General features: G+C 74.5%; 52 protein-coding genes (1 of these 52 cut by a window edge). 18 read left to right on the forward strand and 34 right to left on the reverse strand.

The features are described from left to right. Positions 1–739, reverse strand: the beginning of a protein-coding gene (locus ABZ899_RS23630; RefSeq protein ID WP_361349505.1) for an FUSC family protein. It extends 1397 nt beyond the left edge of the window; only the first 739 of its 2136 coding nucleotides appear in the window; the start codon lies at positions 737–739; the stop codon falls past the left edge of the window. 221 nt (positions 740–960) lie between these two features. Between ABZ899_RS23630 and ABZ899_RS23635 the strand changes: the two genes are divergently transcribed. Then, complete coding sequence (locus ABZ899_RS23635) at positions 961–2091, forward strand: AI-2E family transporter (protein WP_361349508.1); 1131 nt, start codon at positions 961–963, stop codon at positions 2089–2091. On the opposite strand, the gene ABZ899_RS23640 is transcribed toward ABZ899_RS23635, so the two are convergent. From ABZ899_RS23640 to ABZ899_RS23680, 9 genes are all read right to left on the reverse strand, one after another. Continuing rightward, positions 2088–2774, reverse strand: coding sequence for an adenosylcobinamide amidohydrolase (locus tag ABZ899_RS23640; protein WP_361349510.1), 687 nt, complete (start codon positions 2772–2774; stop codon positions 2088–2090). The two genes, ABZ899_RS23635 and ABZ899_RS23640, sit on opposite strands and share 4 nt — an antisense overlap. A gap of 101 nt (positions 2775–2875) precedes the next feature. Beyond that, on the reverse strand, positions 2876–4168 hold the full coding sequence (locus tag ABZ899_RS23645) for an ABC transporter substrate-binding protein (RefSeq protein ID WP_361349513.1): 1293 nt from the start codon (positions 4166–4168) through the stop codon (positions 2876–2878). Beyond that, positions 4165–5274 (reverse strand): branched-chain amino acid ABC transporter permease, encoded by a 1110-nt coding sequence (locus ABZ899_RS23650; protein ID WP_361349738.1) that lies wholly within the window; start codon positions 5272–5274, stop codon positions 4165–4167. Before ABZ899_RS23650 ends, ABZ899_RS23645 begins: the two co-directional genes overlap by 4 nt. A 22-nt stretch (positions 5275–5296) precedes the next feature. Further along, complete coding sequence (locus tag ABZ899_RS23655; protein ID WP_361349515.1) at positions 5297–6196, reverse strand: branched-chain amino acid ABC transporter permease; 900 nt, start codon at positions 6194–6196, stop codon at positions 5297–5299. Continuing rightward, complete coding sequence (locus ABZ899_RS23660; RefSeq protein WP_361349518.1) at positions 6193–6993, reverse strand: ABC transporter ATP-binding protein; 801 nt, start codon at positions 6991–6993, stop codon at positions 6193–6195. The genes ABZ899_RS23655 and ABZ899_RS23660 overlap by 4 nt, the downstream gene beginning before the upstream one ends. Continuing rightward, positions 6990–7799 carry an ABC transporter ATP-binding protein gene (locus ABZ899_RS23665; protein ID WP_361349521.1) on the reverse strand — a complete coding sequence of 270 codons (810 nt, stop codon included), beginning with the start codon at positions 7797–7799 and terminating at the stop codon, positions 6990–6992. Before ABZ899_RS23665 ends, ABZ899_RS23660 begins: the two co-directional genes overlap by 4 nt. A gap of 716 nt (positions 7800–8515) precedes the next feature. Further along, complete coding sequence (locus ABZ899_RS23670; RefSeq protein WP_361349523.1) at positions 8516–9826, reverse strand: helix-turn-helix domain-containing protein; 1311 nt, start codon at positions 9824–9826, stop codon at positions 8516–8518. Positions 9827–10042: 216 nt separating this feature from the next. Next, positions 10043–11566 carry a LuxR C-terminal-related transcriptional regulator gene (locus tag ABZ899_RS23675; protein WP_361349526.1) on the reverse strand — a complete coding sequence of 508 codons (1524 nt, stop codon included), beginning with the start codon at positions 11564–11566 and terminating at the stop codon, positions 10043–10045. A 210-nt stretch (positions 11567–11776) separates the two neighbouring features. Further along, positions 11777–12688, reverse strand: a complete 912-nt coding sequence (locus tag ABZ899_RS23680) for an alpha/beta hydrolase (RefSeq protein ID WP_361349529.1) — start codon at positions 12686–12688, stop codon at positions 11777–11779. Positions 12689–12939: 251 nt separating this feature from the next. On the opposite strand from ABZ899_RS23680, the gene ABZ899_RS23685 reads away from it, so the two are divergent. The 4 genes from ABZ899_RS23685 to ABZ899_RS23700 all read left to right on the forward strand — a co-directional run bounded on the left by ABZ899_RS23685 (position 12940) and on the right by ABZ899_RS23700 (position 16420). After that, positions 12940–13587 carry a dihydrofolate reductase family protein gene (locus tag ABZ899_RS23685; protein WP_361349532.1) on the forward strand — a complete coding sequence of 216 codons (648 nt, stop codon included), beginning with the start codon at positions 12940–12942 and terminating at the stop codon, positions 13585–13587. A gap of 124 nt (positions 13588–13711) precedes the next feature. Beyond that, the gene (locus ABZ899_RS23690; RefSeq protein WP_361349535.1) at positions 13712–14551 is read left to right on the forward strand and encodes a DUF1206 domain-containing protein; all 840 of its coding nucleotides are present in this window, start codon (positions 13712–13714) and stop codon (positions 14549–14551) included. A 28-nt stretch (positions 14552–14579) separates the two neighbouring features. Continuing rightward, positions 14580–15011 carry a hypothetical protein gene (locus ABZ899_RS23695; protein ID WP_361349538.1) on the forward strand — a complete coding sequence of 144 codons (432 nt, stop codon included), beginning with the start codon at positions 14580–14582 and terminating at the stop codon, positions 15009–15011. Positions 15012–15292: 281 nt separating this feature from the next. After that, the gene (locus ABZ899_RS23700; protein ID WP_361349541.1) at positions 15293–16420 is read left to right on the forward strand and encodes a hypothetical protein; all 1128 of its coding nucleotides are present in this window, start codon (positions 15293–15295) and stop codon (positions 16418–16420) included. Positions 16421–16493: 73 nt separating this feature from the next. Here the strand turns inward: ABZ899_RS23700 and ABZ899_RS23705 are convergent, their stop codons facing one another. From ABZ899_RS23705 to ABZ899_RS23720, 4 genes are read right to left on the reverse strand one after another with little or no spacing between them, the layout of a single operon-like run. After that, positions 16494–17375: an SDR family oxidoreductase gene (locus ABZ899_RS23705; protein WP_361349544.1), complete on the reverse strand. Its 882-nt coding sequence runs from the start codon at positions 17373–17375 to the stop codon at positions 16494–16496. 41 nt (positions 17376–17416) lie between these two features. Continuing rightward, positions 17417–17878 carry a hypothetical protein gene (locus ABZ899_RS23710; RefSeq protein WP_361349547.1) on the reverse strand — a complete coding sequence of 154 codons (462 nt, stop codon included), beginning with the start codon at positions 17876–17878 and terminating at the stop codon, positions 17417–17419. Between the two features lie 49 nt (positions 17879–17927). Further along, a complete protein-coding gene (locus tag ABZ899_RS23715) occupies positions 17928–19547 on the reverse strand; it encodes an NAD(P)/FAD-dependent oxidoreductase (protein WP_361349550.1) in 1620 nt (539 codons plus the stop codon). After that, entirely contained in the window at positions 19540–20043 is a 504-nt protein-coding gene (locus tag ABZ899_RS23720) for an SRPBCC family protein (protein WP_361349553.1), read from the reverse strand. Before ABZ899_RS23720 ends, ABZ899_RS23715 begins: the two co-directional genes overlap by 8 nt. A gap of 84 nt (positions 20044–20127) precedes the next feature. Between ABZ899_RS23720 and ABZ899_RS23725 the strand changes: the two genes are divergently transcribed. The 5 genes from ABZ899_RS23725 to ABZ899_RS23745 all read left to right on the forward strand — a co-directional run bounded on the left by ABZ899_RS23725 (position 20128) and on the right by ABZ899_RS23745 (position 25661). Continuing rightward, a complete protein-coding gene (locus ABZ899_RS23725; RefSeq protein ID WP_361349556.1) occupies positions 20128–20847 on the forward strand; it encodes a DNA alkylation repair protein in 720 nt (239 codons plus the stop codon). 78 nt (positions 20848–20925) lie between these two features. Beyond that, entirely contained in the window at positions 20926–21843 is a 918-nt protein-coding gene (locus tag ABZ899_RS23730) for an amidohydrolase family protein (RefSeq protein WP_361349558.1), read from the forward strand. A 403-nt stretch (positions 21844–22246) separates the two neighbouring features. After that, the gene (locus ABZ899_RS23735) at positions 22247–23608 is read left to right on the forward strand and encodes a bifunctional o-acetylhomoserine/o-acetylserine sulfhydrylase (protein WP_361349561.1); all 1362 of its coding nucleotides are present in this window, start codon (positions 22247–22249) and stop codon (positions 23606–23608) included. 5 nt (positions 23609–23613) lie between these two features. Continuing rightward, positions 23614–24831 carry a homoserine O-acetyltransferase gene (locus tag ABZ899_RS23740; RefSeq protein ID WP_361349562.1) on the forward strand — a complete coding sequence of 406 codons (1218 nt, stop codon included), beginning with the start codon at positions 23614–23616 and terminating at the stop codon, positions 24829–24831. Continuing rightward, positions 24828–25661: a DUF1684 domain-containing protein gene (locus tag ABZ899_RS23745; RefSeq protein WP_361349565.1), complete on the forward strand. Its 834-nt coding sequence runs from the start codon at positions 24828–24830 to the stop codon at positions 25659–25661. Before ABZ899_RS23740 ends, ABZ899_RS23745 begins: the two co-directional genes overlap by 4 nt. A gap of 53 nt (positions 25662–25714) precedes the next feature. Here ABZ899_RS23745 and ABZ899_RS23750 read toward each other — a convergent pair whose 3' ends face one another. From ABZ899_RS23750 to ABZ899_RS23765, 4 genes are all read right to left on the reverse strand, one after another. Then, entirely contained in the window at positions 25715–26497 is a 783-nt protein-coding gene (locus ABZ899_RS23750; RefSeq protein ID WP_361349568.1) for a sulfite exporter TauE/SafE family protein, read from the reverse strand. Between the two features lie 38 nt (positions 26498–26535). Further along, positions 26536–27405 (reverse strand): class I SAM-dependent methyltransferase, encoded by an 870-nt coding sequence (locus ABZ899_RS23755; protein WP_361349571.1) that lies wholly within the window; start codon positions 27403–27405, stop codon positions 26536–26538. A 92-nt stretch (positions 27406–27497) separates the two neighbouring features. Then, positions 27498–28079 (reverse strand): helix-turn-helix transcriptional regulator, encoded by a 582-nt coding sequence (locus ABZ899_RS23760; protein WP_361349574.1) that lies wholly within the window; start codon positions 28077–28079, stop codon positions 27498–27500. 85 nt (positions 28080–28164) lie between these two features. Next, complete coding sequence (locus tag ABZ899_RS23765; RefSeq protein ID WP_361349576.1) at positions 28165–30276, reverse strand: MMPL family transporter; 2112 nt, start codon at positions 30274–30276, stop codon at positions 28165–28167. Positions 30277–30350: 74 nt separating this feature from the next. Between ABZ899_RS23765 and ABZ899_RS23770 the strand changes: the two genes are divergently transcribed. Continuing rightward, positions 30351–30848 (forward strand): MarR family transcriptional regulator, encoded by a 498-nt coding sequence (locus tag ABZ899_RS23770; RefSeq protein ID WP_361349578.1) that lies wholly within the window; start codon positions 30351–30353, stop codon positions 30846–30848. A 1-nt stretch (position 30849) separates the two neighbouring features. Here the strand turns inward: ABZ899_RS23770 and ABZ899_RS23775 are convergent, their stop codons facing one another. Genes ABZ899_RS23775 through ABZ899_RS23785 form a run of 3 tightly spaced genes read right to left on the reverse strand, consistent with a single transcriptional unit; the run spans position 30850 to position 34428 of the window. Beyond that, on the reverse strand, positions 30850–32574 hold the full coding sequence (locus ABZ899_RS23775) for an MOSC and FAD-binding oxidoreductase domain-containing protein (protein WP_361349581.1): 1725 nt from the start codon (positions 32572–32574) through the stop codon (positions 30850–30852). Between the two features lie 55 nt (positions 32575–32629). Continuing rightward, complete coding sequence (locus tag ABZ899_RS23780; protein ID WP_361349583.1) at positions 32630–33514, reverse strand: pyridoxamine 5'-phosphate oxidase family protein; 885 nt, start codon at positions 33512–33514, stop codon at positions 32630–32632. Between the two features lie 44 nt (positions 33515–33558). After that, a complete protein-coding gene (locus tag ABZ899_RS23785; protein ID WP_361349586.1) occupies positions 33559–34428 on the reverse strand; it encodes an alpha/beta hydrolase in 870 nt (289 codons plus the stop codon). 147 nt (positions 34429–34575) lie between these two features. On the opposite strand from ABZ899_RS23785, the gene ABZ899_RS23790 reads away from it, so the two are divergent. Continuing rightward, the gene (locus tag ABZ899_RS23790; protein ID WP_361349589.1) at positions 34576–35100 is read left to right on the forward strand and encodes a CGNR zinc finger domain-containing protein; all 525 of its coding nucleotides are present in this window, start codon (positions 34576–34578) and stop codon (positions 35098–35100) included. A gap of 79 nt (positions 35101–35179) precedes the next feature. Here the strand turns inward: ABZ899_RS23790 and ABZ899_RS23795 are convergent, their stop codons facing one another. The 4 genes from ABZ899_RS23795 to ABZ899_RS23810 form a co-directional block, all read right to left on the reverse strand. After that, complete coding sequence (locus ABZ899_RS23795; RefSeq protein ID WP_361349591.1) at positions 35180–35470, reverse strand: DUF6355 family natural product biosynthesis protein; 291 nt, start codon at positions 35468–35470, stop codon at positions 35180–35182. A 202-nt stretch (positions 35471–35672) separates the two neighbouring features. After that, positions 35673–36467: an SDR family oxidoreductase gene (locus ABZ899_RS23800; protein WP_361349594.1), complete on the reverse strand. Its 795-nt coding sequence runs from the start codon at positions 36465–36467 to the stop codon at positions 35673–35675. A gap of 182 nt (positions 36468–36649) precedes the next feature. Next, positions 36650–37855 (reverse strand): glycoside hydrolase family 64 protein, encoded by a 1206-nt coding sequence (locus ABZ899_RS23805; RefSeq protein WP_361349597.1) that lies wholly within the window; start codon positions 37853–37855, stop codon positions 36650–36652. Positions 37856–38008: 153 nt separating this feature from the next. After that, positions 38009–38968 carry a helix-turn-helix domain-containing protein gene (locus ABZ899_RS23810; protein ID WP_361349600.1) on the reverse strand — a complete coding sequence of 320 codons (960 nt, stop codon included), beginning with the start codon at positions 38966–38968 and terminating at the stop codon, positions 38009–38011. A 141-nt stretch (positions 38969–39109) separates the two neighbouring features. Here ABZ899_RS23810 and ABZ899_RS23815 point away from each other — a divergent pair, with 141 nt between their 5' ends. Next, positions 39110–39409 (forward strand): antibiotic biosynthesis monooxygenase, encoded by a 300-nt coding sequence (locus ABZ899_RS23815; protein ID WP_361349603.1) that lies wholly within the window; start codon positions 39110–39112, stop codon positions 39407–39409. Positions 39410–39460: 51 nt separating this feature from the next. Here ABZ899_RS23815 and ABZ899_RS23820 read toward each other — a convergent pair whose 3' ends face one another. The 4 genes from ABZ899_RS23820 to ABZ899_RS23835 form a co-directional block, all read right to left on the reverse strand. Beyond that, positions 39461–41317, reverse strand: coding sequence for a GMC family oxidoreductase (locus ABZ899_RS23820; protein WP_361349605.1), 1857 nt, complete (start codon positions 41315–41317; stop codon positions 39461–39463). Beyond that, the gene (locus ABZ899_RS23825) at positions 41314–42711 is read right to left on the reverse strand and encodes a hypothetical protein (protein WP_361349608.1); all 1398 of its coding nucleotides are present in this window, start codon (positions 42709–42711) and stop codon (positions 41314–41316) included. Before ABZ899_RS23825 ends, ABZ899_RS23820 begins: the two co-directional genes overlap by 4 nt. Next, positions 42708–43424 (reverse strand): FCD domain-containing protein, encoded by a 717-nt coding sequence (locus ABZ899_RS23830; RefSeq protein ID WP_361349610.1) that lies wholly within the window; start codon positions 43422–43424, stop codon positions 42708–42710. Before ABZ899_RS23830 ends, ABZ899_RS23825 begins: the two co-directional genes overlap by 4 nt. Positions 43425–43527: 103 nt before the next feature. Then, positions 43528–45243, reverse strand: a complete 1716-nt coding sequence (locus ABZ899_RS23835) for a SpoIIE family protein phosphatase (protein WP_361349613.1) — start codon at positions 45241–45243, stop codon at positions 43528–43530. Between the two features lie 193 nt (positions 45244–45436). Here ABZ899_RS23835 and ABZ899_RS23840 point away from each other — a divergent pair, with 193 nt between their 5' ends. After that, positions 45437–46333 (forward strand): PfkB family carbohydrate kinase, encoded by an 897-nt coding sequence (locus ABZ899_RS23840; protein ID WP_361349616.1) that lies wholly within the window; start codon positions 45437–45439, stop codon positions 46331–46333. An 11-nt stretch (positions 46334–46344) separates the two neighbouring features. Here ABZ899_RS23840 and ABZ899_RS23845 read toward each other — a convergent pair whose 3' ends face one another. Genes ABZ899_RS23845 through ABZ899_RS23855 form a run of 3 tightly spaced genes read right to left on the reverse strand, consistent with a single transcriptional unit; the run spans position 46345 to position 47953 of the window. Further along, entirely contained in the window at positions 46345–47205 is an 861-nt protein-coding gene (locus tag ABZ899_RS23845; protein WP_361349619.1) for an oxygenase MpaB family protein, read from the reverse strand. Positions 47206–47232: 27 nt separating this feature from the next. Further along, positions 47233–47712 (reverse strand): MSMEG_6728 family protein, encoded by a 480-nt coding sequence (locus ABZ899_RS23850; RefSeq protein WP_361349622.1) that lies wholly within the window; start codon positions 47710–47712, stop codon positions 47233–47235. 10 nt (positions 47713–47722) lie between these two features. Continuing rightward, entirely contained in the window at positions 47723–47953 is a 231-nt protein-coding gene (locus ABZ899_RS23855) for a DUF2945 domain-containing protein (protein ID WP_361349624.1), read from the reverse strand. Positions 47954–48181: 228 nt separating this feature from the next. Here ABZ899_RS23855 and ABZ899_RS23860 point away from each other — a divergent pair, with 228 nt between their 5' ends. After that, the gene (locus tag ABZ899_RS23860) at positions 48182–48352 is read left to right on the forward strand and encodes a hypothetical protein (RefSeq protein ID WP_361349626.1); all 171 of its coding nucleotides are present in this window, start codon (positions 48182–48184) and stop codon (positions 48350–48352) included. A gap of 97 nt (positions 48353–48449) precedes the next feature. Continuing rightward, positions 48450–49847: a chloride channel protein gene (locus tag ABZ899_RS23865; RefSeq protein WP_361349629.1), complete on the forward strand. Its 1398-nt coding sequence runs from the start codon at positions 48450–48452 to the stop codon at positions 49845–49847. Between the two features lie 96 nt (positions 49848–49943). On the opposite strand, the gene ABZ899_RS23870 is transcribed toward ABZ899_RS23865, so the two are convergent. Next, positions 49944–51788, reverse strand: a complete 1845-nt coding sequence (locus ABZ899_RS23870) for a glycoside hydrolase family 15 protein (protein WP_361349632.1) — start codon at positions 51786–51788, stop codon at positions 49944–49946. Positions 51789–52217: 429 nt separating this feature from the next. Between ABZ899_RS23870 and ABZ899_RS23875 the strand changes: the two genes are divergently transcribed. Next, positions 52218–53132 carry a YhjD/YihY/BrkB family envelope integrity protein gene (locus ABZ899_RS23875; protein WP_361349634.1) on the forward strand — a complete coding sequence of 305 codons (915 nt, stop codon included), beginning with the start codon at positions 52218–52220 and terminating at the stop codon, positions 53130–53132. A gap of 138 nt (positions 53133–53270) precedes the next feature. Then, a complete protein-coding gene (locus ABZ899_RS23880; protein ID WP_361349637.1) occupies positions 53271–53966 on the forward strand; it encodes a DUF4328 domain-containing protein in 696 nt (231 codons plus the stop codon). Positions 53967–54003: 37 nt separating this feature from the next. Here ABZ899_RS23880 and ABZ899_RS23885 read toward each other — a convergent pair whose 3' ends face one another. Continuing rightward, entirely contained in the window at positions 54004–55446 is a 1443-nt protein-coding gene (locus tag ABZ899_RS23885; RefSeq protein WP_361349640.1) for an APC family permease, read from the reverse strand. Positions 55447–55646 lie beyond the last annotated feature (200 nt).

Here is a 55646-nt window from a genome sequence, read left to right on the forward strand (position 1 = left end):
TGGTGGCGAGGCCGCGCAGCTCACCGGTGTCGGTCAGATGGGCCAGTTGCTCCAGCAGCCGGCGGGTGGCGGTCCCCGCCTGGGCCAGCCCGCGCATGGCGCGTCCGGGCCCGGCGGGCCGCTGCGCGGGCGCCACCGCGGACAGCCGCAGCCGCGCGCCCGCCTCGCGCAGCGCCTGCGGGGAGAGGGCGGTCTCCCCCGTGACGGCGTCGCGCGCCGTCCGCAGTGCCGCCGCCAGCGCGGCACGGTAGGTCGGCTCGGGCGGGTCCGGCAGGACGAACAGTTCGCACAGCACCAGCGCCAGCACGCCGAGGGAGAGTCCCGCCAGCCGCAGCCCCAGCGCGTCCGGGTCGTAGGGCGGGAAGCACGCGAGGATGTAGAAGAGCTGGAGCGCGGGGGCGGCCCCGGCCGGGCGGGGGCCCGCGACGGCCGCGAAGGCCAGCAGGAACCCCACGACGAGCATGCCGAGCACGGCCGCCCAGGTGTGCACGGCCAGCGCGGTACCGAGCGCCACCAGCGCGAGGCCCACGGGAAGGGCCTTGAGCATCACCTCGGCCCGCTGCCGCCCCGACCCCGGGATGGTGGACAGCAGGCCCAGCGAGATCGGCGCGAAGAGCGCGTACAGCGCGAGCACGGGCTCGTCGAAGCCGTACAGGCAGGTGTAGAAGCCCATGGACGCCGCGAGCGCCACGCGCGCCGCCCGGCGCAGGATCGCGGTCCGCCTCGCCGTGCCCGTCACGGCAGGTGCCCGCCGTGCGTCGGCGTCCGCACAACCGGCGAACCCTCAGCGCCCATCAGCATGTTCCTCCCGGCCGACGCCACGGCGACGCGGCACGGCATGACCCGACCGGGCGGCCGGACATGCCGTACATCTCCTGATTGTCAGGGTGTACCGGCCTTCGGGCGAATTGCGGGGACCGGCCGCGATCCCCCGGACGCGGGGTGGTACGGGGCATGGAGATGGCCACTCCCCCCGATCCGTCCTCCCCGCCGCCGGGTCGCCCGAGCGGCGCCGACACGGGCGTGCCGGGGTGGCTGCGGACGTCGGCCGCCTACGCGTGGCGGATCATCGCGGTCGCGGTCGTCGTGCGGGCCGCCTTCTCGGTGCTCGGGCAGTTCCACCGGATCGCCGTCGCCGTCTTCCTCGCGCTGGTGCTCACCGCCGTGCTGCGCCCGGTCACCGGGCTCCTCGCCCGCCGGCTGCCCCGTCCGCTCGCGGTCGCGACGGCCCTCGTCGGCGCCCTGGCGCTGGTCGTCGGGGCGCTGGTGCTGGTCGGCGAGACGGTCGCCCACCAGCGCAAGGGCCTGCAGAGCGAGTTCGAGAAGGGGATCGACCGGATCGAGGGCCAGTTGGAGGGGCCACCGTTCCGGCTCCCCGCGGACACCTTCAGCGATGTGCAGAAGCGGATCGGCACGCTGCTGTCCGAGCATCGGTCCACGGTCGTCAGTGAGGCGGTCAGCGGTGCGAGCCGGCTCGTGGAAGTCCTCACCGTGCTCGCGCTGGCGCTGTTCTGCGCCGTGTTCTTCACGCATTCGGGCGACCGGCAGTGGCAGTGGATCTGCGACCAGCTCCCCGCCTCCGCGCGACGGCCGGTCGGGGTGGCGGGCCGGGCCGCCTGGCGGACCTTCACCGGGTACACCCACGGCATCCTGCTGGTCGCGGGCACCAACGCCGTCCTCGTGGGCGTCGCCCTGCTCGCGCTGCGCGTCCCGCTGGCCGTGCCCCTGGCGCTGCTGGAGTTCGCGGCCGCCTTCATCCCGCTGATCGGCTCGCCCGTCGCCCTGGCCGTCGCGGCCGTCGTGGCCCTGGCGGCGAAGGGGCCGACGACGGCGCTGATCGTGGTGGCGCTGATCGTCGTCATCGGGCAGATCGAGGGGCATGTGCTGCATCCCCTCGTGCTGAGCTGGGCGGTCAGCCTGCATCCCGTCGTCGTGGTCCTCGCCGTCGTGGGCGGGGCCATCGCGGCCGGTCTCATCGGCGCGGTGGTGGCCGTGCCCTTCGTGGCCGTCCTGTGGTCGGTGCGGCAGGCGCTGCGGGGCATGGAGACCGGCCCCGAGGCCACGGGGAGCGCCGGCCCGCCGGGGAACTAGGGGATGGCGGCGGTGACGGCCCGGTGGACGGCGCGGGCCACGCGGGACCCCCACAGCGACCGGGGCCCGCCGAAGGCGTGCGCCTCCTCGCCGGCACGCGGGCGGCGCACGGCGACGCACACGGCGTCCGTGGGGGTGCCGGAGCAGTCGAGCCCGGCGTCGACCAGTGCCTGCACCTTGGCCTCGGTCGCGGTCATGACCGTGTTCACCAGGGCCGCGTCGGTCAGGGCCACCGGCACGGCGACCACGATGTTCACGGTCCCGGGGCGAACGGCCGTCGCGGCGACCGCCGTCCAGTCCGCCGTCCAGTCCGCCGTCCAACCCCGCACGCCGAGGCCGGCCGTGGCGACGGCCGTGACCCCGCCGTCGCGCCCGCTGCCGTACGCCCGGACGTCCGCGGCCGTCATCAGCCCGACGCCCGGTCCGTGCGCGCCCGCGTCCCGGGCGAGTTCGGCGAGGTGCCGGTCCGGGTCGGTGCGCCGGTAGCCGTGGGCGACCTGGGCGTTGAGGACCCAGGCGCGTTCGCCGATGCCCCCGCCCAGGACGGCGTTGCTAATCATCCGCCAGCCCTCGCCCGCCCGCCACAGCAGGGTCCCCAGCGACTCGCCGTCCTCCGTGCGGGTCAGCCGCTCCACCGCGGGCGCCGAGGGAGCGGGACGGGACGGGGGTACGACGGCGGTCACCGAGAAGATCTCCTTGCGCGGCGGGGACCGGCTGATCGTACGGGACGGGCGGGAGCCGGACGGCTGCCACCCGTCCCGTACGGGGACGGCCCGGCGCGTCGTCAGCCCCGGGAGGCCAGGTACTCCTTGACCCCGGGCGCGGTGTGCGCCTCCTCCTCGTTCACCACCGCGCCGACCGCCTTGGCGTCGGGCTTGAGGACATAGGTCTCGGTGCTGGCCGGCCGGGCCCTGTCGGAGAAGTTCTGGGCGGTGCCGAGACCGACGTCGACCGCGGACTGCGCGCGGTGCGCCGCGACCACGTCCTCCCGGGCCAGACTGCCCTTCTCACAGGCCTTCTTCAGGTCGTCGCCCATGATCCGGGCGGCGTTGTAGCCGGACAGCACCCCGGCGTCCAGCAGGGAGCCCCGGTACTTCTTCTGGTACGCGGCGACCATCTCGCGCACCCCCGCCAGGTCGGAGCTGACCGCAGGAGCGGCGCTGACGACGTGCAGCAGGACGGCGAGGGCCGGTGCGGCGGGGGTCTTCATCAGCTGCGGGGCGTAGCCGGGGGCGCTGGAGACGACGGGCACCTTCAGGCCGCGTGACGCCGCGACACCGACCAGCGAGGCCGTCTGGGCGGGTCCGGCGCTGATGAGGATCGCCTTGACGCCTTCCTTCCGCAGCGCCGAGACCTGGGCGGACAGGTCGGTGTCGGTCGCCTTGATCTTCTGCCCGGCGACCTTCAGACCCGCCTTCTTCGCGGCCCACTCGGAGCCTTCGAGCGCGTTGGCGCCGTAGTCGCCCTCGAAGTAGACGTGGCCGATCGTGTCGCCCTTCGCCACCTTCTTCGTACGGGTCAGATAGTCGACGGCGGCGATCATGTCGACGTCGTAGGTGGTGCCCAGGACCTGGACGGACTCCTTGCCGAGCAGGGAGGCGGCCCAGGCCTGCGGGAAGGTCAGCACCTTGTCCCGTTCGATGTCGTCGAGCAGCGCGGCCATCACGGGCGAGCCGATGACCTGGGGCATGGCGACGACGTCGGAGGAGAGGTCGGCGTAGGCGGTGACCGCCTTCTGGACGTCGTAGCCGTGGTCCTTGACGACGATCTCGACGCGCCGGTCGCAGATGCCGCCGTCGGCGTTGACCTCGTCGGCCCACATCTGCTGGGCCTGCACGATGCTCTTGCCGAGGGTCGCGTACGGCCCGGTGAGGTCCGTCAGCGCGCCCAGCCTGATCGTCTTGTCGGTGACGCCGGGGCCGGTCTTGATCCCGCCGGCGCCGTCGCCGGTGTCCTTCGACGAGCCGGCCTTGGAGCTGCACCCGGTGCCGGCGAGCAGCAGGGCGGCGAGGGCCGCCGCCAGCAGGGTCCTGGTGCGGGGGGCGGGACGGTGCGCGGGGTGGTGCGTGGGCTTCACGGGGTCGGCTCCTTGGCTCGTACGTCGGACGCGGGGGACGGGGAGGGTTCGGTGGCATCGGCGGGCGGGGGCGCGGCACGGGTGCGGCGCAGACGGGCGCGCAGGCGGCGGGTGAGGCCGTGCAGTCCGTCGGGGGCGAAGAGCAGGATCAGGACGATCGCGGCGCCGTAGAGGTAGCGGGCGGCCTCGGTGGGCCCGACCGTGCCGTCGGTGGTGCCGGGGGCCGCGACGAGCGGGAGCTGGTCGGCGTAACGGGTCATCAGCAGCGGCAGCGCCGTGACGAAGACCGCGCCCGCGGTGGCGCCCGCGACCGAGCCGAGCCCGCCGATGACGATCATGGCGAGGTAGTCGACGGACAGGACGAGACCGAAGTAGTCGGGCACCACCCGGCGGAACGCCAGGGCGATCAGCACCCCGGCGAGGCCCGCGTACATCGACGACACCACGAAGGCGGCCGAGCGGTAACGGGCGACGTCGACGCCCATCACGGCGGCGGCGGTCTCGCTGTCGCGCAGCGCCACCAGGGCGCGTCCGGGACGGCCGCGCAGCAGCCCCCGGGCGGTGAACCAGGTGACCGCGAACAGGGCGAGTCCCAGGTACCACAGGCGCTCCTCGGCGCCGAACGGCACGCCCAGCAGCGTGAGTTCGGAGTCGGCGGAGAAGGAGAACCCGCCCAGTTCCAGCGGCGGCACCGAACGGCCGTTGAAGCCGCCGGTGACGGAGTCCGCCGTGAGCAGGACGTGGTGGCCGAGGAAGACCAGCGCCAGCGTGGCGACGCCCAGGTAGACGCCGCGCACCCGGCCGGCGACGGGGCTGAACAGCCCGCCCGCCGCCCCGGCCAGCAGCACCGCCAGCACGGCGGCCACGGAGGTCGGGAGCCCCGGACCGGGCTCGCCCGCCAGCCACACATAGCCGTAGGCGCCGACGGCGAGGAAGAAGGCGTGGCCGAGGGACAGTTGGCCGGCGGTGCCGGACAGCAGTCCGAGGCCCACCGCGCCGACGGCCGCGGCCATCGAGAACAGGCCGATGCGCAGCCAGAACGCGTCCAGGTAGAAGGGCAGGGCGCACAGGACGGCGACGGCGGCGAGGGTGCCGCCGAGGCGCAGCGCGCGGGCGCGGGAGGGTCGCTCAGACACGGACCGCCGCCTTTCCGCCGAACAGCCCGGTGGGCCGTACCAGCAGCACGAGCACCATCACCGCGTAGGGGGCGACGTCGCCGAACCCCTCGCCGAGGACGTGCAGTTCGGACTGGTAGCCGGCGACGAGCGCCTCGGTGAGCCCGATCAGCAGGCTGCCCGCGAGGGCGCCCGGCGGGGACGCCATACCGCCGAGGATCGCCGCGGGGAACGCCTTCAGGGCGATCTGCCCGGTCGTCCGTTCCAGCCCGGGGGCGGGGAACGCGGCGAGGAAGACGGCGGCGAGGGCCGCGAGCGCGCCGGCCAGGCACCAGGCGAGCATGCGCACCCGCACCAGCCGCACACCCATGAGGGAGGCGGCCTCGACGTCCTCGGCGGCGGCCCGCAGCGACAGGCCCCAGGAGGTGTACCGGAACAGGGCGAAGACCCCGGCGATGACGAGGGCCGAGACCACGATCGCGGCGATCCGGCTGTCCGCCACGGTGACCGGACCCAGCGCGCTGACGGAGTCGCCCCACGGGTCGCCGAGCGAGAGGAGGTCACCGCCGATGCGCCGGGACAGGTCGGTGAGGATGACGATGTCGACACCGATGGTGACGATGGTCTGCACATGGGCGGCGTGCGGGTCCGCTCCCCCGCCGGCCTGGAGCAGGAAGCGGTCCATGGCGCCGGCCACGGCCGCGGTGACCAGGACGGACACGGCCAGGGCGGCGGCGAAGCCGAGGTCGTCGTGGAGCACGGCGGTCAGATACCCGCCGAGCAGCAGCAGCGAGCCGTGCGCGAAGTTCATGACGCCGGACGCCTTGAAGATGATGACGAAACCGAGGGCGACGAGGGCGTACACCGCCCCCAGGGCGAGGCCGTTGAAGAGGGTGTCCAGGAAGGTGGTCATGCCGCGTCCTCCTCGTCGGTTCCGGTGCCGAGGTAGGCGCGCAGCACCTCGGGGTCGCCCCGGACCTCGTCGGGGGTGCCGTGGGCGATGACCCGGCCGAAGTCGAGGACGGTGACCTCGTCGGCGAGCCGCATCACCAGGCCCATGTCGTGTTCCACCAGCACCACGGACAGGCCGAGTTCGGCGCGCACGGTGTGCACGACCTCGACGGCGCGGGCGCGTTCGGCCGCGTTCATCCCGGCGACCGGCTCGTCCAGCAGCAGGACGCTCGGTTCCAGGCACAGGGCGCGCGCGAACTCCACGCGCTTGCGGTCGCCGTACGACAGCAGGGCGACGGGGCTGTCGAAGTGCTCGGCGAGACCGGTGAGTTCGGCGATCTCGCGGGCCCGTGCGAGGTGCTCGCGCTGCTCGCGCCGGGCATGGGGCAGGCGCAGCGCGCTGGCCGCGAAGCCGGCCCGGGACAGGGCGTGCCGGCCGAGCATCAGATTGTCGGCGACGGTGCCCTGCGTGGTGACGATGTTCTGGAAGGTACGGGCCACACCGAGGGCGGCGATGCGGTGCGGGGCGAGCCGGGTCAGGTCCGCCTCCCCGAGGCGTACGGTGCCCGAGGCCGGGCGGCACAGCCCCGAAAGGACGTTGAAGCAGGTGGACTTGCCGGCTCCGTTGGGGCCGATGAGGGCGTGCACGGTGCCCGGGGCGACGGTGAAGGACACCGTGTCCAGGGCGGTGAGACCGGCGAAGCGCACGGTCACGTCCGTCACGGCCAGTTCGGGCGGTGCGGTGGTGCTGACGGTCACGCGGCTCCCTGCCCCTCGGTGGTCTTCGTCGCGTCGCCGGCCTCCGGCGTCTCGCCCAGGTAGAGCCGGCGTACGGCGTCGGTGCGGGCGAGTTCGTCGGCGGGCCCGGACAGCCGGACCTCGCCGACCTCCAGGACGTGGGCGGTGTCGGCGAGGGACAGCGCCATGCCCGCGTTCTGCTCGACCAGCAGGACGGCGGTGCCCTGGGCGTGGATCTCGCGGACGACCTCGGCGATCCGGTACACCATCTGCGGGGCGAGGCCCAGGGAGGGCTCGTCCAGCAGGAGCAGCCGTGGCGCGGCCATCAGGGCGCGGCCGATGGCGAGCATCTGCTGTTCCCCGCCGGAGAGCAGCCCCGCGGCCTGCCGGGTGCGTTCGGCCAGCCGCGGGAAGAGTGCGAAGACCCGGTCGCGGGCCTCGTCGACCTGCGCCGGTCCGCGCCGTCGCAGGCCGAGGCCGCCGGTGCGCAGGTTCTCGTCGACGGTGAGCCCGGCGAAGACGCGGCGGCCCTCGGGCACCTGGACGACCCCGGCGCGCACGGCGGCCACCGGGTCGCGTCCGTCGAGTTCCGTGGCTCCGTAGCGGATCCGGCCGGCCGTGACGGCGCCGCGGTGCAGGCGCAGGGTCCCGGACACCGCGCGCAGCAGGGTCGTCTTGCCCGCCCCGTTGGCGCCGAGCAGGGCGACGACCGAGCCGTGCGGGACGGTCAGGGACACGGAACGCAGGGCGGACACGGCCCGGCCGTAGGTCACGTCCAGGGCTTCGACGCGCAGCGCGGGCTCGTCGTCCGGTGGTGCTTCGGGCATCACGTCTCCTCGGATCCGTGCCGCGGGGCACGGGTGCGTCGGGGGGAAGGGCAGCCCACGACAGCACGCCCCCGACCGGCCGGTACAGGCCCCCGCCCCAGGTCGCTGCGCGGTCCCAACGGGGCCGTCCCGGGGTTGTGCGGGTGCCCACCAGGGCCCTGCCGACCGGGTGTCCGGGCTCGCCGCTCCCCCTGCGAGCTCGCCGGGATCTCCGCCCCGCGGTCCCGGTACTCCTGCTCCGTGAACTGCCGGACGCGCGTGGTTCGTCCAGGTGGCCGGGCGGGCGGCGACGTGGCCGGCGGAGTCCGGCGGGGGCGGGGTGCCGGCGGCGAGGCGGTGGCCCGGCAGGTCGGCGAGGGCCGTGCCCTGGTCCCTGGGCACCTGCCGGAGCTCGGTTCCGCCGCCCGCCCCGACGACGTTCAGCGTGCCCCTGAGGACCCCGGTGCCGCGGCCGTGGGACCCCGTGGCCGGCATCTCCACGGTCTCGCCCTCGCTCACACCTCGGGCACCGGCCGTACCGCGTGCCGCACACCGAGGGACGCGGCACGGGACGCCACGGCGTCGGTCCGCGGCCGCATGCCGCCGCGCGGCGGGGCCGCGGCACGGGCGGGAGGGGCCCGCGCCGGTGTGCACCGTCAGCCGTGGCGCTTCGAGGAGTGCACCACCCGGGGCCCGGCCGCGCGTCTCCGTACGGCGGCCGGGGCGGGCGCGGCCGGTCAGCCGCGCAGCAGGCGCCGGGCCGTCAGGGCGAGGCTGATGTCGACCACGTCGACCGGGCGGGCCAGGGAGCGGCCGGTGAGCTGTTCGCAGCGGCGCAGGCGGTTCAGGACGGTGTTGCGGTGGCAGTACAGGCGCTCCCCGGCCCGCTGGGCGGAGCCGTCGCAGTCGAACCAGGCGGTCAGGGTGTCCAGCAGGACGTCCCGGTCGGCCGGGTCCAGGCGCAGCAGCGGGCCGAGCACCCGTTCGGTGAGGGTGGCGCCCAGCTCCGGGCAGGAGACCACGAGGGCCTCGGGCAGGTGCTCGGCGAGCCGGACCGTGCCGCCCTCGGGCGGGCAGATGCCGAGCGCCAGATCGGCGAGGCGGCGGGCGTCGCCCACCGCGGCCAGGCCGGACACCGTGCCGCCGACGCCGATGCGCCGCCCGGGCACGCCGTCGGCGGTCAGCCCCAGCGCCTCGACGGGGTCGCGGCCGTCTCCTTCGTCCCCCTCGTCCCCTTCGTCCCCTTCGTCGCCGACCAGGACGATGCCGTGGTCCACTTCCCCTCCTGAGTGCCAGTACACGCTCGCACCGGGTGGTACGGCGGTGGCGCGGACGCCCGCCGGCAACTGGGGCCGGCCGCCCGCGACCGCGACGACGACGTAGCGGCCCTGTTCCGGCAGGCGCAGGCCCTCGGCGGTCTCCGGCAGGTCGGCGATGCGGCTCGTGCCGTCGAGGAGGGCGGCCGCGAGGAGCCGCACCCGGTTCTCGCGCCGCCAGGCCAGCTGCCGTTCGGCGTGCCGGTACGCCTCGGCGACGATGCCGCAGTGCTCGTCGACGAAGTCCCACACGTCGGTGGCGACGTGCACCAGGAGCCGGACGTCCTCGGGCGCCGAGCGGGAGGTCTCCTCGACCAGCCGCTGCCAGACGAGAGAGCCGCCCAGCCGGAACGCGTGCAGCAGGGCGTCCAGGGGCAGTCCCTGCTCGGCCCGCGTGACGCCGATCCGCCAGGTGCAGCGGTGCGCGGCGTCGCGGGTGCCGCGCGGGTCGAGCAGGGAGGTGACGCTGTGCCGCAGGGAGCGGTGGGCCTCCTCCCAGACGGCGCCGTGGTCGTGCGCCAGCGCGGTGCGGTACGCGGGTTCCTGCTCGCCGAGGACGGCCAGGAGCCGGTCGGTGAGCGCCGGGACGTCGTCGAGCAGGACGCGGGCCGCCCGGTGCAGGACACGCAGCGCGTCGGCGTCGATCAGCGACCGCAGGCGCGGGGTCCGCCGGCGCGGGACGGGCACCGGCCCGGTGCGGATCATGGCGCGTGTGCGTAGTGCAGGATGCATCGCGGTCCTCCCCCAGCCTCGGCTTCCCGGCAGGGCTCCGGCACCGGGCCGGCTCAGCGGCGTCCGGTGGGGTGCGCTGCCCATGCGGCGGTCGCCACCCGAATCGTCCTGCACCGAAGGATGACATACCGTCCGGTCGGTCCCTAGGGGTGTGCAGGCGCATTCTTCGGCCGGCGCCCGTCGCGGCCGCCCGTACGGGGGCCGTCCCGGCGTGGATCACTGGTCCTCCTGGCCGACCATGAGCGCCAGTTCGATGCGGGAGCGGACACCGAGCGCGGCGAAGACGTTGCGCAGGTGGTAGTCGACGGTGCGGGTGCTGACGGCGAGGCGCTGGGCCACCTCGCGGTTGGTGGCGCCCTCGGCCACGTACCGGGCGATGCGCTGCTGCTGCGGGGTGAGGTGGGCCAGGCCCGCGGCCCGCTCGGTCCTGGACGCGGCACCGTTGGCGCGCAGTTCCCCGCGGGTCTGGTCGGCCCAGGCGGCGGCGCCGCAGCGCTCGAACCCGACCAGGGCGGCCCCGAGGCGGGCGCGGGCCTCGCGCAGGCGCCGGCGCCGGCGCAGCCAGCGGCCGTACAGCAGCTCGGTGCGGGCGCGCTCGAAGTCGCCGCCCGCCTCGTCGTGCAGGGCGAGCGCCCGCAGGTAGAGGGCGTCCGCCCGGTCGCCGGGGGCGAGTAGGGCCCGGCAGCGGGCGAGCTGCGCCGGGGCGTGCGGGTCGGCGCCGAAGGCCGCCCACAGCGCGAGGTCGCCGACGACCGTCCGCGCCTCCTCGGGGTGTCCGGCGAGCACCGCGGCCTCCACGAAGCACGGCACGGCGAGCATCCATACGGCGAAGTGCCCGCGGCGGGGGCCGGGTCCGACGAGCGGGCCGAGCCGGTCCGCGGCGTCCAGGGGGCGGCCCCGGGCCAGGTCGGCGCGGGCCATGGCCCATTCGGCGAGGGTCGCCGCCTGCGCCAGGCCGTGCCGGCGGGCGACGGCGAGGGCGGTCGCCGCGTACCCCTCGACCGCGTTCGTGTCCCCCTCGATCGAGGCGGCCAGGGCCAGCATGGCGTGGTGGCTGGCCGCGGTGTTGCGGTGCCCGGCGGCCGCCGCGGCCCGTACGCCCTCCTCGGCGTGGGCGCGGGCCTGCGCGTGGCGGCCGGCCCGCAGTTCGCCGTAGGCGAGGTACTCCAGGGCGCGCGCCTCCGACGCGGCGCAGTCCGCGTTGCGGGCCGCGGCCAGGGCGCGGGCCCCGGCGGCCCGGGCCTCCCGGAGGTCCCCGAGCAGCAGGGCCGCGGACGCCGCCCGCAGCAGGCGTGCGGGCCGGTCGTCGGTGCGGGCGCGGTCGAGCACCCGCCGCAGCGGGCCGGCGGCGTGCTCCGGGTGCCGGGCCAGCAGCGCGCGCATACCGTCGCGGTGGTCCCGGAGGAAGGCGTCCTGGGGCCATCGCGGGCCGGAGGGGGCGTCCGCCGGGTCCTCGCCGTCGAGCGCGCTCAGGCAGGCCGCGATGTCGCCCGCCGCCCAGGCGGCCTCGGCCGCGGACATCCGGGCGGCCTCGGCCTGTGCGGGGGCGTCCGCGGCCAGCAGGGACGCGGCCAGCAGCAGGCTCTCCCGGGCGTCGTCCACCGGTCCGTCGAACAACTGCCGTGCGCCCCGGGCGAGTTCGAGGCGCCCTCGGTCGACCACGACCGACCCGGCGCCGTCCTCGCGGGAACGGCCCCGCTCCGGGGGAGCCGTTCGCGCGCTGCTCCTGTCTGTGGTCATTCCCGTGACGTTACGGGCGCGTAACGCGACGCGGAAGGTCCGCGTCCGTAGGGTGACTGGGCCGCAAACGTGCCTTCACCTGCGGGTTGGCCAAGGAGGCGGGGTGGCGGGACTGTGCCGGCGCCCAGCCGTCCGCTCCGGGGACCGTGCCCGGGCACAACGGGGCGGTGGACGCCGTACGCGCGTCCACCGCCCGAGTGCGGGGGAACGTCAGGAGGTGTGGGGGCAGTTGCCCCGGTACTCCTCGATGGTCAGGCTCGGTCCGGGCAGCGGGCACAGGAACTGCTCGTAGCGGGTGTCGTTGTCGATGAACCGCTTGAGCCAGGAGATGCTGTACTTCGCGATCGTCGTGTTCGACGAGTTGGGCGTGAAGTGGGTCGCCCCGTTCAGCTCCAGATACGCCCGGTCGAGGCGCGAGGGCAGGCCGGTGTAGAACGGCTCGGCGTGCGAGGCGACCGGGGCGACGGTGTCGCCGTCGGCTCCGACGATCAGGGTCGGTGTGGTGAGCTCGGGCCAGGTCTTGTCGAGGTTCCACGGGGTCAGCGGGATCGCCGCCTGGAGCGACGGCCGGGTCTTGGCGGCCTCCAGGCTGCCGCCGCCGCCCATGGAGTGGCCCATGACGCCGAGGCGGCTCGCGTCGATCCGCCCCCGTACCGCACTGCGCTCGGTCAAGTAGTCCAGCGCGGCCAGGAGTTGACGTCCCCGGGAGTCGGGCTGGTCGACCGTGGTGAGCGTGTCGATGGTGAACACCACGAAACCCTGCGAGGCGAGCCGCGGTCCGAGCCAGGCGATCGACGACTCGTACGCCGTGAAGCCCGGGGAGACGGCCACGGCCCCGAAGGTGCCGTCGCTGGTCGACGTCGGGTAGTAGATGGTGCCGCCGCCGAAACCGGTGACCGAGAGCGAGGACACGGAGGTCTGCGACACGGCGTACGGGCCGCGCGCGGCCTCGATGCCGGCCGTGGTCGGAGCCGGTCCGCGCTCGTAGGGGTTGTCGGCGGCGTGGGCGCCCGGACCGCCGAGGGTGCCGAGTCCGACGAGCGCGGCGAGGGCCGCGGCGGCGCCGGCCAGGCGTCCGGTACGGCGTCTCGCGGGCGCGGTGCTGTGGGGATGCAGTTGCACGGGTCGTCCCTTCCGTCGTGGCGGGCGGCCGCCACGGGCACACGGGACATGGGGAGTCGGCCGTGTGCCCGCGGCGGGGCCCGCCGTGGGCTGGCCGTGTCACTGTCGGGGACGGTGCGGCCCGCGCGGACCGGCAATGTCACCGGTCTCGTGGCGCACGCGACGCGCCGTGCGCCGTTTCGCTGCGCGGCGGCCGTGGAGCGGCCAAGCTGGGGCGCGGACGTCCGACCGCAGGAGCAGGGAGCCACCGCATGTCACTCGCCCGTGTGCACAACTTCTCGGTCTCGCTCGACGGCTTCGCCACGGGTGAGGGACTCAGCCGCGAGGCGCCGTTCGGGCACGCCGGGGAGCGGCTGCACCAGTGGATGTTCGCCACCCGCTGGTGGCACGGGAGAAGCGGCCAGGAGGGCGGGAACAGCGGCCCCGACGACGCGTTCGTCCGGCGGTTCGAGCCCGGGATCGGCGCCGAGATCATGGGCGCCGGCAAGTACGGCTATCCCGGCTGGCACGAGGACCCGGAGTGGAAGGGGTGGTGGGGGCCCAATCCGCCGTTCCACACGCCGGCGTTCGTCCTCACCCGGCACACCCGGCCGCCGATCGCCATGGAGGGCGGCACCACGTTCCACTTCCTCGACACCTCCCCGGCCGCCGCGCTGGAGACGGCACGCGAGGCCGCGGGTGGGCAGGACGTGCGGATCGGCGGGGGCCCCACCGTGATCCGGGACTTCCTCGCCGCCCGGCTGATCGACCATCTGCACGTCGTGGTCGTGCCGATCGTCCTGGGCCGGGGCGTCCGTCTCTGGGACGGGCTGGAGGACCTGGAGAAGGACTACGCCGTCGACTCCGTCACCACGTCGAGCGGTGTCACCCATCTGACGTTCGACCGGACCGGCCGCTGACCCGTCCGGCACACGGTCCCCTCAGGTCACCCGCTTTCCCGCCGGTCACACCCCGGACGGCCTCCCTGGCAGCGCCGCGTGTGCGGTGGCCGCGCCGGGGCATCCGGACCTCCGGGAGGTCTACATGAACACGAGGGCGATGGCGTCGACCGGACGGCTGCGGGCCCGGCGTGCCGCGCGGGGCTCGGTCACGCGGGGGGCGGCACGAGCGGGGCTGGCCGCGCGAGGTGTGATCTATCTGCTGGTCGGGGCGCTGGCCCTGCAGGTCGCGTTCGGCGACACCGGCCGGCAGGCCGACCGCGGGGGCGCCCTGGCCGAGCTGTCGCAGCGGCCGTTCGGCGCGGTCCTGCTGTGGGCGCTGGGCCTCGGGCTGGTCGGCATGGCGCTGTGGCGGCTGAGCGAGGCCGTCTTCGGTTCCCTCGGCGAGGACGGGCGCAGCCCGCGCAAGCGGCTGCTGGCCGCGGCCCGCTGCGGGTTCTACGTCTTCGTCGCCTACTCCGTGCTGTACTTCGCCGCCACCCGGCACCAGAGCGGCGGCGGGTCGAGCGACAAGCAGTCGCGGGACGTCACCGCGCGGGCGCTGGAGCTGCCCGGCGGTCAATGGCTGGTCGGCGCGGCCGGGATCGGCGTGGTGGCCGCCGGCGGCTGGATCGGTGTGCGGGCGGCCCTGCGCAAGTACCACGACAAGCTCGAGCTGGGCCGGATGAGCCGCCGCACCCGGCAGCTGGTCGACATCACCGGGGTGGCCGGCGGGGTGGCGCGCGGTCTGGTGTTCGCCGTGGCCGGCGTCTTCGCGGTCCGTGCGGCGGTCGACTACGAGGCGGACCGGGCGAAGGGTCTGGACGACACGCTGCGCAGCCTCGCCGAGACGCCGCTCGGGCCCTGGCTGCTGGTCGGCGTGGCGGCGGGTCTGGTGCTGTTCGGGGTGTTCTCCTTCGCACTCGCCCGCTGGCGTCGTGTGTGAGCCGCGCCGCGCGGGAAACACGGGGCGAATGAGCGAATTCGAGATTCCGCAAGGCGACGGCCGGCCCGTGGACGTGTACCTGGACCTCCTGCGCATTCGGATGGACACGGAGGACTACCGCCTCCTGCGACGCCTGGTGGAGCCCGTGCTCCAGGCGATCGAGGAGGAGCGCCTGTCCAGCCTCGACCTCGCGCTCGACTCCGGGGCCGACGACCTGCCCCAAGAGGTCCGTGAGGAGGCCGCCCTGGTGATCGCCACCGCGGTCACCGGCCGCATGGACAACGAGGTGGTCGAGATCGACGTCGACGAGACCGGTCCGGTCCGCATCGTCACCGACGCCACCACCGCTTCCGATCCTGTCCGCCTCGGCGAGATCGCCGACTACATCAGGGAACGGCACAGGGAGACGGAGGAGCTGCGTGGCATCGCCGAGGTCAGCGGGCTCTCCACCGACTTCTGAACCAGAGCCGGGACGAGGGGTGTCCCTGGAGCTACGGCTCCCCGGGCGCCCCTTCGGCATGCCCGCTCAGGACGCCGCTTTCCCCCCGCGAGGTGCGGCGCGTGGAGGCGGCCGGTCGGTCGGCGGGCGCCGTGACGACCCCCGGCGGCCATCGGGAGGTCCGGTCGCCGACCCGCGACCGCGGGCTCGTGTTTCGGCCACGGGCCGCCACGGAAGATCATCTCCCTCTATCCTTCCGCTGCCTGCCGTCGACGGCAGGCCCAGGACGGACGGGGGACGACATGACGTACCGGCGCGCGGCGATACCGGCACTGGCCGGGGCCGTACTGATCACCCTGCTGCTGTGGTGGGCGGGGGCGAGCGCCCACGCCCTCCAGCTCCAGGGCGCCACCCGCACGCTCGGCATCGAGTCCGTCCTGGAACTGCGGCGCTGGCTGGCGCCCTGGGCCTACGACCCGTCGGTGCTGACCTCACCCGGTGACGACTCGGGGGTGAGCGGGGCCCCCGCGTACGCCGATCTGCGCCGCACCGGGATGCAGATCCGGTTCGTGGCGCTGTTCGTCCTCCACGGGGCCGGCGCGCTGCTCCTCCTCCGCAGGATGCCGCCCTCGCACGGGCGGACGCCCGGCACGCTGCTCGCGCTGTGGGCCTGGGGGCCGGTGGCGGGGACGCTGGCGGTCGCCGTCTCCACACCGTGGCTGATCGCCTCGGGTGGGCAGGGCAGCTACCGGTTCCTGCCGCGGCTGGCCGCGGGCATCGAGTCGAGCGGACCGGTGGCGGTGCTCGCGGCCCTGCTGACCGCCGGGCTCACGGTGCTGGTGGGACGAGCGGCCGCCAAGGACGGGGAGACACCGCCCCGTTCCGCGGTGCCGGCCCGCCCCGCCCGTCTGGCCGCCTCGCTGGGCACCGCGGTGGTCGCCGTGTCTCTGCTGATCCTGTCCTACGACCGGGTCGCGGCCCGGATCCACACCGCCTTCAGCGGCACGGGACGGCTGTCGGAGCCCGGCGATCTGCTGCGCCAGTGGCTGATCCTCGGCGGCTGGACGGGCCCGGCGGGCACGCCGTTCGGCGACTGGCTGGTGCACCGGCTCGTCGACGTGCTGATGCTGGCGGTGGTGTGGTGGGCCCTGCGGCTGCTGCCGGGCCTGCTGACGCGGGCCACGCTCCCCGCGATGGCGGTGGGCGGCGTCTGCGCGACAGTGCTGGCACTGCTGACGGGCCAGGTGCTGCGCATCCCGCTCGACGACACCCTGGGCGTCTGGGGCCCGACCCACTTCCTGGCCGCCCTCGGCGCCCACGTCCCGGCCGCGCTCACCTTCGGGGCACTGGCGGGCACGGTGGCCTTCGCGACCCTCCGCCTGACGGGCGAGCGCACCACGCCGGCCCCGCAGCCGGTGCCGGCCGCCTGACGTTCCCTGGAACGGCGGAAAAGCAAGGGCGGCGGGCCCTCGCCGGGCGGGGGTGCCTGTGGCCGTCCGGCCCTCAGGCGTCCCCGGCCGTCGCCGTCCGGTCGGCCTGGCCGCCCGCGCCCAGCGGACCGGTGTGGTCGAAGGGGATCTCCGCCTCCAGCCGGGGCATGGTGCGGCGGGCCACGCGCGTCACGACCGGGGGGATCGCCGCGCGCACCGGCTGGGTCAGCCGCAGCCACGCCGGGGCGTAGACGGCCGTACGGCGGTGTTCGAGGCCGGTGACCAGGCGGGCGGCGATCTGGTCGACCGGGTACACCCGGCGTGCGGGCGGTGGCATGTGACGGCGCAGTTCGCGCAGGACGGCGTACCGGTCGGCGTCCCGGATCATGTCGGTGTCGGTCCAGTTGAGGTAGGCGATGCCCACGCCGACCCCGCGGTGCGCGACCTCGGCGCGCAGGGAGTGCGCGAAGGCCTCGACGCCCGCCTTGGAGGCGCAGTAGGCGCTCATCAGCGGCGCGGCGCCGATCGCGGCGAGGGAGGCGACCTGGAGGAGGAACCCCCGGGTGTCGAAGAGGTCCGGCAGGAAGGCGCGTGCCGTGTGGGCGCTGCCGATGAGGTTGACCTCGATGACACGCGCCCAGGCGGCGGGATCGGAGGAGGGGAAGGGCCCGCCCTCGGCGATCCCCGCGTTGGCCACCACGGCGGACACGGGGCCGAGACCGGACCGTACCCGTGCGGCGGCGGCCGCGAGGGCCTCGGGGTCGGTGATGTCGGCCTCGACGGCCAGCGCCGGTCCCGGCAGCTCCTCGGCCAGCGCCTCCAGTTCCGGCTTCTCGTGGCCCAGCAGGGCCAGGCGTGCGCCGCGTCCGGCGATCCGCCGGGCCATGGCGGCGCCCAGGCCGCGGGCGGCTCCGGTGACGACGACCGTCCGGTCGGCGAGCGGGCTGCTGCGCACGGGCGGTCCCTCCTCTCGGTGGCGGCCGGGCACGGCCGGCGTCAGGACTCCTCGGTCGGCGGCAGCGGCGTGTGGTGGGGGTGCCCGGGGGTGCGGCGCTCCTCCTTCATCTCCGCCTCGAACAGGTGGTCCGTGCCGTCGGCGAGCTCCCGCAGCACGCTCGCCTCCAGCTGCTGGAACGGCCGGTAGTAGGTGGCGTTGTAGGCCTCGATGATCTGGAACGTCCAGTGCCCGGGGATGACGTTGCGGCCGAGGATCTCCTCGCGGACCTTCTCGGCCCACTCCGGATGGCCGGCCTCGCGCAGCAGCTCGACCGCGCGGTCCAGCTGCAGGTCGGCGGTCCCGGTCAGCTGATGGAAGTCGTAGAGGCGGCCGCGGGCCCGCTCGGTCGTCTCCAGGGCCTTGGAGAGCGCTCCGAGGGCCTCGACGGTCTTGTCGTCGACCCCGGCGGGGCGGGGCCGGATGCGGTCGCGGGTCGTGGGGGCGTCGTCGTGCGCGGTCATCGTTCTCCTCGACGGCGTCGAACGGTCAGCGGTGGGTGCGGGTGTGTGGTCATCGTCGCGTGCCGGTGCGGTCGCGGCCGCTCAGGAACCGCTGGGCGCGGGCCAGCCCGGGCGGACGGTTGCGGTGCAGGGCGGCGCGTGCGGCGTTCGCGCCGGGCGCGCCGTGCACTCCGCCGCCCGGGTGAGCCCCGGCGGAGGCCAGGAAGAGCCCCGGGACGGGGGTCTCCGGGCGCCCGGTGCCGGGGACGGGGCGGAAGAAGAGCTGCTGGTGCATCGCGGTGGTGCCGCCGTTGATGGCGCCGCCCACCAGGTTGCCGTCGAGGGCCTGCAGGGTCGGGGGCGCGAGGATGCGGCGGGCCCGGATCAGCCGGCGGAAACCGGGGGCGAAGCGTTCCACCTGGCGTTCCATCCGGTCGGCCATGAGCTCCTGGTCCTTGGCGTTCCAGATGCCGGTGATGTTCTCGTCACCGGCATCGGCGCGGATGTCGTGGGGCACGTGGGTGTAGGCCCAGGCGGACTCGGTGCCCCGCGGGGAGCGGGAGGCGTCGGAGGTGGTCATCTGGCCGAAGAGCAGGAAGGGGCGGTCGGGGACCTGCCGCATGGCGATCTGCGCGGCGAAGCGGGTCAGCTCGTCCACGCCGTCGGCGAGGTGCACGGTGCCGGCGCGGGCCGCCTGCTCGGCCTGCCAGGGCACCGGCCCGTCGAGCGCCCAGTCGACCTTGAAGGTGGCGAAGTCCCACTGGAAGCGCCGCAGGTCGTCCAGCAGCTGCGGGGGCAGGTGCTCGGGTTCCACGAGGTCTCCGTAGAGGGCGGGCACGGCCAGGTCGGCCAGGACGGCCCGGCGGGCCGCCACGGTGTCGCCCGCCGCGGTCCGTACGCCGACGGCGCGCCCCCCGCGGACGAGGACCCGCTCCACGCGCTGCCCGCAGCGCACCTCGCCGCCGAGCGAGCGCAGGCGCCGCACGAGGGCGTCGGTCAGCGCGCCGGACCCGCCGGCCGGCACCGGGAAGCCGTACGTCTGGCCGAGCATCGTCATCAGCCAGCCGAAGCCGCCGCTGCCGGCCGACTCCGGGGCGAGGTCGGCGTGCAGGGCGTTGCCGGCGAGCAGCAGCCGGCCGCCCTGGCCGCGGAACTCCTCCTCGCCGAGGCGGCGCACCGGCAGGATCATGGTGCGGGCCATGCGCAGTCCGCCCGCGGCCCGCAGGCGCAGGGCGAGCCGCGCCGCCGCCCGCACCGGCGGGAACGGGGTGAACAGGGTGTCCAGCAGGTCGGGGCGCAGCCGCTCCCAGGTGTCGTGCAGACGCCGCCAGGCGTCCCCGTCGCCCGGTGCGAACGCCTCCAGCGACGCGGCGGTGACGTCGACGTCGCGGTCCAGCAGGGCGCAGCTGCCGTCCGTGAGGGGGTGGGCGACGACGCTGGGCGCGTGGCTCCACCGCAGTCCGTGGTCCTCCAGATGCAGCCCGGTCACCACCGGCGACGCGGCGGCGAGCGGGTAGAAGGAGCTGAACACGTCGTTGACGAAGTCGGGGTCGACCCCCCGGTCGTGGCGGACGGCGCCGCCGGGCTCCGGCTGTTCCTCCAGCACCTCCACGTGCCATCCGGCGTCGGCGAGGACATTGGCGGCGACCAGCCCGTTGGGGCCGGCGCCGATCACCACGGCGTCAGGCATGCCCGGCTCCGCGGGCCTCCGCGAGGCCGGCGGTGTCCTGCCGGCCGGGCCGCTCGTCCGGGTTCGCCTCGCTCTCGCAGAGCCGTGCGAGACGGGCGAGCATGGTGCGGTGCCGGAGCTGGATCAGCGCCTCGAAGCCGGCGTTGTGCAGCAGGCCGCCGGCTCCCCGGAGGGGGTGCTCGTCCACGATGACCAGGGTCTCCTCGCCCCACGGGCGGACGTCGATCGAGATGCGGGCCGTGCCCAGCGGGCCCGCCTTGGCCTCCAGCTCCAGGAGGCGGCCCTCCTCGCACCGGCGGACGACCGTCTCGTTGGTCAGCCGGGCCGGGCCGATCCTGATCTCGAAGCGGATCGCCGAGCCCGTCTGCGGCCACTGGCCGCGTACGGGTTCGGACCGTGCGGTGCCCACGACCCACTCCGCGTACCGGGTGCCGTCCGCGAGGACGTCCCAGACGGCACTCGGCCCGACATGTATCAGACGATGGCGTACGGCCACGGAGACCTCCAGATGCCAGGACCGCGTCGACGGTCGACTTTGCCGCCCCGAGTTCCCGCACTCCGGGTGTCCAACCGGCGCCGTATGCTGCCCGCACACAAGCGACGGGAGGCCGTGATGACGGAGGCGGCGGGGACCGGTACGGCGGTGGCCGAGGTGATGGCCGAGCTGGCCGCGCTGGAGGACCCCAGGGCCCGCGCGGTGAACCAGCGGCACGGCGACGACCACGGCGTGAACCTGGGCAAGCTCCGCGCGGTCGCGAAAAGGCTCAAGACGCAGCAGGAGCTGGCGCGTGGGCTCTGGGCGACGGGTGACTCGGCGGCGCGGCTGCTGGCCCTGCTGATCTCCCGCCCGAAGGCGTTCGGCCGGGACGAGCTGGACGCCATGCTGCGGGAGGCACGCACCCCCAAGGTGCACGACTGGCTCGTGAACCACGTGGTGCGCAGGAGCCCGCACGCCGGGGAGCTGCGCGTGGCCTGGTTCGCCGATCCGGACCCCGTGGTCGCGAGCGCCGGCTGGGCGCTGACCACCGAGCGGGTCGCGAGGCGGCCGGACGGCCTGGACCTGCCCGGACTGCTCGACACGATCGAGGCGGAGATGAAGGACGCCCCGCCGCGCCTGCAGTGGGCGATGAACCACTGTCTGGCGCAGATCGGCATCGAGCACCCCGGGCACCGTGCGCGGGCGATCGCCGTCGGCGAGCGGCTGGAGGTCCTCAAGGACTATCCGACGTCCCCCGGCTGCACCTCGCCGTTCGCCCCGGCGTGGATCGACGAGATGGTGCGCCGCCGCGCGGAGGGGTAGCCGGCGCTGCCGGTCGTGATCTTCCGCACAACGGAAGGGAGTGGACCGGCCCGGGCGTCAGGGGTGATCGTGAACGGCATGACGGACCACCGCTCGCCGCAGACTCCCCGCACCGATTCCGCCGAGGCGCAGGAGGTCCGTCGCTTCTGGGAGGGGCTCGGTCTGCCCGGTCTGATCGACGTCCACACCCACTTCATGCCGGAGCGCGTGCTGCGCAAGGTGTGGGCGTACTTCGATGCGCTCGGGCCGCTGACCGGCGGCGTCGAGTGGCCGATCACCTACCGGGCCGAGGAGCGGGAACGCGCGGACCTGCTGCGGGAGTTCGGAGTGCGGGCCTTCACCGCGATGCTCTATCCGCACAAGCCCGGCATGGCCCGCTGGCTGAACGGCTGGGCCGTCGACTTCGCCCGCCGCACCCCCGGCTGTCTGCACACCGCGACCCTCTTCCCCGAGCCCGGCGTGCAGACGTACGTGCGGGAGGCCGTGGAGGCGGGCGCGCGGGTGTTCAAGGCGCATGTGCAGGTGGGGGCGTACGACCCGGCGGACGACCTGCTGGACGCGGCATGGGGACTGCTCGAGGAGGCCGCCGTCCCGGTGGTGGTCCACTGCGGTTCGGGACCCGCGCCGGGCAAGCACACCGGGCCCGGCCCGATCGGGCGGGTGCTCGCCCGCCACCCCGGACTGCGGCTGATCGTCGCCCATCTGGGCATGCCGGAGTACGAGGACTTCCTGGGTCTCGCCGAGCGGTACCCGCAGGTGCGCCTGGACACCACGATGGCGTTCACCGACTTCTCCGAGAACCTGATGCCGTTCCCGCGCCGGGCGCTCCCCCGCCTGGCGGCGCTCGGCGACCGCGTCCTGCTCGGCTCCGACTTCCCCAACATCCCCTACCCGTACGCGCATCAGCTTGCGGCGCTGGATCGGCTGGGGCTCGGGGAGGAGTGGCTGCGGGCCGTGTGCCACGACAACGCCGCGAAGCTGTTCGACCTCCCTTGAGCCGCAGGGCTGTTGGACCTCCCTGGGCGACGGGGTTGTTCGACCTCCCTTCAGCCGCAGGGGTGTTCGGCGTCCGGTGAGCCGTACGGGTGCGGAGCGCCCCGGCTCGCCCTCACCGTGCGGTTCCTCCCAGGTGACTGGTGCGCACACGCTGCCGTGTGGTTACCTGGGTCCATGACCGTGCTCGTGACCCGCCGCCACGTTGACTACGTGCGTGTCACCACCACGGCCTGTTCCGTCGTGAGCTGACCTCGTCCTCCGACGTTCGACACCTTTTTTCCACCGCTCAGCGCCGACCGCTGACCCCTGCCCGCGTTCCGGGAGCGGTCCCGTCGGCCCGCGGTCTCTTCACCCTCCCTTATTCCCGTCCCAGGCACCGCCGCACCCGCACCCAGGGAGAGCCATGAGCCAGCCCATCGACTCCGTCACCGCCGGCCACACCCCGGAGGACGACCACACCGGTCCCGACACCTCCGCGTGGTCCTTCGAGACCAAGCAGATCCACGCCGGCGCCACCCCCGATCCGACGACCGGCGCCCGGGCGACGCCGATCTACCAGACGACGTCGTTCGTGTTCCGGGACACCCGGCACGCGGCCGACCTGTTCTCGCTGGCCGAGCCGGGCAACATCTACACCCGCATCCACAACCCCACCCAGGACGTCTTCGAGCAGCGTGTCGCCGCCCTGGAGGGCGGGGTGGCCGCCGTGGCGCTCTCCTCCGGGCAGGCCGCGGAGACCCTCGCGATCCTGACGCTGGCGGGCGCCGGGGACCACATCGTCTCCAGCGCGTCGCTGTACGGCGGCACCTACAACCTGTTCCGGCACACGCTGCCCCGGTTCGGCGTCGAGGTGTCGTTCGTCGAGGACCCCGACGACCTGGACGCGTGGCGTGCGGCGATCCGGCCCGGCACCAAGGCGCTGTTCGCGGAGACGCTGGGCAATCCGCGCGGCAACGTCCTGGACGTACGGGCCGTCGCGGGCGTGGCGCACGACGCCGGGGTGCCGCTGATCGTGGACAACACCGTGCCGACCCCCTATCTGCTGCGGCCCCTGGAGCACGGCGCGGACGTCGTGGTGCACTCGGCGACCAAGTTCCTCGGCGGGCACGGCACCGCGATCGCCGGTGTGGTGGTCGACGGCGGCACCTTCGACTTCGGGGCGCACGCCGAGCGGTTCCCGGACTTCACCGAGCCCGATCCCAGCTACCACGGCCTGCGGTACTGGCCGGCGCTCGGCCCGGGCGCCTTCGCCGTCAAGCTGCGGGTGCAGCTGCTGCGCGACCTCGGGCCCGCCCTCTCCCCGCACTCCGCCTTCCTGCTGCTCCAGGGCGTGGAGACGCTGAGCCTGCGGATCGAACGGCACTCGGCGAACGCGCAGGCGCTGGCGGAGTGGCTGGAGCAGCGCGACGAGGTGGCCGCCGTCCACTACCCGGGCCTGGAGTCCAGCCGCTGGTACGAAGCGGGCCGGAGGTATCTGCCGCGCGGCGCGGGCGCGGTGCTCTCCTTCGAACTGCGGGACGGCGCGGAGGCGGGCAAGCGGTTCGTGGACGCCGTCGAGCTGTTCAGCCATCTCGCCAACATCGGGGACGTGCGCAGTCTCATCATCCATCCGGCGTCCACCACCCACAGCCAGTTGGACGCCGAGCAGCTGGCGGCGACCGGCACCTCCCCCGGCCTGGTGCGCCTGTCGGTCGGCATCGAGAACCTCGCCGACCTCAAGGCCGACCTGGAGGCCGGGTTCCGCGCGGCGAAGGGCGCGTCCTGAACGCCATGACGACCCCGTCTCCGGTCCCCCTCCCGCCGGCCTCCGGGGCCTGGCGGGAGGGGGACCCGCCCGGGCGCCGCCGGTGGCACGTGCGGGAGCGGCCGCTGGCGCTGGAGGCGGGGGGTGAACTCCCGGGTCTGCGGCTGGCGTTCGAGACATGGGGGCGTCTCGCGCCGGACCGGCGCAACGCGGTGCTGGTGCTGCACGCCCTCACCGGTGACTCGCACGCGGCGGGCCCGGCGGGGCCCGGGCACCCGACGGCGGGCTGGTGGGACGCGCTCATCGGGCCCGGGCGCGCGCTCGACACGGACCGCTTCTTCGTCGTGGCGCCGAACGTGCTCGGGGGCTGCCAGGGCAGCACGGGCCCCTCGTCGGCGGGCCCGTCCGGCCGGCCCTGGGGCGGCGACTTCCCGTTTCTGACCCAACGCGACCAGGTCGCGGCCGAGGTGGGACTGGCCGACGTGCTCGGCGTCGAGCGCTGGGCGCTCGTACTGGGCGGCTCGATGGGCGGGATGCGGGCGCTGGAGTGGGCGGTCTCCCACCCGGAGCGCACGGACGCGCTGCTGCTGATCGCCACCACGGCGACGGCGAGCGCCGAGCAGATCGCGTGGGCCGGCGTCCAGACGCACGCCATCCGCTCCGACCCCGCGTGGCGGGACGGCCACTACCACCACACCGGGACGGGCCCCGACGCCGGTCTGGGCCAGGCCCGGCGGATCGCCCATGTGACCTACCGCAGCGAGCCCGAACTCCAGTCGCGCTTCGGCCGTGCGCCCCAGGGGGCGGAGGACCCGTGGGACGGGGGCCGGTACCAGGTCGAGTCCTATCTGGACCATCACGCGGCCAAGCTGGTGCGCCGCTTCGACGCGGGCAGTTACGTCGTCCTGTCCGAGGCCATGAACAGTCACGACGTGGGCCGCGGCCGGGGCGGGGTACACGCCGCCCTGCGCCGGGTGCGCGCCCGGACCCTGGTCGCGGCGGTCGACTCGGACCGTCTCTACCCGCCGTCGCAGCAGGCCGAGCTGGCGGCGGGCATCACCGGCGCGGACGCCCCGCGGGTGATCGAGTCGCCGTACGGGCACGACGGGTTCCTCATCGAGACGGAGCAGGTCGCCGGGCTCGTAAGGGAACTGCTGCCCGCCCCGCCCCGGCCTTCGGAGCCACCGCTCCCCCGGCCCTCCGCCCGACCGACCCCGTCATTCCTTTCCCAGGAGCACGCATGACCGTCCAGGACACCCCCGCCGACCTCACCGCCTTCACCGCCGCGTGGGAGGAGTGGCACCGGCAGAAGGACGCCTCACTCGCCCGGGAGCACGGCTTCCTCGCCGTCACCGGCCTGCACTGGCTGGACGCCGAGCCCCGGCGCTTCCCGGACGCGCCCGGCTCCTGGTGGACGGACGCCGACGGAGTGGGGGTCGAACTCGCCGAGGGGGAGGAACTCGTCGTCGGCGGCACGCCCGTGCGCGGACGGCACGGCTTCGGCGTGATCCCGGAGCGCGGCGGCGTCGAGGCCGTGTGGGGCGACGCCGTGATCGAGGTCGCCAAGCGCGGCGGCCAGGACCTGATCCGGCCCCGGCATCCCGGGAACCCGCTGCGCACGCGCTTCACCGGGACACCGGCCTACGCGCCCCATCCGCGCTGGGTGGTCACCGGTACGTACACGCCGTTCCCGGAGCCGCGGCCGACCACGGTGGGCGCGGCCGTCGAGGGGCTCCAGCACGTGTACGACGCGCCGGGCGAAGTCCGTTTCCGCCTCGACGGCACGCCGCTGCGGCTGACCGCGTTCAACGGGCCCACGCCGGGCAGCCTCCAGGTGCTGTTCACCGACGCGACGTCCGGGGTGACCACGTACGCGGCCAACCGCGCCCTGCACATCGACGCGCCCGCCGCCGACGGCACGGTGACCCTCGACTTCAACCGCGCCACCAACCTTCCGTGCGCCTACACCGATCTGGCGACCTGCCCGCTGCCGCCCGCCGAGAACCGGCTGCCGGTGCCGATCGAGGCCGGTGAGCGGATCCCGCACGAGCGGACGGGGCCGATCGCGCGGTGACGCGGCCGGCCCGGCGCGTGCTGCTCGTGCGCGCCGGGCCGGTCGACGCCGGCTCAGCCCAGGCCCCGCACCACGTACAGGCCGCCGACGCCGGTGGCCAGGGCGCCGAGGAGCAGACGCAGCGCGCGCTCCGGCAGCCGGGGCTGGAGGTACGCGCCGAGGTAGCCGCCGATCAGGCCGCCGACGCCGCAGGCCAGGCCGAGGGACCAGTCGGGGGCGACGTCGCCCGGGCCGGTGAGCGACAGCACGGCGAAGGCCGCCGCACCGACCACCGACGTGGCGAAGGTGGACGCGAGGGCGGCCGGGGCGACCACGGCGACCGGCATGCCGCGGCCCACGAGGACCGGTCCGAGCAGGGAGCCGCCGCCGATGCCGTAGATCCCGCCGACGATGCCGACCGTCAGGGCCAGCGCGGTGACGGCGCGCGGCGACGGCTCCGCGCGCCGGGGTGTCCGGGCGGGCCGCAGGGTGCGGGCGACGAGCCACAGGCCCAGCGGTGTGAGCAGCCCGGCCACCAGGAGCCGGAAGACGGTGGCCCCGGGGACCGCGAAGACCCGTACGCAGGCGCCGATCACCACTCCGGGGAGGGTGCCCAGCACCAGCAGCCGTACGAGAGGTCCGCCCAGGGTGCCCTCCCGCCGGTACCGCAGGAGGGCGCCGGGGCCGGCGACCACGTTGTAGAGCAGATTGGTGGGCGTGACCGCCGGGCTGGGCACGCCGAACACGCTGAGCTGCACCGGCAGCAGGAACACGGCGCCCGACACCCCCACCGGCGCGGTGACGAGGGCGATCACCAGACCGGCGGCAAGTCCGTACAGTTCCGTCGGCCCGTTCATCCCGGCTCCTCTCCGTGGCCGGGAACTGTATCCGTGATTCAGGCGCGGCGGGCCGCCCACACCTGGCGGCGGGTGCGCAGCGTCAGATCGGGGCGCTGCAGGAGGCCGTCGGGGCTGCCGGGGTCGAGGAGGGCGTCGAACGCGGCCAGGTCCCGGGCGTCCAGCGTGGCGGCGGCGTTGCCGCGCATCCGGGTCCAGCCGGCGAGGGCGTAGCGGCGTACGGCCTCGGGGGCGGGCGGGCCGATCTCCACGTCGACGGTGCGCTGTCCGGCGAGGGTGAAGCCGGCCTGCGTGAGCTTGTCCCCCCAGTCGGCCCCGCGGTGGGGGAGGCGAGCGGCGTGGTGGTGGTCCCGGGCCCCATGGCACCGCTCCTCCAGGCCGGGCGCGTCCCGTGGGGCGTCCGGCGGCAGGAACCGGGGGAAGCCCGCCAGTTCGACGACGGCGAACAGCCCCTGCGGCGCGAGCAGTTCGCGCACCTGACGCAGGGCGCGGTCGGGGTCGGCGAGGTGGTGCAGGGAGGCGGAGGCCCAGACGAGGTCGGGGGTGTCCAGGCCGGGCCACGGCGTCGCGTCGAGGTCGGCCTCGACGAGGCGGACGCGGTCGGCGGCCCCGGCCGCGGCGGCGTGCTCGCGCAGCCGGTCCAGGTGCGTGGTGGAGGCGTCGACGGCCGTGACCCGGGCCGTGGGGAAGCGTTCGAGCAGGGTGAGGGTGCCGGCTCCGGTTCCGCAGCCGAGGTCGAGGATGTGCCGGGGGGCGGCCTCGACGGGCAGCCATGCGGCGATGGACGCGGTGTGCCCGGCGAGGACGTCCGCGTCCAGGTCGAGGATCTCCGCCTGGTCGCCGGCGTGGTGGTGGCCGGCGTGCTCGGCGGGGGCGCCGGCCCGGGACTGTGCTGGGGTGTGGCTCATGGCCTCACGCTAGGTGCGCCCGGCGGCGGGGACGGTCCGCGTGCCGGGATGCGCAAGCCGCTGGGCCGTCCGTATGCGCGGGGCGCAAGACGTCACGGCGCCGGGCGCGTGTCCCAGCGTCCCTGGTGGCCGCGGCGGGCGTCGCGGTCGAAGATGCCGAGGATCTCGCAGGGCCCGCCCTCGGCGCCGATGGCGTGCGGCAGCATCGTGGGGAACTCCGCCGCCTGGTCGGTCTCGACGCGCAGACGCCGGTTGCCGAGGAGCAGGACGGCGGTGCCGGAGAGGACGACGAGCCATTCGCGGCCCGGGTGCGCGCGCATCTGCGCCGGGTTGTCGGGCGGCGGTCCGGTCAGGCGCCGGCGGACGACGGTCATGCCCGGTTCCGCCCTGACGGGCCAGCGCTTCTGGGTGTGGGCCGCGTCGATCGTCGGGTTGACGATCACATCGTCGGTGGCGGTCTCCACGAGCTGGTCGAGGGTGGTGTCCAGGGCCCGGGCGAGGGTGACGAGTTGGTCCAGCGCGAGCCGGCGCTGCCCGTTCTCGATCCGGCTGAGCGTGGACTGGCTGACCCGGGCGCGGGTGGCCAGCTCCTCCAGGGACCAGCCCTGGGCCACGCGCAGGGCTCGGATGCGTCTGCGGACCAGGGTGTCGAGGTCGCCGTCGTCTTGCGTCATGGGCAAGAGCGTATGCGGTTCGGGAAAGGGGGTCCCGGAGGAGGGCGGGGGCTCCCCGGCTGTCCGCAGGGGCCCCCGCCCGCTGTCACACCGTCTCCTTGACCGCCTCCGCCGGCTCGGTCTCGCGCCGGGCGAGGGAGCTGGGCCACCACGCCCGCCGCCCGATGTCGATCATCAGGGCGGGGACCAGCAGGGAGCGGACCACGAGCGTGTCCAGCAGGACGCCGAAGGCGACGATGAACGCGATCTGCACGAGGAACGCGAGCGGGATCACCATGAGGGCCGCGAAGGTCGCGGCGAGCACCACGCCCGCGGAGGTGATCACGCCTCCGGTGGTGGTCAGGCCGCGCAGCACACCCTCCCGGTGGCCGTGCAGCAGCGCCTCCTCGCGGACCCGGGACATCAGGAAGATGTTGTAGTCCACGCCGAGGGCGACCAGGAAGACGAAGCCGTACAGCGGGACCGAGGCGTCCGTGCCGCTGAAGCCGAGCAGGTGCTCGAAGACGAGCGCGGACACCCCGAGCGTCGCCAGGAAGTTCAGGGCGACGGTCGCGACGAGCAGCACCGGGACGAGCAGGGAGCGCAGCAGGAGCATGAGGATCAGCAGGATGATCGCGAGCACGACCGGCACGATGACCGTGCGGTCCCGGGCGGCGGTCTGCTGGGTGTCGTACTGCTGCGCCGTGTAGCCGCCGACCAGGGCGTCGGCGCCGGGGATCGCGTGCACCCCGGCGCGCAGCCGCTCGACGGCCGCCTTGGCGGCGTCGCTGTCGGCGGCGGCCTTCAGGGTGGCGTCGACACGGACGCGTCCGTCGACGACGAGGGGGTCCCCGCCGCCGGGCCGGCCGGACGTGGAGACGGCGCCGGCGGACGCCACGCCCTCGGTGTCCTCGGCCGCGGCGGTCACCTCGTCCACGCGGTCGGCGGCGGCGATGATGACGGCCGGATTGCCGGAGCCGCCGGGGAAGTGCTCGCCGAGCGTGCGCTGGGCGGCCACCGACGGCGCGTCGTCGACGAAGATCTCGTCGAGCGGCACGCCTTTGGAGGACAGCTGGGGCGAGAAGGCCGCGAAGACGGCGAGGACCAGGGCGGTCACCACCCAGGTGCGGCGCGGCCGGCCGTCCACCGTGGCGGCGACCCGGCGCCACACGCCGCGGCCCTGCGCGGACTCCTCGGGCGGCCGCGGCTTCGACGGCCAGTAGGCGGCGCGCCCGAGGAGGGCCAGCACGGCCGGCAGGAAGGTGAGCGTGGCGAGCACGGCGCACACGATGCCGATGGCGCCGACCGGTCCGAGCGCGCGGTTGTTGGTGAGGTCGCTGGCGAGCAGCGCCAGCAGGCCGAGCGCGACGGTGGCCGCGCTGGCGGTGATGGCGCCGAAGGAGCGGCGCACCGCGGCGAGCGCGGCGGCGGCCCGGTCCGCGCCGCGGGCCAGTTCCTCCCGGAACCGGGCGGCCAGCAGGAGGGCGTAGTCGGTGGCGGCGCCGATCACCAGGATGGAGAGGATGCCCTGCACCTGTCCGTCGACCCGGACGACGTCGTGGTCGGCCAGGACGTAGACCACGGCGCAGGCCAGCGCGAGGGCGAGGACGGAGCCCAGGATGATCAGGAGCGGAAGCAGCACGCTGCGGTAGACCAGCAGCAGGATCACCAGGACGGCGCTCAGGGCCACGCCGAGGAGCAGCCCGTCGATGCCCGCGAAGGCGTCCGACAGATCGGCCTGGCCGGCGGCCGGGCCGGCGATCTGCGCCGTGGTGCCGGACACGCTCCCGGCGGCATCCCGGACCGAGTCCAGGGTGGGCTCCAGGTCGTCGCCGAGGTCGGGCCTCAGCTGGACGACGGCCTGCAGCGCCTCACCGTCGTCGGAGGGCAGCGCGGGCGAGGGCCGGCCCACGATGCCGGGCTCGCCGGCGAGTGCGGCGACGGCCCGGGTGGCCTCGGCCCGCTCGGCCCCGGAGACGCGCTCACCGTCCGCCGTCCAGACGACGACGGCGGGCAGCGTCTCGGACTGGTCGAAGGCCTCCCGCTCCTTGAGCACCTGGGTGGACTCGGCGCTCTGGGGCAGGAAGGCGGCCTGGTCGTTGGTGGCCACCTCGCCCAGCTTGCCTGCGTAGGGTCCGAGCGCGCCGCCGACGCCCAGCCAGACGAGCAGCAGGACGACGGGGACGAGCCACCGGGCCCAGCGCGGTGCGGTTCTCATGAGCATCCCAAGCGGTAGTCGAGTTAACTCAATGGCAAAGTATCTCAATCATTGAGTGATCTTATACTGCACTCATGAGCGGTTCCGAGGTGCCCTCCCCCACTGTTCCGGCGGACGACCCGACCGGGTTGCAGTCGTTCGCCGTCCTTCTGCGCCGGATGAACAGCGAGTTCAACCGCATCGCGCAGGAGTTCGCGCAGGCGCAGGGACTGCATCTGACCGACATGCAGGCGCTCATCGCCATCCTCGACGCGGATCCCGAGGCCGGCCCGATGACGCCCGGCCGGCTCCGCCGCCAGCTCAACCTGACGTCCGGCGCGGTCACGGCGTGTCTCGACCGCCTGGAGCGGGCGGGGCACATCCACCGCGTCCGGGCGGCGGGCGACCGCCGGGTGGTGCACCTGCACTACGCCGAGCCGGCCAAGGCCGTCGCCCGGGACTACTTCCGCCCTCTCGCGGAGCGCACCGCCACGGCCATGGGCCGCTTCTCCCCCGAGGAACTGGCCGTCGTCGTGCGGTTCCTGCGCGAGCTGAACGCCGAGTTCGCCCTCCTGCGCGGCGGCCCCGCCTGACTCACATGTCCAGGACGACGTCGGTGCGCGGCCGGGAGCAGCAGATGAGGGCCTGTCCTGCCGCCGGCGGCTCCAGGGGCGCGGGCGCGTAGCCGACCTCGCCCGACAGGACCGGGGTGACACAGGTGTGGCACACCCCGGTCCGGCAGCTCCAGCGGGCCGGTACGTCGCAGGCGTCGGCGAGTTCGAGCAGGCTGCGTGCCCCGTCGGGGAACGGCGTCGTCACACCGCTGCGGGCGAAGGTGACCCGCGGTCCGGTGCCGGGCGGGCCGGGCGGCGCGTGCGGGGACGGGGCCGCGGTCCCGTGGAGGCCGGGGGTGACCGGCGGCAGGGTCGCGAAGAGTTCGGTGTGGACGCGGGCCGGGTCGACGCCGGCGTCGGCGAGGGCGCGCCCCATGTCGGCCATGAAGGAGGCGGGCCCGCAGACGTAGGCGCTCGCACCGGGCGGCACGCCGAGGGCCCGGACGGCGTCCGGGGTGAGGCGTCCCGGGGACGCGTGGACCGGGCGGCGCTCCTCGGGGGTGGCCGCGCTGTAGAAGACGTGCTCGTGCGCGTGCGGCAGGGAGGCGAGCACGGCATGGGCCTCGGCGGCCAGGGGGTGCTCGCGTGGGCCGCGGGCGCCGTGCAGCCACCAGACGTCCCGGTCCGGGGAACGGGCGGCGAGCTCGTGCAGCATGGCCAGGACCGGGGTGACGCCGATGCCGGCGGAGACCAGGAGCACCGGTTCCGTACCGCCGTCCAGGACGAAGTCGCCGCGCGGCGCCGCGACGTCGAGGACGGATCCCGGCCGCAGCGCCGTCGTCAGATAGCCGCTGGCGGTGCCGTGCGGTTCGCGTTTGACGCTGATGCGGTAGCCGTCGGCGCCGGGCACCGCGGAGAGCGAGTAGCTGCGGATCGGTGCGGGCGGTCCGGCGCCCGGGACCCGCACCGTGAGGTACTGGCCGGCCCGGGCGTCGGGCAGCGGCGTCCCGTCGGTCGAGGTCAGGCGGAGGGAGACGACCGTGTCCGTCTCGGCGACCACGTCGGACACGCGCAGGGTCCGGAACCCGTCCCAGGCAGGCCCGTCGGCGGCGGGCTCCCCGTCCTTGGCGGCCAGCAGGTCGCGGAAGGAACCCTGCCAGCCGGGGCTGAGCGCGGGGATGGCGAGCGCGCGCCGCAGCAGGGCCGGGTCCCGGCCGGGGAGATAGAGCAGGGCGTCCGTGTCGGCGACGCTCAGTGCGCCGGGGCCGGTCCGGGTCCGGACGATCGGGTCGCCCGCCCGGATCAGCCCCTCCCGGACGACCCGCATGTAGAAGCCGGGCCGGTGGTGGGCGACGAGCAGCGCGGGCATCTCGGGTACGCCCAGCCGCAGTCCGACGCGGTGGCAGGTCACGCGGGGCTGGGTGACCTCGAACTCCGCCTCGCCGATCCGGTAGCGGTCGCCGATGCAGACCTCGTCGTCGGGCAGTCCGTCGACGGTGAGGTTCTCCCCGAACTGCCCGGGGACGAAGTCGTCCCGCCCGAGGTACCGCTGCCAGTACCGGTAGGAGTCGATCTGGTAGACGAGCACCGCGCGCTGCTCCCCGCCGTGGCCCTGGGTGTCCCCTTGGCCGTCGCCGTCGAGGTTGAGCCGGCGGGCCATGACCGGGCCGGGCACGGGGTGCTTCCACACGCCCGTGCGGACGGTTCTGCCCTGCCAGGGCACGTCCTTCGGCATTCCCACGTTCACCGACAGCAGTGAGGGCATCCGCACACTCCTTCCGGTACCAGTCAAGACGGTCCGGCGGGCGGGCTCATGTCGATCACGGCCGGGCGGTCGCCTCGCGCAGCGGGACGCGGCCGCCGCGCACCCGCCGGGGCCGGAACCGGACCCGGCGCCCGGTGCCGCCTTCGTCCCCGGAGGCCGCCGGTTCGTGCCACTCCACCGTCGCCTCACCGCTGAGGTGCAGCGTGCGGCCGGTCGTGAAGTCGAGGAACAACAGGGCCGCGGCCGGGTCGACGGTGAGATTGCCGAGGCTGGTGAAGAGGTTGTTCCCGGCGTAGTCGGGCCACCGGAGCTCGCCGCCCTCGATCCGCACGAAGCCGGGAGCACCGCCCTTGTGGGAGGCGTCGGTGCCCCGAGTGGGATGGGTCGTGCCGAGGAAGAACGTGTCGGCGCGGGCGATCAGCTCGCGGTCCCGGTCGTCGAGCGCGGCCCGGACGGCCGCGGGGGCCGATGCGCCGGCCGGGGCGGTGGTGTCCGGGGCGAGGAGGCGGGGGCGGATGTAGGCGGGGCAGTTGCCGAACGCCTGCTCGGCCTCGATGGTCAGCTCGCCGTCCGCGCCGTCCGTCAGCCGGCCGTTGACCCTGATACGGCGGCGCAGACCGAGGTCGATCGCGAGCAGCCCGGCGGGTTGCGGGACCGGCAGGCCGTGCAGCGGGTCACCCGCCGGGGGCGCGGCGGCCACGGTGAGGGTGGTGCCGTCCCCGTCCAGGAAGCCCGGCTCCCCGGTGAGGGGGGAGGTCCACAGCGTCCCCTCCCGGTCGCGGGCGGTGAGGACGGCAAAGGTCCGCGCGGCGAGGGCGGCCCGCAGCCCCCCGCCGAGCCACGGCGGCCGCAGCATGCCGTGCAGCCGGGCGGCCTCCTCCGTGGCGCCCGCCCGTGCCTGGACGGCGCGCTCCCCCTCGTGGAATCCCGACGTGTTCACAGGGACCGCCTCCTCTCCTTCTGATGCCGGTACGGTGCCCGAGGTCATCCCAGGGCCCGGCCGAGGAAGTCGCGCATGGCCCCGGCGATGGCGCCCAGGTGCGATTCCAGGGCGAAGTGCCCGGTGTCCAGCAGACGGACCTCGGCGCCGGGCAGGTCCTGCCGGAACGCCTCCGCGCCCGCCGGGCCGAAGATCGGGTCATTGGCCCCCCAGACGGCGAGCAGCGGGACCTGCGTGTCGCGGAAGTACTGGTGGACCTTCGGGTAGAGGGCCACGTTCGTGAGGTAGTCGCGGAACAGCTTCAGCTGGATCCGGTCGTTGCCGGGCCGGTCCAGCAGAGCCTGGTCGTGGGCCCAGGTGTCGGGGCTGACGAGGCTCGGGTCCGGGACGCCGGTGAGGTACTGCCATCGCACACCCTCCAGGGTGAGGGCGGTCCGCACGGGGGCCTCGGTGGCGGGGCCGGGGTGCTCGCCGTAGGCGAAGACGTCCTTCCAGAACGACGGGACGAGCCCCTCCTCGTAGGCGTTGCCGTTCTGGGTGACGATCGCGGTGATCCGGCCGGGGCTCCGCAGGGCGAGGCGCCAGCCGATCGGAGCGCCGTAGTCCTGCACGTACATCGCGAACCGGTCGACGCCCAGCCGCCGCAGCAGCCCCTCGGTGATGTCGGTGAGCGCGTCGAAGGTGTACGGGAAGTCCCGGAGCGCCGGCATCGCGGACCGGCCGAACCCGATGTGGTCCGGGGCGACGACGTGGAACCGGTCGGCGAGCGCCGGGATCAGTGCGCGGAACATGTGCGAGCTGGTCGGGAAGCCGTGCAGCAGGACGACGGTGGGCGCGCCCGGGTCGCCGGCTTCCCGGTAGAAGACCTCGAGGCCGTCGACGGTGGCGGTGCGGTGGTGCACTGCGTACTCCATTGTACTAACCCCTCTAGAGCCGTTCACCGGTTATGCAGACAGTCGACCACGACGCACCTAACCTGTCAACACGGTTTAAAGGGTTACGATCGAGAAGTGGAGGCACGTTGTAGCCTGCGCAGGGCGAACCGGCGGTGAGGAGGCGGTATGGAGAGCGGACAGGCGGAGCAGGACACGTTGCTGGAGCTCCTGAACAGCACCCCCGTGGCCGACGGCTCCCCCGAGGACCTGCTGGCCGACCCCGGGGCCGCCCGCGCCTGGCAGCGGGCACACGGCGGCAGCGGCACCGCCGCCGAGCGCCGGCATCTCCTGGAGGCACGCGACCTGCTGCAGCGGGTGGTGCGCGGCGACGTTCCCGCGACCGCCCTGGGCCCGCTGCTGGAGGGCGTGACGTCCCATCCCCGCGTCGACGCCGGCGGCGTGACCTGGGAGCCGAGGCCGCCCGCCGACCGGCGGCTGGCGGTGCGGGCGGTGCTGACCTGGGGCGTGCTCCAGGAGCTCATGCCCGGCAGGCTGCGCCCTTGCGCCAACGAGGAGTGCCGGCGGTTCCTCCTGGACCGCAGCAAGACGAACAAGGGGCGCTGGTGCTCGATGGCCCTGTGCGGCAACCGCATGAAGGCCAGGCGCCACTACGAGCGCACCCGCCGGGCGGCCGCCCGGCAGCATGACTGACCCGGACGACGGTCAGGCCCCGCCCCCACCACGGCCGGTGGGGAGACGGGGCCTGACCTTGACGCGCTGTGCGGATCCGTCAGCAGGTGCGGCCGACGTAGTGCGCGCCCTGGATCTTGGCGGCGGAGCCGAGCCAGGTCCGGCCCGGCGCCACACAGCGCTCGTAGTCGGCGGCGTAGGCGACCCGCACCTGGATCACCACGCGCGAGCCGTCCGAGGTGCAGTGGTTGTAGTACGCGTCGGAGCTGGTCTCGTAGAAGCCGCAGGGGTCGGCGGCGGCCGGGGCCGCGTGGGAGGTCACCACGCCGAGAGAGGTCAGCGCGAGGGCGGCGGAACCGAGGACGCCGGTCAGCGTACGGCGAAAACTCAAGGGAACTCCTTGGCCGGTGCGGGCGGCGGACCGGACGTCCCCCGCCCGCCGATGGGTCGGTACGGCCCTCAGCATTCCGCCGGGCACCCGGCACGCCGGGCCCCGCACGCCCCGTTCACCTGGTGAATCGTTCGGCCCTTGGGCCGTTGGGATGATCTCGGCCGGCGCGCCCGGCGGACTCCCCCGGCTCCGCGTACAGCCGTCACGGCAGGATCGCGTCGACGTAGCCGCCGTCGACCCGCACCGCCCCGCCCGTCGTGGCCGACGCCTGCTCGGAGGCGAGGTAGACGACCATGTGGGCGATCTCCTCCGGTTCGATCAGGCGCTGCAGCAGGCTCTGCGGCCGGTACTCGCGCATGAAGGCCCGCTGCGCCTCCTCCCAGGGCAGGTCCTCGCCCACCAGCTCGCGGACGAATGCCTCCACGCCGCCCGTGTGGGTGGGGCCGGCGATGACGGAGTTCACGGTGACCCCGGTGCCTGCCGCCCGCTTGGCGAACCCGCGGCTCACCGCGAGCAGGGCCGTCTTGGACATGCCGTAGTGGATCATCTCGGCCGGGGTCACGATCGCCGAGTCGCTGGCGATGTTCTGCACCCGCCCCCAGCCGCGCTCGACCATGCCGGGGAGGTACTGGCGTGTCAGCCGTACGGCCGACAGCACGTTGACGTCGAAGTAGCGCCGCCACTCCTCGTCGCTGATCTCCAGCGGGTCGGCGGAGCCGAAGACACCGAGGTTGTTGACGAGGATGTCGACCTGCGGCAGGAGCTCGGCCACCTGGTCGGCGCCCTCCTGCGTGGTCACGTCCGCCGCCACCGGGACCAGCTGGGCACCGGGCGCCCGGCTGCTGAACTCGGCGACGCTGCGCTCCACACGGTCCCGGGTGCGGCCGTTGACCCCCACCCGCGCCCCCGACCGGGCCAGCCCCACGGCGATCGCCGCACCGATGCCCTGGGTGGAACCGGTCACCAGCGCGGTGCGGCCCTTCAGATCGATCTGCATGCCTACAGCCCTTTCCCGTGTCCGTTCGTCGGTCTTCGGGTACCCCGCGGCATCCGTTGCGTACGCCCTCTAGGCGCATTGGCTCTTATGGCGCGCCTGCAAGCGGATGGGGCCGGACCGCGGCATGCCACCGGCCGCCGGGACGGACTCCCGGCGGCCGGAGCGGTGCGGGTGACGGGGGCTCAGTCGAAGGGCTCGAGGGTGACGGTGGCCTGGCGCGGGTCTCCGTCGTGGACGAGGGACTCGTGATGACCGACGTCGTCGAAGGCGAACGCGTACGCCTTGCCGTCGGCCATCTGGGAGTGGATCACCCGCGCGTAGTGGTTCGTGACGCCGTCCTTGTAGAAGGCGTCCGCGGAGACGTCCGGCTGGTTCGGGTTGACCAGCAGGGTGGAGCGGTGGAATCCGGCGCACAGGGTGCGCGAGATCGGGCCGCGCACCTGGTCGTTGGGCGCGTCGAGCTTGCGGTGACAGCCGAAGACGGAAGAGGCGTCCGGCTTCTCGAACTGGGTGACGACCGCGCCCGCGCTGTTGGTGAAGCGCATGACGCCGCCCGAGACCCGGCCGAAGTACTTGGTGTTGGGCTGGTCGCCGAACGGCGTCACCGTCAGGGTCGCCGAGGAGTACTTCTGCCAGACCCGGTTGATGTAGTCGTCCAGCACCGAGGCGGGCAGCGCGCCGGTCTCCAGGCCGTACAGCGGGGACAGGGCGCGCAGCACGGTGCCGTCGGAGCGGGTCTGGATCAGGTTGCCCCAGCCGCCGGGCTGGTTCCTGAGTCCGTTCAGCACCGCGTTGTAGCCGCCCGCCTTGAGCTTGCCGGCGTGCGCGGTGCTGCCGTCGGGGCGCTGCACGCCCACCGAGTACGGCGCGGAGAACATGTCGACCTGGGTGCTGTTGAGCCACAGGCCGCCGTCGTTGAGCGTGTACTCGGACCAGTTGAACAGAATGTCGCGGTTCGGGTCGCTGGGGTTCTGCACGGCCGGCTGGACGAGCCCGCCGGTGGTCAGCTTGAACACCAGCTTCCGCCCGTACGAGAAGTACACGCGGCCGGAGAACTTCGGCATCCGGATGGTCGTGGACTGCCCGGCGGCGGGACCCGGGATGGAGGCGTCCGGCGCGGGGGTCGGCGGGTTCCCGCCGGCCGGCCAGGGGTGGAAGGTGCCGTTCGCGTCGGCCCAGCCCTGCCGTCCGGTCGAGAGCTCGGTGCCGAGGTTGTAGAGGTACACCTGGTCACCGCGCGCCGAGTTGTTGGTGATCTTCAGCGGGATGGTCGCCGGGACCGCGGCGTGGGCGGGTGCGCCCGTCCCGGTCGCCAGCAGCGTCCCGCCGAGGATCGTGGCGAGGGACAGGCCCGCGGCCGCGATCCGGCGTTCGAGTGTCTTCCCCATGCTCCGTCTCCGTTCGACTGGGGGATCGAGCACGATCTGAGAGCGCTCTCAGCGTCCCGCCTTGGTCTGGACCTGTCAACGACTCAACCAATATCGACTGCGGCGAACCTCCATACGGGGCGCGGGAGTCGGGCGCCGGCGGGCGGCGGGCGGTCAGCGGCCCCGCAGCGCGCTCGCCGTCTCCCCCGTCCGCTCGCGGAGCAGGACGCGGAGCGTGGTGGCGTGCTCGTAGCCCACCTTGCGGGCCACCACCTCGAGCGGGAGGTTCGTGGTGCGCAGCAGATGCGAGGCGCGTTCCACGCGCAGGTCCTGGACGAAGCGGACGGGCGAGGTGCCGAGGGTGCGGCGCACGACGCGCTGGAGGGTGCGCTCGCTGACGCCGACGGCGCGCGCCGCGTCGCCGATGGACAGCGGCTGGTCCAGATGGGCCCGGGCCCAGCGCTCGAAGGCGGCCAGCGTCGGATCACTCTGCGCGAGGGCCGAGGAGATCGTGTACGCGGCCTGGGAGGGCCGCTCGTCGATGACCAGATAACGGGCGACGAGGTCGGCGAGGGCGGGGCTCCTCATCCGCACGACCGCGAGCGCGAGGTCGACGTGGCCGAACGCGGCGCCGGCGGTCGTCACCCCGTCGGAGGTGGTCACCATGCGGGTCTGGTCGAGCGTCACCCGCGGGTAGCGCGTGCGGAAGTACGGCGCCAGCCACCAGCTGATGGTCGCCCGGCGTCCGTCGAGCACGCCCGACTCGGCCAGCAGGAACGTGCCCGTGCAGGCCGACGCCACGGCCACACGGCGCTGCCGCGTCTCGGCCACCAGCTGCCGCAAGGGCGCCCCCGCCGGACCCGAGACCTGTGCGAGGAGGGCGTCCGGGCGGCGCTCGGCGAGCGCCGGGACGATCAGCAGGTCGGCGTCCTCCGCCGTGGAGACGGGGCGGGTCTCGACCAGGTGCCCCGCGCCGGTGCGGATCCGCCGGCGGAAGCCGACGGTGGACACCGTCCAGGCGGGCGGCGGTTCGGGGAGCTCGTCGCGCATCGCGTTCGCCCCGTCGAGCACGTCGAGCAGGGCCGAGAGCCCTGAGTCGAAGACGCCGTCATACGCCAGCACCGCCACATCCATGTCGGGAACGGTATCGGACACGCCGTTCCCGACGCTGTCCGGGAGCCGGGCCGCACCCTAGATTCAGGGGGGTCCGGACGACATCCGGTGCCCGGTACCGGCACCCCTCCCGTCACGACCCTCACGAAACTGGAGCACCACATGAGCACGTTGGGACTGCTGGCCCGGATCGAGGCGAGGCCCGAGCAGGCGGAGAAGGTCGCGGAGCTGCTGCGGGACGCGCTGGAGCTGGCCCGGCAGGAGGACCACACGCTGACGTGGTTCGCGTTCCGGCAGGGCGAGACCACCTTCGGCATCTTCGACACGTTCGCGGACGAGCAGGGACGGCAGGAGCACCTGCGGGGCCGGATCGCGGCCGCGCTGACGGAGAACGCCGCGACGCTGCTCAGCGAGGCGCCGGACATCCGGCCGGTCGACCTCCTGGCGGTCAAGCTCCCCTGACCCGCCGCCGGGGGCGGCGTCACCGCCCCCGGCCCCCCAGGGCCCGCCCGGTCAGGCCCGGATCAGCCAGCGGTCCGTGACGGCCAGGGCCGCCGCCATGATGCTGAGCTGCGGATTCACCTCGGGGCAGCTGGGCAGGACGGACCCGTCCGCGATCAGCACGCCGTGCACACCCCGCAGGCGCCCCTCCGGGTCGGCCGGCGCCCGGTCCTCGTCGGCTCCGGCCGCGGCCGTGCCGGTGGGGTGGAACGCGGACACGTGCAGGTGGCGTACGGACACGTCCGCCAGCAGGGCCTCCAGTTCCGCCATGTCGCGGGCGCGGGGGGCGTGCGGGACGCCGGTCAGGACCTCCTCGGCCCCGGCGGCGAACAGCAGGCGGCCCATGGCCCGTTGGGCGCGCAGCAGACGGCCCGCGTCGCGGAGCGCCAGGTCGTAGCGGAGCAGGGTGCCGTGCCGGCCGAGGACCCGGCCCGAGGGGCGGTCGGCGACCATCGCCCCGAGCGTCGCCAGGTGCTCGGTGTCCTCCAGCGCGTGGCGCAGGGCGCGTCCGACGCCCGGCAGCACGAAGGAGCTCATGCCCGGGGGTGCGGCGGTGGCCTCGATGAGGATGCCGTCGGCGTGCAGTTCCTCCACCGCGACGCTCTGCAGGACGGCCCGCCCGCCGCCGACGGGGTTCGCGAAGCGCCCCGCGACGCTGACGGCGGGGTGGACGCTGAGGTTGCGTCCGAGGCCCGGATGGCCGCCCAGACCGGAGCGGCGCAGGAGTTGGGGGGTGCCCAGGGCACCGGCCGCCACGACGACCAGGGGGCTGAGGATCTCCAGCTCGCCCCCGTCGGGGCGGCTCACCAGGACGCCCGCGGCCCGGGGGCCGCCCGGCCGGTCGCGGTCGGTCAGGATGCGCCGGACGCGAGCGCCCGTGACGATACGGGCGCCGGAGGCGCACGCCTCGGGCAGCACCGAGAGCTGGACGCTCTGCTTGGCTCCGGTGGGGCAGCCGACGACGCACTGGCAGGAGCCCTGGCAGCCGGGCGCGTTGCGGCGCAGGGGCCGCGCGGCCCAGCCGAGCCGCCGGGCCCCGGACAGGGCGACTCTGCCGTTCTCGCCGAGGACGTCGAGCGGCTGCCGGGCGACGCGCAGGGTGCGTTCCGCCTCGTCGAGGTGGGTGGCGAGAGCGTCGGCGGCGGCGAAGCCGTGGGTGGTGCGCCAACGGGTGAGGACGTGGTCCGGAGTGCGGTAGCAGGTCCCTGAGTTGACGACGGTGGTGCCGCCGACCGCGCGGCCGGTGGGGACGACCAGCGGAGGGGCGCCGTACGCGATGGTGGCACCGGCGTCCCGGTACAGCGCGGTGAAGCGGTCGAGCGGCGCCCGGCCCGCGAACGAGGCGGTGCTGTGGTGGTCGCCCTCCTCCACGACGACGACCCGCAGTCCGGCACGGGCCAGCGTCCGCGCCGCCATGGCACCCCCGGCGCCGGACCCGACGACGACGGCGTCGGCGGTGGACCGGCTGGGCCAGGCAGGGGACGGCGTGCAGTCCAGCGGCGGGTCGTCGGCGGCGGTCCGCGCGGACGGGGCCCCGCGGTGCAGCATCCGTTCCGTCCCGGCGGCGAGCAGCACCGGCACCTTGAGCGCGTCGAGCACCGGCAGGGCGGTCCGGTGGGCGGCGAGGCGGGCCAGCAGGCGCTCGCGTTCCCCGGGGGTCAGCGCGGCGAGACGGCGGCCGGTGCGGGCCAGCGCGTACGCGTCGACGGCCAGGGCCGCGCCGTGGACGGCGGTGCGGGCGGAGCGCGGCATGGCGTCCAGCAGGGTCCGCAGGCGCCGCGGCACGCCTCGCACCCAGTCGGTGGTGCCGTCGTCCGCGAGGAACGCGGCGGTGAGTGCCGGGAGGGCGACGTCCGTACGAGGGCTCATCGCTCGCCGACCTCCGCGTGGGCGGTGCCCGCCAGCCGCCAGTGCGCCTCCGGCCGCCACCTCCCCCACCAGCGTTCCAGTCGGATCTCCGCGTCGGCGCTCTCGCTGTTGCGGCAGACCGCGGCGGATCCGTCGGGGTCGGTGTAGTCCAGGGCCAGGGTCCGCTCCTCGGGCTGGGTCACCGTCACCCGGATCCGGCGCAGTCCGGCCCGGCCGGTCACCCGCCAGCGGGGCAGGGCGAGGTCGGCCGTGAACCGGCCGGCTCCCGCCCAGCCCACAGCGGTGCGCTCGGGGCGCCCGGGCCAGGTCCGCCCGCCGCGCAGCAGGCGCAGGAAGACGAGCGGGGGCAGCCGGTCGAGTCCGGGGCGGGTGGACACGGCGGCGACGATCTCGAGGAGGTCGCCGCCGCCCAGGTCGGCGTGGAGCCAGGCCCAGCGCGCGGCGTTGCCGTGGCCGTAGATGCGGGCGCTCGCGCCGAACGCGCCGTCGAGGCAAAGCTGTTCGCCGTCGCCGTGAAGGACGGTCCCGGTGTAGCGGCAGCGGGAGGCCGGGAGCATGTGGCTGGCGGGCAGCCAGGGGTGGCGCCAGGACCAGCGGGGGAAGGTGTGCACCGGTGGGCCCAGTGGTGTCTCGGTGAGCGACCAGGTGAGCGGGCCGGCACTGCCGGACAGCTTCCCGGGGGCGACGCGGACGCCGTCGGCGGTGAAGCCCTGGGGGGTACCGGTCGCGGGGACGGGCCCGAACCGGGCGTGCCGTACCGGGCCGTCCTGGGGGAAGACGGCGGCCCAGCCGTGTCCGTAGGCGGCCGAGCCGTCCGTGGGGGCGACGACTTCGTGGTGCAGCCAGACGCCGGTGCCGGTCGCCGGGTCGGTCAGGGTGGTGTACCAGACCTCCGTGCGGCCCGGCCGCCCGTCCCAGCGTGCCGCGAGGTGCCGTCCGGGGTCGGGCGCGGAGGTCCGGGGGAAGCGGAAGCTCGTGAGGAACGGCAGCAGCCCGGTGCCGAGCGGGAAGCGGAGCGTACCCTGGCCGGCCGGCCGCCCGGCCTCGTGGAGGCTGTACGGCAGGACGGTCATCGAGGTGAGGGGCCGTGCCGGTGACAGGGACTTCCAGCCGTCCAGTTCGAGGCGCCGGCCCTGCAGCATGAAGGTGATCCGGTAGCGGATCCTGCGGCGGGCCAGCGGGGATATCTCCAGCTCCCCCACGGCCTCGGCGTCGTCGGCGCGTCCCGCGATCCGGACGCGTCCGGTGAGCCGGGCCCGGGTGGTGCGGTGGGGCAGCACCACCGTGTCGGCGCGGGCCACGAGGTCGAGGCGGACGGGGCGTTCGCGGTCCTCGCCGTCCAGGTGCACACGGCCCAGGAGGGTCTCCCGGAACTCCGTCCCGCGGGCGCTCACCGGTCCCCGCCCTGACCCCGGCCGGTGGAGGCCAGCCCTTCGAGCATGATGCGTTCCGTCGTGGACAGGTAGGCCCCGGCGGCCGTGCGGGCCGCGGTCTCGTCGCGGGCGGCGACCGCCTCGACGACGGGGGCCAGCCGCTCGTGGGCGGCCCGGGCGTCGCGGAAGGGCCCCACGAGAGCCGAGCGGACCGGCAGATAGGCGTTGAACAGGGTGTTGGTCAGCAGGACGTACACCCGGTTCCCGGTGGCGCGGGCGAGCGCGCGGTGCACCTCGGCGTCCGCGAGTTGCGCGTCCTCGCCGCCGTCCGCCTCCGCGACGGCGGCGACGAGGCGGCGCAGTTCGGTGATCTGGGGCTCGGTGGCGCGGGAGGCTGCGCGTTCGGCGATCAACGCGCCGATGCTGCGGCGCACTTCGAAGATCTCCCCGATCCAGTCGGGGCTGTGCCGCACCAGCATCGGGAGCAGGTCCGCCCCGCCCAGCCGCAGGAAGTCGCGGACGCGCGTGCCCACTCCGTGCCGGGTCTCCAGGAGTCCCGCGTGCACCAGGCGGCCGAACGCGTGCTTGAGGGTGGTGCGGTTGACGCCGAACTCGTCGGCGAGTTCCCTCTCCGGGGGCAGATAGCTCCCGGCGGGGTGGCGCCCGGCGAGGATCCGCTCGCGCAGGCGCTGCTCCAGTACGTCGACGACCGTCTCGCGCGGCAGTGCTTCCATCGAGGCCCCCAGCCCGGGTGTGGTTCAGTGACTGAGCCACTGAACCACCGTGGTTGACTGGGCGTCAACAAGTCGTGCGCAGACGGTTGTCGGGGGCCTGCGGTCAGACCGGGGTGCGCAGCGCGAGGAGGGCCACGTCGTCGTCGTTGTCGTCGGGGCGGACGCGGCGCAGCACCTGGTCGGCGAGGACGGTGAGCGGCCGGTGCACGGAGGCCGCCGCGTGCCGGCGCAGGCGCTCCAGGCCCACGTCGATGATCTTGCCGTGCTCCTCGACGAGGCCGTCCGTGTACAGCACGAGGGTGGAGCCGGGCTCCAGCACGGCCTCCGCGTCCGGCCGCCGGGCGCGCAGGCCCGTGCCGAGGGCCACCCCGTGCCCGTCCTCGAGGAACCGCGCCACGCCGTCCCTGCCGATCAGCAGCGGCGGCGGATGTCCCGCGTTGGTCCAGGACAGCCGCCAGGTGCCGTCGTCCAGCGCCTCGATCCGGGCGAAGATCATGGTGGCCATGCGGACGTCGGTGATGTGCTCCATCGCCTCGTCCAGCCAGCTCACGATCCGGCTGGGGGGTTCGTTCTGCGACCAGGCGTAGGCCCGCAGCATGTTGCGCACCTGCGCCATGCCGGAGGCCGCCTCCAGGTCGTGGCCGGCGACGTCGCCGATGGCCAGGGCGGTCGTCCCGTCGGACAGCGGGAACGCGTCGTACCAGTCGCCGCCCACCTGCGAGGCGTCCGGCGCGGGCAGGTAGCGGGCCGTCATCTCCAGGCCCGGGACCCGCGGCAGCTGCGGCAGCAGATGGTTCTGCATGGTCTCGGCGACCTTGCGCTGGCGCTGGTAGAGGCGGGCGTTGTCCAGGGCGAGCCCGGCGCGGCGCGCGATGTCCTCGACCAGCGGCAGGTCGGCGGAGGTGTAGGGCACCGGGTTCTCGGCGCGGCCCAGCGTCAGCGCGCCCAGCACCTCGCGGGTGCTGCGGATGGGGGCGATGGCCGCCGAGTGCATGCCCGTACGGTCGAACAGGTGGCGCTGCTCGACCGCGATCCCGGAGTCCGGGGCCCGGTGGTACCGTTCGGGCCCGGTCACCGTGGACGCCACGCCGCGCAGGGCCCTGGACAGCGGCCACTGGGACTCCTCCAGCACGGGCGGCATGGGCCCCTCCAGGTCCTCGTGCCGCTTGATGGTGGCGCCCTCCGCGTGGGCGACGACCTCCCGCCACACCTCGTCGCGCTCGGTGATCAGGTCGACGATCACCCAGTCGGCCAGCCGTGGCACGACCAGACGGCTGAGCCGGCGCAGCGTCTCCTCGGTGTCGAGCGTCGAGGTCAGCTGGGCGGTGGCCTCGGCGAGCAGGGCCAACCGTTCCAGCTCGGTCAGGGTGGCGGTCGGCGCCTCCGGGGCCGGGCCCGGCTCCTGCTCGGACTCCTCCGCGTGGAAGATCACCAGGGTGCGGCCCCCCTCGTCGTCGAACGCGTACGGCGTGATCAGCCAGGCGATGGGGCGGACGGAGCCGTCGGGGAGCGCGAAGTACTCCCCCGCGCCCTGGGCCGACCTGCCCTCGTGGAACGCCTGGCGCATGGCGCACTGGCTGTGCGGCAGCGTCTGGCCGTGCGACCCGCGGTGCAGCAGCTCGTGGGCGTCGTAGCCGACGAGTTCGTCCGTGGATCTGCCGAGCATGACCTCCGCCCGCGCGTTCACCGCGATGATGCAGCCCCGCTCGTCCACGACGTAGGCGCCGGCGCCGAGCGCGTCCAGGGCCTGGGACAGCTCGGCGGACGCCGGCGCCACAGCGTCGCGACGACCGGTCTCCGTGTCCTGTGGCCCTTCCACGTCCTGCCTCCCTGCGATCGGTCCGGGTGTCCCCGCCACGGTGCCGAACCCCCTGTCGCGCCACGCCGTCCCGCCCCGGTGTGCCCTCCGTGTGCCCCGGGACGGCCGAAAGGCACCTTCCTTGCGCGGCCGGCCTCGGGGCCGGAGGATCCATGGCCACACGATACGCACGCCGAGGCGGGGAGGAGCGGGGATGGAACCGCGGACGAGGGGCCGGCCGCGCGGGCTGTTCGTCGGACTGTGCACGCTGGACGTCGTGCAGTCGGTCGACCGGGTGCCCGCCCCCGACGAGAAGCTGACGGCACGGGACCAACTCGTCGCGGCCGGGGGCCCGGCCGCGAACGCGGCCGTGACCTTCGCCCATCTGGGGGGCGCGGCACGACTGCTCACCGCGGTCGGCTCGCACCCGCTGGGCGAGGCCGTCCGGGCGGACCTGGACCGGGCGGGGGTGGCCGTGACCGACCTGGCGGCCGGCCGGGACGAGCCGCCCGCCGTGTCCTCGGTTCTGGTCACCGCCGCCACCGGGGAGCGTGCCGTCGCCTCCACGAACGCCCGTGGGCACCGGCTCGCCCCGCCCCCGGACCTCGAGGCCCGGGTGGCGGCCTGCGACATCGTGCAGTTCGACGGCCACCACCCCGGCCTGGCGCTCGCCACCGCGCGGGCGGCGCGGGCCGCGGGGCGCCGGACCGTCCTCGACGGGGGCAGCTGGAAGCCGGGGACGGAAGAGCTGCTGCCGTACATCGACGTGGCCGTGTGCTCGGCGGTCTTCCGGCCGCCCGGTACCGCCGGGCCCGACGGCACCCTGCGGTTCCTGCGGGATCACGGGGTCGTCTGGACGGCCGTCAGCCGCGGGCCGGAGCCCCTGGTGTGGAGCGGACCGGACGGCGGCGGAACGGTGGAGGTGCCCGTGACGCGCGTGGTGGACACCCTCGGCGCCGGCGACGTCCTGCACGGCGCGCTCACCCACCGGCTGGCGCGACGCGCCGAGCTGACCGGCGCGGACTTCGCCGGGGACCTGCGCGCGGCGGCGGCCCTGGCCGCACGGTCCTGCGCCTCGTTCGGCACACGGGAATGGATGCGGGACGACTGAGCCCGGCCCGCTCACCCCTGTCCTGGTGTGCCCGGCGGGCGCATCACCCAGCGGATGGTGCGGGTGAGCGCCTGCCCGGCGGGACGTACCGCGAAGTCCTCGACGACCGGGATGCGGGGCAGCCCCAGCAGGCGCCGGGCCCACGGCGGCAGCAGGGCCACGCCGTTCGCGGCGAGGCCGCCGTACAGGGGCCGTACCGGGAGGGGCACGGGCGGCTGGAGCAGCAGGAAGCGGGCGGTCGAGCGGGCCTCCGGGGTGGCGCGCAGCTCGGCCCGGTAGGAGGCGAGGCGGGCCGCCAGCTCCCGGCGGTCGCGCGGCGGGTCGCTCACGCCCAGCGCCCGCGCCACCCGTGCGGCGTCGGCGACGTAGCCGTCGTAGCCGTCCGCGTCCAGTGGGTGCGCGCCGAAGCGCTGGTGGGCGCGGAGAAAACTGTCCGTCTCGGCGGCGTGCACCCAGCCGAGCAGATGCGGATCGGCCGCGCGGTACGGCTCCCCGTCGCCGTTCGTGCCGCGGATGCGCTCGTGGATGGCGCGGACCCGGTCGACCGCCCGCTGGGCGTCCTCGGCGGTGCCGTACGTCGTCACGGCGAGGAAGGTGCTGGTGCGCTGCAGGCGGCCCCACGGGTCGCCCCGGTAGCCGGAGTGCCCGGCCACCGCCGCCATCGCCAGCGGGTGCAGGGACTGCAGCAGCAGCGCGCTCAGCCCGCCGATGAACATGGACGCGTCGCCGTGGACCGCGCGGATCGGCCGGTCGGGGCCGAACCAGCGCGGCCCCGGGGTCAGATGGATGCGGGCCCGGGTCGCCGGGCCGTCGGGGCCCGCGACCCGGCGGAACAGGGCCTGCCCCAGATGGTCGCGCACCACGCTCAGCACGGCCGTCCTCCCTTCCGCCGTCGCCGGTCACCCGGCGGCGGACGCGCGCTCCCGGTCGGAGGCGGGCCACACGTACGGCAGGTCGTCGGCCACACCGGGGAACAGCGCGGCGTACACCCCGGGGTCCTTGCGGACCAGGGCCGAGCGGTGGCTCTCGTGGAAGGCCTCGTCACCGAGCCACGGCGGCAGCTCGGCGGCCGCCGCCAGCTCCTCCTGTTCCCGGACGGGTCCGGGCCGGTGCGCCGCCAGCCCAGAGACCAGGGAGGCGGCGCAGCTGTCCTGGTGCCCGTGGTCGCGCCAGACCCGGCAGATCTCCAGGCCGTAGCGGACCAGCGCCTCCTCGTAGCCGGTCCACATGCGGACGGCCGGATGCCGGCGCCAGCCGTAGCCGGGCACGGTCAGACCCCGCAGGACCTGGAGCGCCTCCACGCGCTGCTTGCCCAGCCGGCGCCGGTCCAGCAGCAGCGCCGTCCGCCGGAAGTCGGGGTCCGGCAGGAACGTCTGCATGCGGCCCCGCTCACTTCCTGCGCAGCGCGGACGGCTTGTGCACGGCGGATCTGCCGGACTTCTCGCTGCGCACCTCGTACTGCGGTTCCTCCGCGGAGGCGTCCACGGTGCGGCCGGCGGCCTCCGTACGGTGGGTGATCTTCCGCTCGACGGTGCCCTCGGCGGTGCCGCCGTGACTCTTCCAGGTCACCTCGTCGCCCTTGGCGAGGTCGTCGTCGGACTTCTTCGCGTTCTTCGCCACCGTGATCCCTCACTTCCTGCGTGCGCGGAGACGTCGGGACCCGCTCCGAGTGCCCGCGCGGCACCGGCCCAACCGGCACCGCCCGGCCGTCGGCCGTCGGGCGGCGCCCGGATGCAGGGGGGCGGGCCGAGTGCTGCAATGACTGCAGGGCCGAACTCGGGCTGCGCGCGGACGCCCTCGCCGGCCGTGTCCCGGCCGGGCCCGGACCCGTTCGTATGAGGAGAGGCCATGCACCCGGACATCGCGGACACGGGGCCCGTAGACCACCTGTTCGTCGAGTGCCCCGGCAGCCGGAGGACGGGGGAAGGGCTTCCCCTCCCCCTCGACCTGGTCGAGGGGGGCGTCGTCCGCGTCCGCGACCCGGCCTTCGTGGTCGAGGCCCTGGAGCCGACGGCATGACCACCAGGATCGACCAGTTGAAGCAGCTCGGTGACCTCACGGCCCAAGGGGTGCTCACCGAGGAGGAGTTCCAGGATCTGACACGCCGGATCCTCGCTTGACGCACGACGAGCAGGACGCGCGCGAGACGCCACCGCCGGGCGGACGGACCCAGCCGGAGGAGGCCGACCGGCTGCGTGAGATGGTGCGCGATCCGGCGTACGTGAAGGCGCTCGTCCTCTGCGCGCTGATCGGCGTGCCGGTCTCCCTGCTGGCGTTCTGGTTCCTGGCCGGCCTGCACCAGCTGGAGCACGCGCTGTGGGCCGATCTGCCCGACGCGCTGGGCTGGGACGCCCCGCCGTGGTGGTGGCCGCTGCCGATGCTGGCGGTCGCCGGTGTCTGTGTGGGTCTGGTGGTCCGTCATCTCCCGGGCGCGGGCGGGCATGTGCCGGCGGCCGGGCTGCACGCTCCCGGAACGACCGCGGCCACCCTGCCGGGTGTCGTCCTGGCCGCGTTCGCCGGCCTGCCGCTGGGCGCGACGCTCGGCCCCGAGGCCCCGCTGATCGCGTTGGGCGGCGGCCTGGCCATGCTGTTCGCGCGGCTGGCCCGGGCGCCGACGACCCCGCGGAGCGCCGCCCTGCTCGCCGCGGCCGGTGCGGCCGCGGCCCTGCCGGCGATCTTCGGCAACCCGCTGATCGGCGCGGTGATCCTGATGGAGGTCGCCGGGGTGGGCGGCCCGCGGCTGTTCGCGGTGATGCTGCCGGCGCTCCTGTCCAGCGGCGTCGGCTCCCTCGTCTTCACCGGCTTCGGCCGCTGGACCGGCCTGTCGACCGGCAGCCTCACGCTCCGTCTCGGCGTGCCGACCCCGCACATCGACGCCGGGGACGTCATCTGGACGATCCCGCTGGCCGTGGCCATCGGCTTCGCCGTGCACCTGATGATGGACACCGGGCGGCTCGCCGCGGTCTTCGTCGCCGGGCGGCCGGTGGCCCGTACGGTGGTCTGCGCACTGGCCGCCGGTGTCTGCGGTGCCGTCTACACGCTCGTCACCGACCGGAACCCCACGGACGTGGCGTCGTCCGGCCAGGCCACGCTGGCCCGGCTGGCCCAGGACCCGCACGCGTGGGGGGTCGGCGCGCTGATCGCCGTCCTGCTGTGCAAGGGCGCCGCGTACGCCGTGTGCCTGGGCAGTCTGTGCGGCGGCCCGATCTTCCCGGCGCTGTTCCTGGGGGCGGCGGCCGGTGTGCTGCTGTCGCCGCTGCCCGGCCTGGGCGTCGTACCGGGGCTGGCGGCCGGCATGGCGGCGGCGGGCGGAGCCGCGCTGCGCCTGCCGGTCAGCAGCGCGGTGCTGGTCGTCCTGCTCATGGGCGGTGCGGAGATGACGCCGGTGGTGCTCCTGGCAGCGGTCGCGGGCTTCGCCACGGTGGCACTGCTGCCGCCGGGCCGCGCGGTCCCGCCCGTTGGGCAGCCCGCGGAGGCACCGCGGGATGCCGGCGGCAGCACCCGGGCCACGTGAAGCGGTCGCCATCGCCCCCGGCCTGCAGCGACTGATCCCCCACGAGCGCACCGGCGACCCAAAGGGCCCGCGTACCGGAGGCCGGCCGGGGGCGGTTCAGTCGCGGCCCCGGTCGAGGGCCGCATCGAGATTGAGGGCCGCGTCGACGAGGGCCAGATGGGTGAACGCCTGCGGGAAGTTGCCCAGTTGCCGGCCGGTCGGCGCGATCTCCTCCGAGTACAGGCCCAGGTGGTTGGCGTAGCCCATCATCTTCTCGAACACCAGCCGGGCCCGGTCGGTCCGTCCGGTCCGGGCCAGGGCGGCGACGTACATGAAGGTGCACAGCGAGAAGGTGCCCTCCGAGCCGGCCAGGCCGTCCGGCGACGCCTCGGGGTTGTAGCGGTAGACCAGGCTGTCGCTGACGAGTTCCTCCTCCATCGCGGCGAGAGTGGACGTCCACAGCGGGTCCTGCGGCGTGAGGAAGCCGACCGTCGCCATCCGCAGCAACGAGGAGTCGAGGACGTCGCTGCCGTAGTGCTGCACGAACGCCCGCCGGGACTCGCTCCAGCCCTTGCTCATCACCTGCTCGTAGCAGGCGTCGCGCGCCCCGCGCCATCGGTCGGCGTCGGCCGGCCGCCCGTTGGCGTCGGCGAGGCGCAGCGCGCGGTCGAAGGCCACCCAGGACATGACCCGGCCGTAGGTGAAGTCCTTACGGCCGCCGCGGGTCTCCCACAGGCCCTCCTCCGCCTGGTCCCAGTGGTCGACCAGCCAGTCGAGGTCGGTCAGCAGCGCGATCCAGCCGTGATGGCCCATCGAGTGTCCGTGCCGGTGCGCGAAGTAGATGCTGTCGACGGCCTCGCCGTAGATGTCGAGCTGGAGTTGGCCGACGGCGCCGTTGCCGATGCGCACGGGCGACGAGCCGGCGTAGCCCGCCCAGTGGTCGAGAATCTGCTCGTCCAGGTCGGAGGAGCCGTCGACCCGGTACATGACGTTCAGCGGGCCGGAGGCGCCGTGGCCGCCGGCGCTTTCCTTGACCCGGTCGGACAGCCACTGGATGAACGCCTGCGCCTCCTCGGTGAAGCCCAGCCCGAGCAGGGCGTACACGGAGAAGGACGCGTCCCGGATCCAGGTGAACCGGTAGTCCCAGTTGCGCTCGCCGCCCAGCTGCTCGGGCAGGGCGGCGGTGGGGGCGGCGACGACGGCTCCGGTGGGCGCGAACGTCATCAGTTTCAGGGTGATCGCGGACCGCTCCACCGTCTCGCGCCAGCGGCCGGTGTAGCGGGACTGGTGCAGCCACGAACGCCAGTACCGCACCGTCTCGGCGAACACCTGCTCGTACTCGGCGAGCCGTATCGTCCGCGCGGTCCCGTCGCCGCCCCATTCCAGGACCAGTCCCCGCTCCTGGCCGGCCTCCAGTGTCATCGTGAAGTGCAGGGCGTCGCGCCGGTCGGCGAGGACGTCGAGCAGCCGCTCGTCGTCCGGCTCCCGGATCGGATGCACGGTGAGGTGCGCGCCGTCGTCCGCGGTGAACGTCGCCCCCCGCGTGGTCATGTGCAGCCGGTGCGGGCGGCGTCCGTAGTCGAACCGGGGGGCGATCTCCACCTCGAACGTCATCCGGCCCCGGACGCTGCGGACCACGCGCACCAGCTGGTGGCGTTCGGTGACGGTGGTGCCGGTGACGGGCATGAAGTCCTGCACCTCGCCGGCGCCTGCCTCGGTCATGTAGCGGGTCACCAGGATCGCGGTGTCCGGGAGGTACAACTGCTTGGTCGCGTAGGCGCCGTGCCGGGGCCGGACCGTGCAGTGCCCGCCGTTGTCCTTGTCCAGCAGGGCGCCGAACACGCTCGGCGAGTCGAACCGCGGGGCGCAGAACCAGTCCACGCTGCCGTCGGTGCTCACCAGGGCCGCGGTCTGCAGGTCCCCCACCAGGCCGTGGTCCTCGATGAGGGGGTAGTCGTCCATCGGGGCTGACCTCCCGGTGCGCCGGACCCGGTCTCCCCCTCCGTTTCAGGGTAGGGCGGCACTCCCGCATCGGCGCGCGGGACTCCGGGCGCCCCGGTCGGCCGGTCGGGCCGTGGACGCTCCGCGGGGACCGCGCACGCCGTACCCGACCAGCCGGGCCCAGGGCGAGTTCGAGCGCGAGGCCGGCCGTGGACGGTGGTGAGCCACGAGGACGACCGCCGTCAGCGGGAGGGGATCGAGCGTGACGGCGAGGGCGGCGAGCATCAGGCCGAGGACCATGGGGGGGGGAGCCCGTCGGGCACGGTACGGGTCGGGCGTACGCACGCGCGTCGGCCGCCCGCACTTGCGCGCAGACGCTCACGCGAGGCGGCCGACGGCGTGCCGGGCACCGGGTCCTCACGCACTCTGGAGGTGGGAAGGAGCGGCTCGATGGAGACTGGCCGACGCCGGGCGTTCCCGTTGGGCGCCACCTGGTGGCGTGAGCGTGCCCGGGCGTCGACCGTGTGGGCGAAGGCCGTCCACGCGCGGCTGGAGCGCCGTTTCCCGGTGATCACCGGGATCGTGGACCGCCTGCTGTCCGTGAACGTCTTCGACTCGGCCACCCGGATCGCCGCGCAGTGCTTCCTGACGGCCGTGCCGCTGCTGTTCGTGCTGAGCGCGTACGCGCCGGAGGCGGTGCAGGATCAGGTGACGACGTCCATCACCACGGTGCTCGGTCTGACCGGGCAGGCGAAGGCCGAGGTGGAGCAGACGTTCCACCCGCCGTCGGAGGATCTGCGGCAGGCGACGGGCGTGGTGGGCGGCCTGATGGTGCTGCTGTCGGCCACCGCGGTGAGCCGCGCGGTGCAGCGGCTGTGCCGCAGGGCCTGGGTCATGCCCCGCTCACGGACGAAGGTCGCCCCGTGGCGGTGGCTGGCCTGGATCGCGCTGTGGCTGGCCGCTCTCGTCGTACAGGGGCTGCTGCACAACGGCTTCGGGCTGGGGGCGACGCTGGGGTTCCCGATCGTCCTGGTGATGCAGGCCCTCATGTGGTGGTGGACGCAGCATCTGCTGCTGGGCGGGGCCGTGCCGTGGGGGCCGCTGCTGCCGGGTGCCGTCATCACGGCGGTCGCGGTCAGCGCCCTGTCGGTGACCGCGCACTTCTATATGCCGCGGGCGCTCAACCGGGCCCTGGGCGAGTACGGTTCGGTCGGCTCGGTCTTCGTGCTGCTGTCCTGGCTGATCGTGGTGTGCGTCGCCGTGGCGATCGCCCTGAGCGTGGGCGCCGTCCTGTCCCAGGAGCCGTTCCTCCGCACGCGGTTGGGGCCGCTGCCGACGGCCCCGGACACCTCCGCGGCGGAGTGACCCGCGGCCTGCGGCGGGCGGCCCGTGCGGAGCCGCCGTGAACCGCGTGGACGAGGCGGTCGTCCTCGCCTATGGTTCCTCCGCACGCGATCTTCCGCGGGCCGTTTTTTCCACTCATCGCCCGTGGGGGGCCGTCGCATGTCCGTTTCCTTCGAGCCGCTTCCGCGGCCGCACACCCGTCCGCCCGGCGGCGTGCGGCCCGCCTCCCAGGTGCTCCTGGCCGTCGTCTGCGTGCTGTTGGCGGGTATGGCGCTGACCGATCTGTTCGCGGTGTTCGCCGGTCTCCGGATCCGCACGCTGACCGCGACCGACCCCGAGCGGGCCCTCGACGGCGCCTACACGCTGTACGAGCGGGCCGGTGACCTGCAGGGGATGGTGACCCTGCCCGGCACGGTCGTCTTCGTCGTCTGGTTCTTCCTGATGCGACGGGACCTCGGCGTGCTGACGCCCGACGCCTTCCGGCACGGCCGCGGCTGGGCCGTCGGGGGCTGGCTGATCCCGCTGGTGAACCTCTGGATGCCGTACCGCGTCGCCGTCGACATGTGGGGCGCCGCCGCGCCGCTGCCGGGCGAGGGGCAGCCGCACCGGACGTCGTTGTGGCCGGTGAATCTGTGGTGGGCGCTGTTCGTCGGCGGGACGCTGCTCGGCCGGTACAGCGCGTCGCGGTACGCCGACAGCGACAGCCTCACCGAGGTGCGGGACGCCGTGACGCAGTACATGGCGGCCGACCTGCTCAACGCCGGTGCCGCCGTGGCCGCCGTGTACGTCGCGGTCCGGCTGACCGCGATGCGGCGGCTCAAGGAGGCCGGCGGGCCGTTCGGGTACGGGGGGTGAACCGGGCGGGGCACGTGCCCGCCCGGCCCGCGGGGTGTCAGGGCCGGGTCTGCCCTTCCGTGTCGTCGGAGGCGGAGGCGGAGGCGCGGTCGCGGTCACGGTCGCGGGTGAACCAGGCGACCGCCCACAGGGCCACGCCGATCAGCAGAAGCACGCCCGCGATGCGGTACTCGTCGCCGGGGCGTCCCGACGACCACGGCAGCACCAGGTAGAGGCAGGCGAAGGCCCCCACGACGGGCAGGACGCGGCCGGCCCGGAAATGCGGTGCCGCCACCGTGTCCTTGCGCAGCACCAGGACCGCCACGTGCACCCCGGTGAAGACGGTGAGCAGCAGCAGCGACGTCGTGCCGCCGAGCAGGGCGACGACCGGGCTGTCGGGGTTCAGCGAGACGAACGTGATGAGGCCGAAGGCGATGACGGTGGTGAACAGGATCGCCGCCTGCGGGGTGCGCCGTACCGGGTGCACCTTGGCGAGGAACGGTGGCAGGACGCCCTTGCGGCTCATCCCGTACAGCAGCCGGCTGGCCATCATCATGTTGATCAGCGCGGAGTTGGCCACGGCGAACATGGAGATGAACGGCAGCAGGTCGGAGATGGGGAAGTCGGGAGCCGCCGTCTGCACCACGGTGGCCAGCGGCGTCTCGCTGGCGGCGAGGCGGCCGACGGGCACGACCGCGACCGCGCACACGGACACCAGGACGTAGATCAGGCCGGTGATGCCGAGCCCGGTGAACATCATGCGGGGGAAGATCCGCGCCGGTTCCCTGGTCTCTTCCGCCATGTTGACCGAGTCCTCGAAGCCGACCATGGCGAAGAACGCGAGCGACGTGGCGGTGCTGACGGCGAGGAAGACGTTCTTGTCGGAGGCGCTCTCGAAGGCGACGACGCGGGAGAAGTCGGCGTTCCCCCCGGCGATGAACCAGCCGCTGATCAGGACGACGAGCAGCAGACCCGACAGCTCCACGACCGTCAGGAACACGTTGACCTTGAGGCTTTCGCTGACGCCCCGCAGGTTGACGAGCAGCACCATCGCCATGAAGCCGAGGGCGATCGCCAGGATCAGTCCGTCGCCGCCGTCGAGCCCGAACCCGGTGACCAGGTTGGCCGCGAAGGCTCTGGAGGCCGCCGACGCCGAGGTGATGCCGGAGCACATCACGGCGAAGCACACCAGGAACGTCAGGAAGTGCTTGCGGAACGCCTTGTGCACGTACAGCGCGGCGCCCGCGGCCTCGGGGTACTTGGTGACCAGCTCAAGGTAGGAGCAGGCGGTGATCAGGGCCACGGTGAACGCGATGACGAACGGCAGCCAGGCCGCTCCCCCGACCTCGCCGGCGACCTGTCCCGTCAGGGCGTAGACGCCGGTGCCGAGGATGTCCCCGACGATGAACAGCAGCAGCAGACCGGGACCCATGACCCGCTTGAGCGCCGGCTCACCGTCCGCGTTCGTGGCGGGCGAGTCCTTCTGTCCCGTGGATGACATGGCGTACTCCTCGTCGTGGTGGCGGCCGGGACCCTCACTGAAGACGACTACTGCCCCTGATCCATCCGCCGCATGTGCGGCACGGGGAAACGCCGAGGCCCGTCCGCGTGATGCGGACGGGCCTCGTGTCGGAGCGCCGGGCAGGCCTTGCACCTGCATCTCCCCGCAGGAAGCGGGGCGTCTTTCCTTGGACCACCAAC

It is taken from the genome of Streptomyces sp. NPDC046859 (assembly GCF_040645135.1).
Lineage (GTDB): Bacteria > Actinomycetota > Actinomycetes > Streptomycetales > Streptomycetaceae > Streptomyces.

Coding starts and splice junctions, on each gene's coding strand:
- ABZ899_RS23730 (WP_361349558.1), top strand. CDS start 20,926: ATGACGGACCACCGCTCGCCGCAGACTCCCCGCACCGATTCCGCCGAG.
- ABZ899_RS23710 (WP_361349547.1), bottom strand. CDS start 17,878: ATGACCGCGCACGACGACGCCCCCACGACCCGCGACCGCATCCGGCCC.
- ABZ899_RS23685 (WP_361349532.1), top strand. CDS start 12,940: ATGTCACTCGCCCGTGTGCACAACTTCTCGGTCTCGCTCGACGGCTTC.
- ABZ899_RS23740 (WP_361349562.1), top strand. CDS start 23,614: ATGACGACCCCGTCTCCGGTCCCCCTCCCGCCGGCCTCCGGGGCCTGG.
- ABZ899_RS23775 (WP_361349581.1), bottom strand. CDS start 32,574: ATGCCCTCACTGCTGTCGGTGAACGTGGGAATGCCGAAGGACGTGCCC.
- ABZ899_RS23745 (WP_361349565.1), top strand. CDS start 24,828: ATGACCGTCCAGGACACCCCCGCCGACCTCACCGCCTTCACCGCCGCG.
- ABZ899_RS23750 (WP_361349568.1), bottom strand. CDS start 26,497: ATGAACGGGCCGACGGAACTGTACGGACTTGCCGCCGGTCTGGTGATC.
- ABZ899_RS23870 (WP_361349632.1), bottom strand. CDS start 51,788: ATGGACGACTACCCCCTCATCGAGGACCACGGCCTGGTGGGGGACCTG.
- ABZ899_RS23800 (WP_361349594.1), bottom strand. CDS start 36,467: ATGCAGATCGATCTGAAGGGCCGCACCGCGCTGGTGACCGGTTCCACC.
- ABZ899_RS23760 (WP_361349574.1), bottom strand. CDS start 28,079: ATGACGCAAGACGACGGCGACCTCGACACCCTGGTCCGCAGACGCATC.
- ABZ899_RS23765 (WP_361349576.1), bottom strand. CDS start 30,276: ATGAGAACCGCACCGCGCTGGGCCCGGTGGCTCGTCCCCGTCGTCCTG.
- ABZ899_RS23885 (WP_361349640.1), bottom strand. CDS start 55,446: ATGTCATCCACGGGACAGAAGGACTCGCCCGCCACGAACGCGGACGGT.
- ABZ899_RS23635 (WP_361349508.1), top strand. CDS start 961: ATGGCCACTCCCCCCGATCCGTCCTCCCCGCCGCCGGGTCGCCCGAGC.
- ABZ899_RS23755 (WP_361349571.1), bottom strand. CDS start 27,405: ATGAGCCACACCCCAGCACAGTCCCGGGCCGGCGCCCCCGCCGAGCAC.
- ABZ899_RS23830 (WP_361349610.1), bottom strand. CDS start 43,424: ATGGAAGCACTGCCGCGCGAGACGGTCGTCGACGTACTGGAGCAGCGC.
- ABZ899_RS23880 (WP_361349637.1), top strand. CDS start 53,271: ATGTCCGTTTCCTTCGAGCCGCTTCCGCGGCCGCACACCCGTCCGCCC.
- ABZ899_RS23840 (WP_361349616.1), top strand. CDS start 45,437: ATGGAACCGCGGACGAGGGGCCGGCCGCGCGGGCTGTTCGTCGGACTG.
- ABZ899_RS23655 (WP_361349515.1), bottom strand. CDS start 6,196: ATGACCACCTTCCTGGACACCCTCTTCAACGGCCTCGCCCTGGGGGCG.
- ABZ899_RS23810 (WP_361349600.1), bottom strand. CDS start 38,968: ATGGATGTGGCGGTGCTGGCGTATGACGGCGTCTTCGACTCAGGGCTC.
- ABZ899_RS23790 (WP_361349589.1), top strand. CDS start 34,576: ATGGAGAGCGGACAGGCGGAGCAGGACACGTTGCTGGAGCTCCTGAAC.
- ABZ899_RS23700 (WP_361349541.1), top strand. CDS start 15,293: ATGACGTACCGGCGCGCGGCGATACCGGCACTGGCCGGGGCCGTACTG.
- ABZ899_RS23815 (WP_361349603.1), top strand. CDS start 39,110: ATGAGCACGTTGGGACTGCTGGCCCGGATCGAGGCGAGGCCCGAGCAG.
- ABZ899_RS23675 (WP_361349526.1), bottom strand. CDS start 11,566: ATGACCACAGACAGGAGCAGCGCGCGAACGGCTCCCCCGGAGCGGGGC.
- ABZ899_RS23820 (WP_361349605.1), bottom strand. CDS start 41,317: ATGAGCCCTCGTACGGACGTCGCCCTCCCGGCACTCACCGCCGCGTTC.
- ABZ899_RS23785 (WP_361349586.1), bottom strand. CDS start 34,428: ATGGAGTACGCAGTGCACCACCGCACCGCCACCGTCGACGGCCTCGAG.
- ABZ899_RS23850 (WP_361349622.1), bottom strand. CDS start 47,712: ATGCAGACGTTCCTGCCGGACCCCGACTTCCGGCGGACGGCGCTGCTG.
- ABZ899_RS23805 (WP_361349597.1), bottom strand. CDS start 37,855: ATGGGGAAGACACTCGAACGCCGGATCGCGGCCGCGGGCCTGTCCCTC.
- ABZ899_RS23875 (WP_361349634.1), top strand. CDS start 52,218: ATGGAGACTGGCCGACGCCGGGCGTTCCCGTTGGGCGCCACCTGGTGG.
- ABZ899_RS23690 (WP_361349535.1), top strand. CDS start 13,712: ATGAACACGAGGGCGATGGCGTCGACCGGACGGCTGCGGGCCCGGCGT.
- ABZ899_RS23725 (WP_361349556.1), top strand. CDS start 20,128: ATGCTGCCCGCACACAAGCGACGGGAGGCCGTGATGACGGAGGCGGCG.
- ABZ899_RS23665 (WP_361349521.1), bottom strand. CDS start 7,799: ATGCCCGAAGCACCACCGGACGACGAGCCCGCGCTGCGCGTCGAAGCC.
- ABZ899_RS23695 (WP_361349538.1), top strand. CDS start 14,580: ATGAGCGAATTCGAGATTCCGCAAGGCGACGGCCGGCCCGTGGACGTG.
- ABZ899_RS23735 (WP_361349561.1), top strand. CDS start 22,247: ATGAGCCAGCCCATCGACTCCGTCACCGCCGGCCACACCCCGGAGGAC.
- ABZ899_RS23770 (WP_361349578.1), top strand. CDS start 30,351: ATGAGCGGTTCCGAGGTGCCCTCCCCCACTGTTCCGGCGGACGACCCG.
- ABZ899_RS23670 (WP_361349523.1), bottom strand. CDS start 9,826: ATGCATCCTGCACTACGCACACGCGCCATGATCCGCACCGGGCCGGTG.
- ABZ899_RS23860 (WP_361349626.1), top strand. CDS start 48,182: ATGCACCCGGACATCGCGGACACGGGGCCCGTAGACCACCTGTTCGTC.
- ABZ899_RS23715 (WP_361349550.1), bottom strand. CDS start 19,547: ATGCCTGACGCCGTGGTGATCGGCGCCGGCCCCAACGGGCTGGTCGCC.